Origin of the sequence: Micromonospora sp. CA-248089 (assembly GCF_050948515.1) — a bacterium.
GTDB lineage: Bacteria > Actinomycetota > Actinomycetes > Mycobacteriales > Micromonosporaceae > Micromonospora.
Genome location: NZ_CP192016.1, coordinates 958,734 through 1,015,193, shown reverse-complemented (window position 1 = coordinate 1,015,193; position 56,460 = coordinate 958,734). Strand labels below are relative to the sequence as shown.

Below are 56,460 nucleotides of genomic sequence, written 5' to 3'. Positions count from 1 at the left end.
CCGGCAGCTCGTAACAGACCCGGCGCACCGCGTCGAGCAGTTGCCGGGAGGTGAACCCGCCCGGCTCGGGTGTGCCGGTGCCGGGCGCCATGCCGGGGTCGACCACGTCCACGTCGACGGAGAGGAACACGCCCTCGCAATCGTCGGTCGCGATGCCGAACGCCTCGGTGAGGCAGGTGTCCAGGCCGCGCGCCACGATCTCGGTCATCTCGTACGAGCGCATCCGCTGCTCGGCCATCCAGGCCAGCGTGTCCGGGCCGGGCCAGTAGCCGCGCAGCCCGATCTGGAGGAAGCGGTCGCCGCGTACCGCGCCGGACTCGATGAGCCGGCGCATGGGCTGGCCGTGGCCGTGCAGCGAGCCGAACTCGACGTCGCCGGTGTCGGCGTGCGCGTCGAAGTGCACCAGCGACACCCGGCCGAGCCCGTGGTGCCGGGCCACGCCGGTGGCGTCGGGCAGCGCGATGGAGTGGTCGCCGCCGAGCACCACCGGGATCGCCCCGGCGGCGGCTACCGCGTGCACGGCGGTCTCCAGGGCGGCGAGCGAGCGTTCGATGTCGCCGCCGAACATCTCCACGTCGCCGGCGTCGTAGACGCACAGGTCCTTCAGCGCGTCCACGCGCAGCGCCAGCGACGGGCGGGAGCCGTCGTGCGGCAGGTAGCAGGCCTGCCGGATGGCGGACGGCCCGAACCGGGTGCCGGGCCGGTGCGAGGTGCCGCCGTCGAAGGGCGCCCCGATGATCACCACGTCCGCGTCGGCGTACGTGACCGGCTCCTCGACCGTGCACGGCGGCACGCCGAGGAACGTGATGTCGGGGCCGTACATCGGGCCGTACCGGGTCATCGTTCCTCCATCCCCCACGGCGAACCGTAGCCGGTGAGCAGGTCCAGGAAGGGGGTCGGCGGGAACGCCTCCGGGCCGAGCACGCCCGTGCCCGTCCACGCGCCGGTGGCGAGCAGTTCCAGCGCGACGACCGGGTTGACGGCGGTCTGCCAGACCACCGCCTGGTGGCCGTACTCGGCCATCGACCACTCGTTGTCGACCACGTGGTAGAGGTAGACGCGGCGCGGCCGGCCGTCCGGGCCTGTGCCGGTGACGTACGTGCCGGCGCAGGTCTTGCCGCTCATCCGGTCGCCGAGCGTGGCCGGGTCGGGCAGCGCGGCGGCCACCAGATCGCGCGGCGACACCTCGACCCCGCGTACGCGCACCGGCTGGGTCGAGTCCAGTCCGAGCTTGTGCAGCGTGCGCAGCACCTCGATGAACTCGGCGCCGAGGCCGTACTTGAAGGTGACCCGCTTCGCCGGCACCCAGCGCGGGATGAGCAGCACCTCCTCGTGCTCGACGTTGACGCACTCGACCGGGCCGATCCCGGCCGGGAAGTCGAAGACCTCCGGCTCGCTGAACGGCTCGGTGGTGAACCAGCCGCGCCCGGCCTCCCAGATCACCGGCGGGTTGAGGCACTCCTCGATGGTGGTCCAGATGGAGAACGAGGGCGCGAAGTCGTATCCGGCGACTGTCAGGTTCGCGCCGTCGCGTACCCCGATCTCGTCGATCTCGGCGAAGAGTTCGTCGGCGGCGTAGCGGGCGAAGACGTCGGACAGGCCCGGCTCGACGCCGATGCCGCACAGCGCGAGCCGCCCGGCGGCGGCCCACCGCTCCGCGACGGCGAACTGCTCGTCACCGAGCTTGACCCCGGTCTGGGCGTAGGGGTGCTCGGGGTGCGGCCGGGACAGCGACATGGCCATGTCGAGGTAGTCGGCCCCGGCGGCGAACGCGCCGTCGAAGATCGGCATGACGAAGCGCGGGTCGACCGCGTTGAGCACGTGCGTGATGCGGTGTTCCCGGCACAGCGCGGCCACCGCGTCGGCGGAGGAGGCGTCGACTGTGGCGGCGACGAACCGGTCGCCGTGCCCGGCGACGGCCCGCGCCGCGCGCGCCGGGTCGTGGTCCGCGACCACCATGAGGTCGAAGAAGGAACGGCGGGCGGCGATGGATACGGCGGCGGAGCCGACGCCACCGGCGCCGACGAGGAGGATACGCATCAGGAGTCGAACCCCAGTCCAAGACGGTCGAGAGTACGGAGCCAGAGGTTGCGCCGTCCGTCACGCGCGTCGGCGCGGGCGAGCGACCAGCGGGTGAGGTTGATGCCCACGGACCGGGCCGGTTCCGGCGGGAACGGCAGCGGCTTGCGGCGCACCAGGTCGAGCCGGGTCAGCGGGGTGTCGGTGCCGGACAGCAGGTCGAGCGTGACGCGGGCGCCGAACCGGGTCGCGCCGACGCCGAGCCCGGTGAACCCGGCCGCGTACGCCAGGCGTCCTTCGTACGCGGTGCCGAAGAACGCGCAGAACCGGGTGCAGGTGTCGATGACGCCACCCCAGCGGTGGCTGAACCGCAGCCCGTCGAGTTGCGGGAAGGTCGTGAAGAAGTGCGACGCCAGCGTGGTGAAGGTGGCCTCGCGCTGCTCCAGCGCGGGCGCCACCCGGTTGCCGTAGTGGTAGATCGCGTCGTAGCCGCCGAACAGGATCCGGTTGTCGGCGGTGAGCCGGTAGTAGTGGAACTGGTTACCGGTGTCGGCGAGGCCCTGCCGGTGCCGCCAGCCGATCGCGTCGCGCTGCGCGGCCGTCAGCGGCTCGGTCATCAGCGCGTAGTCGTAGACCGGGACGACCCAGGAGCGCAGCCGGCGCAGCAGCGGCGGGAACGCGTTGGTGGCGAGGACGACCTGCCGCGCCCGGACCGAGCCGGGCGCCGCGTCCGCGCCGCCCGACGTCCGGGCGAGCAGCGCGGCGCCGTCGCGGGCCAGGCCGGTGACGCGGGTGTGCTCGTGCACGCGTACGCCCAGGTCGAGCGCGGCCCGGCGCAGTCCCCAGGCGAGCTTCGCCGGGTCGAGCAGGGCCACCCGGTCGGCGTCCCACATCCCGCCCAGGTACGTCGGCGACGCCACCTCGGCGCGTACCTCGTCGCGGTCGAGCAGCCGCACGTCGTGGCCGTACCGGCGGGCCAGCTCGGCGTCGGCGGCGAGCCCGTCGAGCTGGTACGGCTCGACCGCCACCGCCAGTTCCCCGGTGCGTTCGAAGTCGCAGTCGATGTCGTACTTCGCCACGGTGGCGGCGATGGCGTCCAGGTTCTCCCGGCCCAGCCGTTCCAGCTCGCCGATCTCGCCGGGGAACCGCTCGACGCCGTTGGCGAGCCCGTGGGTCAGCGACGCGGCGCAGAACCCGCCGTTGCGCCCGGACGCCGCCCAGCCGCAGGTGCCCGCGTCGACGAGCAGCACGTCACGGTCCGGGTCGGCCTCCTTTGCGAGCAGCGCGGTCCACAGTCCGGCGTACCCGCCGCCGACCACGAGCAGGTCGGCGGCGTGCGCACCGGACAGCGACGGCAGCGCGTCGGGGCGCTCCGGGCGGTCCAGCCAGTACGACACGGGCGCGGCGTCGGCCAGCGCCCGGCCGGTATGCGGGAGTGTCATGGCTTGCCCGCCGGTGTGGCGACCACCGCGAGGGCGGCCCGTCGTGCCCGCCGCCCGCGCAGCGAGGTGGCCCCCACCAGCAGCAACGCGATCACGAACATGGCCGTGCCGATCACGTTGACCTGCGGCGGGATGCCCCGCTGGGAGGCGCCCCAGACGTACATGGGGAACGTGACAGTGGTGCCGGCGTTGAAGTTCGTGATGATGAAGTCGTCGAAGCTGAGCGAGAACGCCAGCAGCGCGGCGGCCACGATGCCGGGTAGCACGAGCGGCAGCGTGATCCGCCGGAACGTCTGCCACTCGCTGGCGTACAGGTCCATCGCGGCTTCCTCCAGCCGCCGGTCCATGCCGGAGAGCCGGGCCTTCACGGTGACCACGACGAACGACATGCAGAACATGACGTGCGCGATGACGATGGTCCAGAAGCCCTGCGGCACCCCGGCGGCGACGAAGAGGGCGAGCAGCGAGGTGCCCATCACCAGTTCCGGGGTGGCCATCGGCAGGAAGATCAGGCCGTTGAGCCCGGACCGGCCGCGGAAGCTGTGCCGGACCAGGGCGAACGCCATCAGCGTGCCGAGGAGCGTGGAGACGACGGTGGCGATGAGCCCGATCTGCATGCTGCGCACCACGGCGTCGCACATGTCCGAGGTGGCGCAGGGCTGCTTCCAGTTGTCGAGCGTGAACTCGTTGAAGTCGTAGGAGAGCCGGCTGGAGGGCCGGTTGAAGGAGAGCCCGGCGACCACCATGATCGGCAGCGTCAGGTAGCCGAGCACGAGCAGTGCCACGCCCATCACCCACCGGTCGGCGAGCCAGCGCTTCAGTTTGCTCACAGGACGTCCTCCGTTCCCGCGCGGCGCAGGTAGACGAAGACGATCGCCAGGATCGCGGCCATCAGCAGGAACGACAGCGCCGCGCCCTGCGGGTAGTCCAGCCGGACCAGGAACGCCGAGTCGATGACGTTGCCGATCATGTACTCGTTCGGCGTACCGAGCAGCTCGGCGTTGATGTAGTCACCGGTGGCCGGGATGAAGAACAGCAGCGTGCCGGCGATCAGGCCGGGCATCGACAGCGGCAGCGTCACCTTGGCGAACGCGCGCAGCGGGCTCGCGTACAGGTCGCTCGCCGCTTCCAGCAGCCGGGGATCGAGCCGCTCCAGGCTCGCGTACAGCGGCAGCACCAGGAACGGCAGGAAGTTGTACGTCAGGCCGAGCACCACGGCGATCGGGGTGGCCAGCAGCCGGCCGTCCGGTCCGAGCAGGTGCACGTCGCGCAGCAGCCCGACCAGCGCGCCGTTGTCCGACAGGATGGTCTTCCAGGCCAGCGTGCGCACCAGGAAGCTGGTGAACATCGGCGCGACCACGGCGACCAGCAGCAGGTTCTTCCACCGGCCGGCCTTCTGCGCGATCGCGTACGCCAGCGGGTAGCCCATCAGCAGCGCGAGCACCAGCGCGATGGCCGAGTAGAGGAACGACCGGGAGAACTGCGGCCAGTACGCCTGCAACGCGTCCGGGTAGTTGCTGAACGCCCAGGTCATGGCGTACCCGGTGGAGAGCGACCCGGCCGGGTCGTAGAGGCTGGCCGAGGCGAGCTGCACGAGCGGGAGCGCGAAGAAGACGAGCAGCCAGGCCGCGCCGGGCAGCAGCAACAGGTACGGCAGGAGCCGGTTGCGCCCGCGCCGCACCGGCGGCGTCGCCGGTTTCCCGGCGGAGGTCGGTACGTGGGCCAGCGCGCTCATGCCGCCACTCCGACAATTCGCTCGCTCATGCCGACGCACCCACCGGCGGCTCGTCGAGCAGCGGCGCGGTCTGGTCGTCCTCACCGGCGGCCCGGGGCAGCAGGAACGCGTGCCGCGGGTCCCAGTGCGCGGTCACCGCCGTGCCGACCGCCAGCTGACCGCCCAGCCCGCTGTTCGCGGCGAACGCGGTCAGCTCGCTGCCCCACGCGGTGCGCACCAGGTACTGGGTGCTCACCCCGACGTAGGAGGCGTCGCTGACCACGCCGCCGACGTGCTGGTGCCCGGCCGGTACCCGGTCCGGGCTCTCGACCAGGTGCAGCTTTTCGGGACGTACGCCGAGGAAGGCCGGCCCGTCGGTGAGCCGGGCCCGGCCGGCGGGCACCGAGAAGCGCGAGCCGTGCGCCGTGACCAGCACGTCGTCGGCGGCGCGGCCGCCGGCTTCGGCGGCGAGCAGATTGGACTGGCCGAGGAAGTTCGCGACGAACGCGGTGGCCGGGTACTCGTAGATGTCGGCGGGCGCGCCGAGCTGTTCGATCCGGCCGGCGTTCATCACCGCGACCGTGTCGGCCATCGTCATGGCCTCCTCCTGGTCGTGGGTGACGTGCACGAAGGTGATGCCGACCTCGGTCTGGATCCGCTTCAGCTCGATCTGCATCTGCCGGCGCAGCTTCAGGTCGAGCGCGCCGAGCGGCTCGTCGAGCAGCAGCACCTGCGGGTGGTTGATGAGTGCGCGGGCCAGCGCGACGCGCTGCTGCTGGCCGCCGGAGAGCTGGGCCGGGCGGCGCCGGCCGTACCCCTCGAGCTGGACCAGCGCGAGCATCCGTTCGACCTGGTCGCCCACCTTGCGGATGCCGCGGCGGCGCAGCCCGAACGCCACGTTCTCGTGGATGTCCAGGTGCGGGAAGAGGGCGTAGCTCTGGAAGACGGTGTTGACCGGCCGCTTGTACGGCCGCAGCCCGGCGATGTCCTGCTCGCCGAGCAGCACCTTTCCGCTCGTCGGCTGCTCCAGCCCGGCGATCATCCGCAGCGTGGTGGTCTTGCCGCAGCCGGATGCGCCGAGCAGGGCGAAGAACGAACCCTGCGGGATGGTCAGGGTGAGGTCGTCGACGGCGGTGAAGACGCCGAACCGCTTGGTCAGGTCGACCAGCCGCAGGTCGCCGGCCGGAGTCTGCTGCCCCTTCACGCGCCGATCACCTGCTGGAACTTGGTCTCGTACTCCTTCTCCTGCGCCTCGTCGAGCGCCATGAAGACCTTGGCCTTGGACAGCATCGTGTCGTCCGGGAAGATCAGCGGGTTGCTCGCCAGGTCCGGGTCGATCTTCTCCATCTCGGCCTGCGCGCCCTGCACCGGGCAGATGTAGTTGACGTACGCGGCCAGCTTCGCCGCCACCGCCGGGTCGTAGTAGTGGTTCATCAACGCCTCGGCGTTGGCCTTGTGGGTGGCCTTGTTCGGCACCAGCATGTTGTCCGACCAGAGCATCACGCCGGACTCGGGCACCACGAACTTGATTTTCTCGTCGTCGAAGCCGAGCTGGACCACGTCGCCGGACCAGCCGATGCACGCGGCGATGTCGCCCTTGGCCAGGTCGGGCGCGTAGTCGTTGCCGGTGAAGCGCCGGATCTGTTTGCTGTCCACGGCCTTCTTGAGCTTGTTCAGCGCGTCGTCGAACTGGGCCGAGGTGAACTTGGCCGGGTCGTGGCCGAGCGACTGCAGCAGCAGGCCGATGGTGTCGCGCATCTCCGACAGCACGGTCACCTTGCCCTTGAGGTCCGGGCGGGTGAGCAGCTCGTCGACGGTGCGGATCTCCTTGGTGACGTTCGCGTTGTACGCGAGCCCGGCCAGGCCGGACTGCCACGGGACGGCGAGCTGGGTCTCGGCGTCGAAGGAGCGACCGCGCAGCGACTGCAGCAGGTTCGCCTCGACGTTGGGCATCTTCGACTTGTCGAGCTTCTGCACCCAGCCGAGGCGGATCACCCGGGCGGCCATCCAGTCGGTGAGGACCATGATGTCCCGGCCGGTGCTCTGACAGCCGGCGAGCTGGTTGCGTACCTTGCCGAAGAACTCGTTGTTGTCGTTGACGTCCTCGGTGTACGTCACCTGGATGCCCGAGGCGGCGACGAAGGCGTCGAGCGTGGGGCGCTTGGACTCGTCCTTCTCGTCGGTGTCCATGTACTGCGGCCAGTTCGAGAAGGCGACCTTCTTCTCGGTGGCGGAGAGATCCTCGCTCTTGCACCCGGCTTCGGTCTGCTGGGCGCCCTTGGTCCCGCAGCCGGCCAGGGTGCCCGCGGTGGCGAGCAGTGCGGCCGAGCCGACGGTCCCGGTGAGCAGACCACGCCGGGTGAGGGTCCGAAGGGGACTACGCATGTGACGACTCCTTGAGGGGGCATCGTCGGCGGCGGGACGGGGGGCGGCGCGCCGGCGGGAGGGTCAGTGGCGATGGACGACTGATCCTGACATGAGAAAACCTCTCTCACAAGGGATTCCGTTGCGGGAATAGCCACTCGCCACGAAATACGCCAGACTGCGCGGGGCACTACGATCGATCCGGGGAATCGGACACAAGGAGCGTCGATGGTCAACCGGCACCAGGAGAACTCCAACGGCGGCCGTCGGGTCACCGTGCGTGAAGGATCCAATCACGCTCTGCTCGACGACGTGGCCAAGCAGATCATCGAGCAGCTCCAGGAGGACGGGCGCCGCCCGTACGCGAGCATCGGCAAGGCGGTCGGCCTCTCCGAGGCGGCGGTACGGCAGCGGGTGCAGCGGCTGCTCGACGCGGGCGTCATGCAGATCGTCGCGGTCACCGATCCGCTCCAGCTCGGCTTCCCCCGCCAGGCCATGATCGGGCTGCGCACCGACGGCGACCTGGAGTCCGTCGCCGACCGGCTGGCCGAGTTCGAGGAGATCGACTACGTGGTGATCACCGCCGGCTCGTTCGACCTGCTGGCCGAGGTGGTCTGCCGCAACGACGAGCACCTGCTGGAGATCCTGCAGAAGCTGCGCGGCGTCCCCGGGGTGCTCTCCACCGAGGCGTTCGTCTACCTGAAGCTGCGCAAGCAGACCTACAGCTGGGGCACCGCCTGATGCGGATTCCGTTGACACAGCAGTAATGCGGCGCTGAATCCGTCGCGCTGAGGCTTTTTCACTTGCCTTATCGGCATCGCCTGTGGGATAACCGTGGGCAGAGCGGCCGGTGTCACCCCTGACCGGCCCGAGACCCGATGGGGCTGACATGGCCAACGCCACCGACCACCTGTGGATGCACTTCACCCGCATGGCGAGCTACCCGACCGGCGAGGTTCCGACAATCGTCCGGGGCGAGGGCGCGTACGTCTGGGACGCGCAGGGCCGCCGCTACCTGGACGGACTGGCCGGGCTGTTCGTCGTCAACGCCGGCCACGGCCGCACCGAGCTGGCCGAGGCCGCCGCCAAGCAGGCCGGCGAGCTGGCCTACTTCCCGCTCTGGTCGTACGCCCACCCGAAGGCCGTCGAGCTGGCCGAGAAGATCGCCACGCTCACGCCCGGCGACCTGAACCGGGTCTTCTTCACCACCGGCGGCTCGGAGGCCGTCGAGGCGGCGTGGAAGCTGGCCCGGGCCTACTTCAAGCGCACCGGCAAGCCCACCAAGCACAAGGTGGTCAGCCGCTACATCGCCTACCACGGCACCTCGATGGGCGCACTGTCGATCACCGGCCTGCCCGGCATCAAGACCGACTTCGAGCCGCTGGTGCCGGGTGGCATCAAGGTGCCGAACACCAACTTCTACCGGGCCCCCGAGCACGGCGACGACGCCGAGGCGTTCGGCCGCTGGGCCGCCGAGGAGATCGGCCGGGCGATCGAGCGGGAGGGACCGGAGACGGTCGCCGCCGTCTTCCTGGAGCCGGTGCAGAACTCCGGCGGCTGCTTCCCGCCGCCGCCCGGCTACTTCGAGCGGGTACGCGAGATCTGCGACGCGTACGACGTGCTGCTGGTCAGCGACGAGGTGATCTGCTCCTGGGGCCGGCTCGGCGAGTACTTCGGCGCCGTCCGGTACGGCTACCAGCCGGACATCATCACCACCGCCAAGGGCATCACCTCCGGCTACGCCCCACTCGGCGCCATGATCGCCAGCGAGCGGCTGATGGAACCGTTCCTCACCGAGACCGGCATGTTCGCGCACGGCGTCACGTTCGGCGGCCACCCGGTCTCCTGCGCCGTCGCGCTGGCCAACCTGGAGGTGTTCGCCCGGGAGGACCTGATCGGGCACGTCCGGGCCAACGAGGGCGCGTTCCGGTCCACCCTGGAGAAGCTGCACGACCTGCCGATCGTCGGCGACGTCCGCGGTGACGGCTACTTCTACGGCATCGAGCTGGTCAAGGACAAGACGACCCGGGAGACGTTCGACGAGGCCGAGTCCGAGCGGCTGCTGCGCGGCTTCCTGTCCACCGCGCTGTTCGACGCCGGGCTCTACTGCCGGGCCGACGACCGCGGCGACCCGGTGGTGCAGCTCGCCCCGCCGCTGATCGCCGACCAGCAGCACTTCGACGAGATCGAGCAGATCCTGCGCGCGGTGCTGACCGAGGCATGGTCGCGGCTCTGACCCGATGACCGGCTACCAACAGCTGTCGTACTGGCTGTCCGGCCTGGACGAGCCGCTGACACCACGACCCGGGTTGCCCGGCGACACGGACGCCGACGTGGCGATCGTGGGCGCCGGGTACACCGGGCTGTGGACGGCGTACTACCTGGCCCGGGCCGATCCCACGTTGCGCGTCGTCGTGCTGGAACGGGAGATCGCCGGGTACGGCGCCTCCGGGCGCAACGGCGGCTGGTGCTCGGCGCTGTTCCCCACCTCACTGCCGGCGCTGGCCCGGCGGCACGGCCGGGACCGGGCACTGGCCATGCAGCGGGCCATGCACGACACCGTCGCCGAGGTGGGGCGGGTCGCCGCCGCCGAGGGCATCGACTGCGACTGGCAGGCCGGCGGCACGGTGACGCTGGCCCGCAGCGAGGCCCAGCTCGGCCGGGCCCGCGCCGAGGTCGCCCAGGCCCACACGCACGGGCTCACCGACGACGACCTGACGCTGCTCGACGCCGCCGAGGCCGCCGCGCGCTGCAACGCCGAGGGGGTACGCGGCGGCACGTACACCCCGCACTGCGCGGCGGTGCACCCGGCGAAGCTGGTCCGGGGCCTCGCCCGGGCGGTGGAGCGCCGGGGCGTACGCATCCACGAGCGGACACCGGTCACCGCGGTGCGGCCCGGCGCGGCGGTCACACCGGCGGGCGTGGTCCGGGCACCGGTGGTGGTCCGCGCGACGGAGGGCTACACACCGGGGCTGTCCGGCCAGCGGCGCACCGTGGCGCCCGTCTACTCGCTGATGGTCGCCACCCCGCCGCTGCCCGAGGAGACCTGGGCACGGATCGGGCTGGCGCAGCGGGAGACGTTCTCCGACTACCGGCACGTCATCGTGTACGGCCAGCGCACCGCCGACGGCCGCCTGGCGTTCGGCGGGCGGGGCGCGCCCTACCACTACGCCTCCCGGGTCCGGCCCGGATTCGACAGGGAGCCCCGGGTGTTCACGGCGCTGCGCCGCGCGCTCGCGGACCTGTTCCCGGTCCTCGGGCCGGAGGTGCCGGTGACGCACGCCTGGGGCGGGCCGCTCGGCGTGGCCCGGGACTGGGCCGCGTCGGTGGGGCTGGACCGCAGCACCGGGCTCGCCTGGGCCGGCGGCTACGTCGGCGACGGCGTCGGCACCAGCAACCTCGCCGGCCGTACGCTGGCCGACCTGATCCGGGGCGTGGAGAGCGACCTGACGGCGCTGCCCTGGGTGGGCCACCGCTCCCCACGCTGGGAACCGGAGCCGCTGCGCTGGCTCGCCATGAACGCCGGCCTGCGGGTGATGTCCTCAGCCGACCGGAGAGAGCACCGCACGTCCCGCCCGTCCCGCCGAGCCGAGGCCTTCAACCGCTTCCTGGGCCACTGACCGCACCCGGTCCCCCCGCCCGGCACCCCGCCCCGTTGATCATGAAGTTGGCGGCACTCAGGGAGATCGAAAACGCCGTCAACCTCATGATCGACCGAAAAGCCTGACGGCGGGTCAGTGGTGGGGCGGGATGACCCGGAGGTGGCCTCGGCGGCCCTGCTGGTGGGGGGCCTGGGGCTTGCTGGTGGGCTCGTCCTCGGGAGGACGGGGCGGGGCCGGGCGCGCCGCTTCGCGTACCGCCTCGGCCAGCGCCACCAGGTCGTCCGTGGTGGGCGGCGGCGCCTCGAACTCGCCCTCGTGCCGCACCACGTCCCAGCCGCGCGGGGCGGTCAGGTTGCGGGCGTGCGGCTCACACAGGTCGTACGTGTGCGGTTCGGCGAACGCGGCGAGCGGGCCCACCACCGCCGTCGACTCGTTGTAGACATAGGTCAATGTGGCGACCGCTTGCCGGGGGCAGCCGTTACGGGAGCAGCGCCGTGGTGACCTCACGGCGGCAGGGTATCCCCATTACCGGGTCCGGCGCACCGCTTCGCGTTACGACACGCCCGTCATGGTGATCACAATTCCTCCGATCGGCGCACCGGCACGCCGGACGGCCGCGCGACAGCGGGTGGACCGTCGCCCCGGGCTACCCTGTCCGTCATGACGAGCCCGCAGAACCGCCGCCCCGGCTCCGGCCGGCGCACCCACCGCGACCGGCACGGTCGCGGGCTGCGCGGGCGGCTGGTGCCGGCCACCGTGCCACTGGCCCGGACGAAGGCCGAGGTCTTCGACGATCTGGTGCTCGACACGGTGGAGACGCTCGAACGCCGGTTCGCCAAGGAGCTGGCCGGTGTGGAGTTCGCGGTCGAGGACGTCCCGCCGGACCTGAACGTCTACGACTCGGACGTGCTGGAGGACGGCGAGGTGCCGCTCGCCCGGCTGCTGCCCGGGCGGCCGGGCCGCCAGGAGGTGCCGCCGCGCATCGTGCTCTACCGGCGGCCGCTGGAGTTCCGCGCGATGGACCGTGAGGACCTCGCCGACCTGGTGCACGACGTGATCATCGAGCAGGTGGCGAATCTGCTCGGGGTCGATCCGGACGAGCTGGCCTGACCGGTCGCCGGGGGCCGGCCGGTGGGCGCCGCCACCCGGCCGGACGCTCCGGCCGGACGGCGACCCGGGTCCGGAGCGGCCCCCACCGCCCCGTGGACCCGTACGTCGATCAGGCGGCGACCCGCCGCTTGAGCTTGCGCCGCTCCCGCTCGGAGAGGCCACCCCAGATTCCGAACCGCTCGTCGTGACCGAGCGCGTACTCCAGGCATTCCGTCTTCACTTCGCACCGCGAGCAGATGCGCTTCGCCTCGCGGGTCGAGCCGCCCTTCTCGGGAAAGAACGCCTCCGGGTCGGTCTGCGAGCAGAGCGCTCGCTCCTGCCACTCCGGCGCGTTCCCGAGCAGGTCGGCCACCTCGAGCTGGCCGTCCATCGATTGCCTCCTTGTCGCGCACCGGCGTCATTCGCCGCTGCAACCCCCCACGCGAAAGGCGTGCCTGTCCGTACGGTCACCATTTGTTGCGTTCCGTGCGAACAACCCCATTCAAATTACACGCGTGTAATGCGTGCGCCGTCAAGCCAAACTTGATAATGGAGTCGCCCTCCCGACACGTCCGGGACGACCGCCGCGGTCGCCCGTAGCCTCGCAACCTGCCCTATCGATTCAGACCCCGGACGAGTAACGCCCTCCCCGGCGAGTTGCCGGAAGTTTTCTGCCGTGGCGCATCGCCGGCAGGCCGGCCGGACGCCCCCGCCGGCCGCTCGTACCAAGATCAGAATTGGTGGGGCAAAGGGTAACCCGCTTCCCGCGACACCGCCCGTCGAGCCGTCCAACGCCGAGCGCGCCCCGTCCACATGGTGGACGGGGCGCGGGTTCCGAGATGACTGACGGATCAGTCCAAGCGGGCTGGTGAGCTGGTGGGCCAGACGAATTCGGCGACCGACCCGCCGGTGACCGAGATCGCCCCGGCGGACGTGTGGTCGTCCCACCAAACGGTATACACACCCGCCTCCAGGTCCGGGTAGACGGCACTGTGGAACACCCCGTCCCGGACGTGCCGCTCACGTACGGCGGAGTGGGTCCGCGGACCGTCGAGGTCCACCCGACTGATCTCGATCTCCCGGCCGTGCAGGTCCCGCCCGGTGTGGATGATCAGCGCGCCCCGATCGCCGCCGAGATCGAGCACGACGCTTCCGACCTCCGACGGGCCGAGATCGTGATGGTGTGACATCAGCCGCCTCCCGTCAGGACTTCTTCGCCTGCGGGTTGCCGAACCCGTCGTACGGCGTGCCGAGGAACGGGAAGTCGGCCAGGAACGGCGCGGTGACGTCGGCCGCGCTCAGGCCGGGCGTCACCGCCGCGGCGGCGGCGTCCGGGCGGAACGTCTTGTCGACGAGCGGCACGGTCAGCCCGGCGATGGCGCGCAGCGCGATGGTCACCACGTCGTCGGCGGGACGGCGGCCGTTGGGGAAACCGGCCAGGTCGCCGCCGAGCACGCCGAACCGGTCCGGCGTGCGGCTGGGCCGGATCGCCGTGTTCAGCCGCAACATGTCCGCCTGCACGTCGCCCGTGGTGTTGGCGAAGCCGTCGATCAGTCCGGCCGGGACGCCGGTGAGCAGGATCGCCACCAGGTCGGCGCGCGGCTTCTTGGACTTGTTGAGCGCGTCCAGATTGGGGAACACACCCGGGTAGAGCGCCGGCAGCAGCGCGGCCAGCTCGGGCCGCTCGACGAACCCGGCGAACCGCTTGTCCTCCGACGGCGGCAGCGTGTTCCAGACATCCTTCTTGGACATCGGCACGATGACCTCGTTGAACAACGGGTTACCGAGCCGCGACACCTGCGTGAACGGGCCGGCCGCGGTGTCCGCGGAGACCCGGTCGCCGAGCACCCGGACCTGCTGGCGGGACGCGCTCGTCCACACCCCGATGGTCGAGGCGCGGTCGGCGGGGCTGTAGCGGGCGGCCTTGCGGCGTACCTGGGCGAGCGGTACCTGCACGGCGAGGCTGTGCACGTTGAGCCGGTCCAGCGCGTTCACCGGCTCGCCCTCGGCCCGGAACAGCTTCTTGCCGGCGACGTGCAGCTGCTGGAACGGCCGCAGCGTACCCAGCTCGAACACCGCGCCCAAGTCGACGAAGAACCCGTCGGCCCGCTGCCCGGCGAACACCTTCTCGCCGGTGGACAGCTTGAACGTCGCCTGCCGGACCAGGTTCTGGTATTTCGGCGTCGACAGCGGGCCGACGTTGCACGGCGGACAGGGCAGTTTGTGCGCCAGCACCCGCGCGCGGCCGTCCGCGATGCGGGTCAGCCGGTAGAACTGGCGCCGGTTCCAGTTCTTGCTCTCCAGCGACTCGATCGGCCCGGTGTTGTAGAGAAAACTGTTCTCGTTCGTGATCTCGGTAGTGAATTCGAAACGATAGGTGACGTCCGGATAACCGTCACCGTCGTTGTCGATGTGAATCTCGTACCGGACGTCGTCACCGAACTCGAAGAAGTTCGGGCCGCCGGAGGGAAGCTGCAGCGGCACGTAGTTGGCGATCAACGTGACCGTGTCGGGCTGGTTCGGCGTGACGAACGCGTACAGGTCGGAACTGTCGGCGACCGGATCCTTGGCGATCTCCGGGGCCTCGCGGTGAGAGGACATGGCGGACGCACCTTCGTCGGGGGAACGGAAGTCGGAACCGGCGCCGGGAGCCCACGCCGGTGAAGGGTGGGATCAGCGCCGGCCGGCGGCGCGCACCAGGCGGTCGGCCAGGCCGCGGTCGCGTACCTCGACCCGGTTCGTGCCGACGAAGACGTCCATGACGCCGGCGGCGGCGTCGCGGAGGTGGACCACGATCGGCTCGTCGCGCCGGTTCGCCGTGGGGTTGTTCTGCGCGGCGGACAGGCCCGGAACGGTGAGGGCGGCGGCGCCCAGTGTCGCGCTCGCCGCGGCGGTGAGCGTCTGCCTGCGGGTCAACCGCGGCCAGGTCCGCCGCTTCTTCGGCGCCTCGGTGGTCTCGTCAGTGCTCATCGGCAACCTTTCCGGACCGGCGCCACAGCGCCGCAACGGGCCCCGGCGCCCGGACACCGCCGAGCCCCGGTTCGGGGTCACCGGCGGCGGTCCTCGCCGAAACCGCCGCCGGCATCGACAGGTACGGCGCGCGTCGGGGAAAGGTTCGACCTCAGGCGCGGGCGTGACCGTACGCGGTCGTCCGCTTGCGGAACGGGCGCCCGGCGGCGGTGGCGATGGCCCGCAACTGCTCCTCGGTACGGGCCGAGCCGTTGCCCGAACCGGCCATCCGGGAGATCGTCTCCTCCATCAGCGTGCCGCCCAGGTCGTTGCAGCCGCCGCGCAGCATCTCCACAGTGCCTTCGTCGCCGAGCTTCACCCAGGAGCACTGAATGTTGTCGATCCGGCCGTGCAGCAGCAGCCGGGCCATCGCGTGCACCGCCCGGTTCTCCCGCCAGGTCGGGCCCGGGCGGGCGATGCCGGCCAGGTAGATCGGGGCGTTCGTGTGCACGAACGGCAGCGCCACGAACTCGGTGAACCCGCCGGTACGGTCCTGCACGCCGGCCAGCACACGGAAGTGGGCCAGCCACTGGCCCGGGTGGTCCACGTGGCCGTACATCATCGTGGAGCTGGACCGGATGCCCAGCTCGTGGGCCGCGCTGACCACCTCGACCCAGGCGGCGGCCGGCAGCTTGCCCTTGGTGAGCACCCAGCGCACGTCGTCGTCGAGGATCTCGGCGGCGGTGCCCGGGATGGTGTCCAGCCCGGCCTCGCGGAGCTGGAGCAGCCACTCCCGGACCGGTACGCCGGCCTTCGCGGCCGCGGTGGCGATCTCCATCGGGGAGAACGCGTGCACGTGCATGCCGGGCACCCGCGCCTTGATCGCGCGGACGATGTCGGCGTAGCCGGTGACCGGCAGCTTCGGGTCGATGCCGCCCTGGAGGCAGACCTCGGTCGCGCCGGCCGTCCACGCCTCCTCGGCCCGGTCGGCCACCTGCTCGAGGGAGAGCCGGAACGCGTCGGCGTCGCTCTCCCGCTGCGCGAACGCACAGAACCGGCAGCCCACGTAGCAGACGTTCGTGAAATTGATGTTGCGGTTGACCACGTAGGTCACGTCGTCGCCGACCGCGTCCCGGCGCGCGTCGTCGGCCAGCCGGCACAGCTCGTCCAGCGCCGGGCCGTCCGCGCCGAACAGCGCCAGCGCCTTGGCCTCGTGCGCCGGCGTCAGCAGCGCGGCCGGGTCGTCAGCGGCCAGCCGCAGGCCCGCGCGCAGGTCGGCGTCCGCGCCGGCACCCAGGGGTACGCCCGCGCGCGCCTCCGGCGCCACCTTGCCGGCCACCTCGGCCCAGTCGCCGTACACGCTGTCGAAGTCGCCCCGCCGGTCGTCGGTACGGCCGGTCACGTCGATCGTGACGTGCAGGTCCGTCCGGCCGCCGTAGCCCGACTCCGGCTCCTGCCACGGCCGTCCCACCGGGCGGGCCGCCTCGACCGCGAGCCCGGTGGCCGGGTCGGCGAGCGCCGTGACGTGCGGCAGCAGGCGCGGGTCCAGCCACGGCTCGCCCGCCCGGACGTACTCCGGGTAGACGGTCAGCCGCTCGCGCAGCGTGAACCCGGCACTCGCGGTACGCGCCGCCAGCTCGTCGAGGTGCGGCCAGGGCCGCTCCGGGTTGACGTGGTCGGGCGTGACCGGGGAGACGCCGCCCCAGTCGTCGATGCCGGCGCGCAGCAGCAGGTCGTACTCGCCCGCGATGAGGTTCGGCGGGGCCTGGATGCGGGCCTTCGGGCCGAGCAGCACCCGGGCCACCGCCACGGTGGCGGCCAGGTCGTGCAGCTCCGCGTCCGGCATGCCGCGCATCGCGGTGTCCGGCTTGGCGCGGAAGTTCTGCACGATCACCTCCTGGAGGTGGCCGTACTCCCGCATCGCGCGGCGGATCGCGAAGATCGCGTCGACCCGCTCGGCCCGGTTCTCGCCGATGCCGATCAGGATGCCGGTGGTGAACGGCACCCCGACCCGGCCGGCGTCGTCGAGCACCCGCAGGCGTACCGCGGGTTCCTTGTCCGGCGAGCCGTAGTGCGGGCCGCCGGGCTCGGACCAGAGCCGGGTGGCGGTGGTTTCCAGCATCATGCCCATGCTCGGCGCGACCGGCTTGAGCCGCTGCAGCTCCGACCAGGTGAGCACGCCCGGGTTCAGGTGGGGCAGCAGGCCGGTCTCCTCCAGCACCGCCACCGCGCAGGCGCGCAGGTAGTCCAGCGTCGAGTCGTACCCCCGCTCGTCCAGCCACCGGCGGGCCGCCGGCCACCGCTCCTCGGGCCGGTCGCCGAGCGTGAACAGCGCCTCCTTGCAGCCCTGCGCGGCGCCCTCGCGGGCGATCGCCAGCACCTCGTCGCGTTCCAGGTAGGCGGCGGGCAGCCGGTGCGGCACGGTGGCGAACGTGCAGTAGTGGCAGCGGTCCCGGCAGAGCCGGGTCAGCGGGATGAAGACCTTCTTCGAGTACGTCACCACGCCCGGCCGCCCGGCGTCACGCAGCCCGGCGTCGCGGATGTCGGAGGCGATCCGGAGCAGGTCGTCGAGCATCGGCCCGCGAGCGGCGAGCAGCGCACTCGCCTCGCCGGCGTCGAGTGCCCGGCCGGTGGCGGCCCGCCCCAGCGCCCGCCGGATGCTCGCCTCGGTCGGTTCGGGGTCGCTGCGATCAACCATCCGCCCAGCCTAAGCGCTGCCGGACGGCCGGACGCCCGCCCCCGGTCGCGGTCCGGGCATCGGGACGAACCGGGTGATCCCCCGCATCAGCGGCGGGCTCCGGTGGCGGCGGGCGACGATGCTCCGTCGCCCGCCGCCCGGACCTCAGCGGGGCTGGTTCGGGTCCTCGCGGTCGAACCGCTGGGTGCGCTCGTCGTCGGCGGCGGGCGACGGCGCGCCCGGCTCGGCGGACTGGCGCGGGATCGCCTGCGTCGGGTCGGCCGACGGCGGCTGGCCGAACGGCGCGGACTGCGGCGAGCCGTACTGCGGCGCCTGCTGCGGACCGGCGTACGGCGAGCCGGCCTGCGGGTCGGCGGACGGCGGGCCGGACTGCGGGGCGTGCGGCGGCGCGGTGTTGAACGGCGGCGCCGACTGCGGCTGGCCGTACGGACCGGGCTGCTGCTGCGGCCAGCCGGGCGGGGGCGAGCCGGCCTGCGGGTAACCCTGGCCGGGCTGCTGCGGGTAGCCGCCCGCGCCGGGGTAGCCCTGACCCGGCTGCTGCGGCCAGCCGGGCTGGGGCTGGCCGTACACGCCCGGCTGCGCCTTGGGCTTCGGCACGTAGTAGAGCGTGCGCCAGATCTTGAACACCACGAACGCGGCGATCCCGAAGATCGCCAACCACGCCACGCGGGTGAGCAGACCGAGGAACGCGTCCAGCACCTCACCGTCGGCGAGCCGGCCGACCAGCCAGATCAGGAACGTCAGCGCGCCGAACACGACGGAGACGGCGTACTCGACGAGCGCCACCTGCGTGATCAGCTTGGCCTTCGGCACGACCGGGAGGATCACGGTGGCGATCAGGACGGCGAGCAGCGGCAGGACCGTCGCCTCCAGGCCGATGAAGGCGAAGTACGTACTCCCGGCGCGGCTGCTGAACGTGCTGTAGTCGACCGGCACCAGCAGGCGCAGCAGGCCGACGAAGAGAAGCACGGCGTTGGCGCCGAGAAGGACGAGCGCGGCCAGTTCGCGCAACGGCTTGATCAACTGGCTGGCCTGCGCGGCGTCGCCGGACGCGGGCTCGGCGGGGCTGGTCACGGACTCCCCCAGGGGACGAAAGCGGACAGTTGCCGAAGTGAGCGTAGTCTCTCCGGCCACCGGACGATCGACGGCGGCGCGTGCGCAAGGATGGACGTCATGCGCATCGTGGTACTGACCGGCGGCATCGGGGGCGCCCGTTTCCTGCTCGGCGTGCGGGCGTACGCCCGTGAGGTGGGCGCCGAGGTGACCGCCGTGGTCAACGTCGGCGACGATCTGCTGCTGCACGGGCTGAAGGTCTGCCCCGATCTGGACAGCGTGCTCTACACGCTCGGCGGCGGCGCCGACCCGGAGCGGGGCTGGGGCCGGGCGGGCGAAACCTGGACGGTGAAGAACGAGCTGGCCGCGTACGGCGCGGAGCCGAGCTGGTTCGGCCTCGGCGACAAGGACGTCGCCACCCACCTGGTGCGCACCCAGATGATCAACGCCGGCTACCCGTTGTCCCAGGTCACCGAGGCGCTGGCGGCGCGCTGGCAGCCGGGCGTACGGCTGCTGCCCGCCACCGACGACCGCCTGGAGACGCACGCCGTCGTCACCGACGACCAGGGCCGCCGGGCGATCCACTTCCAGGAGTGGTGGGTGCGCCATCGGGCCGCCGTACCCACCGACCGGTTCGTCTTCGTCGGCGCCGACACGGCGAAGCCCGCGCCGGGCGTGGTCGAGGCGATCGCCGCCGCGGACGTGGTGCTGATCGCGCCGAGCAACCCGGTGGTGAGCATCGCGCCGGTGCTGGCGGTGCCCGGTCTGCGCGACGCGGTGACCGGCGGGCCGGCCCCGGTGATCGGGGTGTCGCCGATCATCGGCGGCGCGCCGGTACGCGGCATGGCCGACCGCTGCCTCGCCGTGCTCGGCGTGGAGTGCAGCGCGGCCGGCGTGGGCGGCCTCTACGGCGCCCGGTCGGCGGGCGGGCTGCTCGACGGCTGGCTGGTCGCGCCGGAGGACGAGGACGCCGTGGTGCCGGACGTGACCGTCCGCGCCGCGCCGCTGCGGATGACCGACGAGGCGGCGACCGCCGCGATGGTGCGCGCCGCGCTGGAGTTGATGTGAGGCTGGAGATCCTGCCGGTGCCGGGCATCGGCGACGTGACCGAGGGCGACGACCTGGCGGCGCTGATCACCGGTGCGGCGCCCTGGCTGCGCGACCACGACGTCCTGGTGGTCACCAGCAAGATCGTGTCGAAGGCGGAGGGCCGGCTCGTCGACGTGCCGGCCGACGGCCCGGAACGGCTCGCCGAGCGGGACCGCATCCTGGCCGGCGAGACCGCCCGGGTGGTGGCGACGCGGGGCGCGACCCGGATCGTGCAGACCCACCACGGGTTCGTGATGGCCACCGCCGGCATCGACGCCTCGAACGTGGACAAGACCCGCCTGGTGCTGCTGCCCGTCGACCCGGACGCGTCCGCCCGGGCGCTGCGCGACGCGCTGCGCGACAGGTACGGCCTCGATGTGGCGGTGATCGTCAGCGACACCATGGGCCGCCCATGGCGCAACGGGCTGACCGACGTGGCGCTCGGGGTGGCCGGCATGCCGGCGATCCGGGACCACCGGGGCGAGGTCGACCCGTACGGCAACGAACTGTTCGTCACCCAGATGGCGGTGGTCGACGAACTCGCCGCCGCCGGTGAGCTGATCAAGGGCAAGTGCGACCAGGTACCGGTCGCGGTGGTCCGGGGTTACCTCGCCGCGACCCGGGACGACGACGAGGGCGCCCGCGCGCTCGTCCGCGACGCCTCGATGGACCTGTTCTCGCTCGGCACGGCCGAGGCGCGCGCCGCCGGTCTGCGGGCGGCGGCGACGCTCGCGGACCGGATCGGCCCCGAGCCCGCCGACCCGGACGCGGTGCGGCGGGCGATCGACGCGGTGGCCGACGTGGTCGCGCCCGGCACGGTCTTCACCCACGTGACCGACGACGAGGTACGTGCCGGACTCGCCGCCACGGTGCCCGGCTGGCCCACCTCGGCCACCGGCCTGCTGCTCGGCGCGGCGCCCGCCCCTGTCGACCCGGCGGATCTGGTCCGGTTCGGCGCGGACCTGCAACGTCTGCGCGCCGCGCTGGCCGCCGAGGGCGTCGACTCGACGTTGCTCCCGCCCCCGTCCGGCAGCACCGCGAGCGCCACGCTGGCGCTCTGAGACGGTCAGGCGTCGAGGACGGCCCGGCCCAGCGGGGTGAGCGTGTGCAGGACGGTGTTGCGGTCGCGCCGGCTGACCAGCAGCCCCGCGTTGCGCAGCACAGTGGTGTGCTGGCTGGCCGCGGCGGCGGAGATGCGCAGCCGGCGTGCCATCTCGCCGGTGGTGCAGCCCTCGTCGGCGGCCTGGAGCACCCGGGAGCGGGTCCGGCCGAGCAGGGCGGCGAGCGCCTCGCCCTGCGGTGACGCGGCGGTGCCGGACGCGGGCGTCAGACCGGCCAGCCGGTCGACCGGGTAGACCAGCACCGGGGGCAGCGTCGGGTCGACCAGCGCCACCGGGGTACGCGAGCAGAAGAACGACGGCACGAGCAGCAGCCCGCGGCCGTCCAGGTGCAGCTCCCGGGTGTCCGGGTAGTCGAGCACCTCCAGCACGCCCGAGACCCAGCGCATGTTCGGCCGCAGGCTCGCCAGCAGCCCCTCGGCGCCGCCGTCGAGCATGGCGCGCGCACGCCGGGCCCGGTCCGCCTCGACCGCCGCCTGCACGCGGGACCAGTACGGCGTGACCGCCAGCGACTGGTAGCGCGCCATGGCGTCGGTGAGGTGGTGCAGCGTCTCCGGTTCGCCACGGGCGAGCGCGGTGGCCGACGACGGCAGCGTGGTCTCCCCGGCGAGGAGCGTCAGGTCGCGCTGCAACATGTCCACAGGGGTGCCCCGGACCGCGTCCAGCCCGGCCTCGAAGCCCTCCCGGCTGGCGGACGGGGTGAGGAAGTCGGGGAAGTAGCCACGCGGCGGGTTGAGCGCGAGCAGCAGGCGGTACTGCTCGGCGTCGGTGTCGGTCCGCAGGCCGTGCGCCACCGTGCGTCGCCACGTGGTCATCATCGGGTCACGGCTGCGCCCCTGGAGCAGGTGCAGGCTGAGGACCAGTTCCCAGAGCGGGTCCGCGGCCGGGGCGACCCGGGTCCGCAGGACGTCCTCGCCCGAGAAAATGATCTTCAACATGGATTGCTCCCGTGCGGACGGCGGGGGTGCCCGCCACACTTCGCACTGTACCCGCCGGTACTAATCTCCATCTTTAAGCGTCAGGTGAAAAACCTCGACGCCGGGCACGCCCGTTCGGCAAACTCTCTGTTGCCTGCCGACGCCGGGGCGCAACGATGACCCGGACGCCGGCTGACGGGCGTGGCCGGGTGGCACCACGAGGGTCTGCGACATCAGTCGCAGGGGTGCCGCCCGGCCCTCGCTCATCCGATCCAGAGTGCCACCCGGTGGTCCTCGTCGGTGACGTAGTAGCAGCGTCCCGCCAGCTCGGCCAGCCCCTCCACGTGGTGGAACGGCGCCAGCTCCGCGACCACCTCCCCGGTCAACAGGGCGTCCCCGCCCGCGTCGTGCCGGAACCGCACGTGCCGGGAGGTCACCTCGCCGCCGTGCGGGTGGTCGTCCAGCAGCACCGAACCCTTGCCGAGCGCGTCGATCGACCCGGTCACCGCCGCGTAGCCGCCGTCGCCGGTCGGGGTGATCGCGCGGAAACCGGTGAGCGCACCGGGCGGCGTCACCCCGGTCAGCGCGTACGCCCCGAGCGCACGCAGGTCACCCGACCGCTCCGGGTCGCCGAACATCTCCGGTACGCCGGCCAGCTCGACGTAGACCGGCTCCCCCTCGGCGGTCACCGGGAAACGCAGCCCGAGCAGCGCCGTACCGTCCGCGGTGAACGCCGCCGCCTCGACGTTGATCGGCAGGTCGTCGGCGGCGAGCCGGGTCACCCAGCTCTTGGCACGAGCGGTGCCCCGGGCCAGCGTCTCCACGATGAACCGCTCCCGGACCCGCTCACCCGGTGGCAGCAGCGTCAGCGGCGCGGAGGCGAGCGCGTCGTTCACCGCCCGGTGCAGCCGGAAACGGTTGCGCACCACCCGCACCGGCAGCGGCCCGGCCACGGCGTCGTCCTCCCGGAACCGGGCCACGAACGCGCGCCGGGGCCGCAGCGGGCCGCCCTTGGACCCGAAGTGCGAGCCGAAGACGTACACCCAGCCGTCGTGGTGGGCGAGCGCCTCGCCGTCCTCCGTGCGGCCGTTCTCCGGGCCGGCGTCGGCGGCCACGTGGTGCGCCTCCCAGTGGCCGTCGTCGCGCTCCAGCAGCAGCGCCAGGCACTCCTCGACCGGCCCCTCGTCCAGCACCGTCCAGAAGCCGCGGCGCGCACCGTGCGCCCGCAGCAGCGCGGCCGACCGCACCGGCAGGAGGTCGCTCGCCTCGTTGCCGGCCACCAGGAACTCGACGAGTCGCAGGGTCACCGCGCCAGGGTACGGAGGCGGCGCTCGTAGAGTGTCCGGGTGCCCGATCTCATCTCGTACAGCGAGCTGCACGCCGACGCCGTCGCGACGCTGAGCCGCTGGGCGGCGACCAGCCCCGCCGCCGACGCCGCCCGGGACCGGACCCTGGCGCTGCTGGCCGACGGGCCGGTGGCGATGAGCCGGACGCACCGGGCCGGGCACGTCACCGCGAGCGCGCTGGTGCTCGACCCGGACGGCCGGGTGCTGCTCTGCCTGCACGGCAAGATCCGCAGGTGGATGCAGCTCGGCGGGCACTGCGAGCCCGGCGACCGGACGCTCGTGGGCACCGCGCTGCGCGAGGCCACCGAGGAGTCCGGCATCAGCGGCCTGACCATCGAGCCGGAGCCGATCGACGTGGACATCCATCAGGTCGCCTGTCAGGGCGGCTCGTTCCACTACGACGTCCGGTACACCGTGCTGGCCCCGGCCGGTGCGGTCGAGCAGGTCAGCGCGGAGTCCGAGGCGCTCGGCTGGTTCCCGCCGGACCGGCTGCCCGAGCCGCTCGCCCACGCCACGGCGCAGCTCGTGCCCCCGGCGCTCGCGGCGCTGGCCCGCCGTACGCGCGGCTGAACGAGGGCACCGCGCCGCGCCGCCGGGCGTGTCCCGCTCCGGCGGCCTGGCGCGCGGCCGATCAGACCAGGCCCTCCTCGCCGCGTTCCTTCAGCTCGTCCACGATCTTCTTCACGTCCTGCGCGCGGTCGCGCGGGCAGACCAGCAGCGCGTCCGGGGTGTCCACGACGATCAGGTCGTGCACCCCGACGGTGGCGACGAGCCGGCCCGAGTGCGGCACCACCACGGTGCCCGTGGTGTCGTGCAGCAGCACGCCCGGTTTCGCGTCCCCGCCCAGCACCACGTTGCCGGCGCCGTCGGCGGGCAGCACCTCGCCGAGCGTGTGGAAGTCGCCGACGTCGTTCCAGCCGAAGTCGCCGGGCACGGTGCCCACCCGGCCCGCCGTCGCCGCGCCCTCCATCACCGCGTAGTCGACCGAGATCCGGGGCAGCGTCGGCCAGATCCGGCCGAGCACGTCGTCCTGCTCCGGCGTCCCCCAGGCCGCCGCGATGGCGGTGATCCCGGCGTGCAGCTCCGGCTGCTGGCGGGCCAGCTCGGCCAGGAAGACGTCCACCCGCCAGACGAACATGCTGGCGTTCCAGAGGTGCCGGCCGGAACGGACGTAGACCTCGGCCACCTCGGCGGCCGGCTTCTCCTTGAACTCGTGTACCGGGCGCAGCGGACCGTCCCCCACCGGGTCGCCGGTCTCCAGGTAGCCGTAGCCGGTCTCCGGGCGCGTCGGGGTGATGCCCACAGTCATCAGCAGCCCCTGCTCCGCGCCCCGGATCGCCTGGCGTACCACCTCGGCCAGCCGGGCCGGGTCGCCGATCAGGTGGTCGGCGGCGAACGAGCCCATCACCGCGTCCGGGGTCCGGGCGGCGATCACCGCCGCGGCCAGCGCGATCGCGGCACAGGAGTCCCGCGGCGACGGCTCGACAAGGATGTTCTCCTCCGGCAGGCCGGCCAGTTGCCGAGCCACCGCCGCGGCGTGCGCGGCCCCGGTGACCACGAGCGTGCGCTCCGGAGTGGTCAACGGCGACAACCGGTCGACAGTGGCCTGCAACAGCGAGGCCGGGGTACCGGTCAGCGGGTGGAGGAACTTGGGGTGGCCGGCACGGGACAACGGCCACAACCTCGTGCCGCTGCCGCCCGCCGGGATGACGGCGTAGAACATCAGCACATCATGCCCGAAGCGGGCGAGCCGTCACGGTCGGTCGCCCGGGACCGGCAACCGGCGCTCAGGAGCGCGCCCGTCGCCACGCCGCGATGTGGACCTCCGCGCTGGACTCCCAGGTGAACTCCTTGGCCCTGTCGAAACCGGCCTTGGCCAGGGACAGCCGCCGCTGCTCGTCGTCCAGCAGGGCGGCCAGGTCGGTGGCGATCTGGTCCGGGTCCTCGCTGGTGTACGCGACCGCGTCGCCGCCCACCTCGGGCAGGGACAGGCGCGGCGTGGTGAGCACCGGGGCGGCGCACGCCATCGCCTCCAGGATCGGCAGACCGAAGCCCTCGCCGTAGGAGGGGTAGGCGGCCACCAGCGCGCCACCGAGGAAGCCGGGCAGGTCGGCGTAGCGAAGGTAACCCGGGCGCAGCAGCCGCAGGTGCGACGGGACCTCGGCCACCGCGCGGTCGATGTCGTCGTCGTGCCCCTGGCCACCGGCCACCACCAGCGCGGGCGGGTTCGGCCGGTCGGCCACCGCCCGGGCCCAGCCGCGGATCAGGTTGGGTACGTTCTTGCGCGGCTCCTTGGCCCCGAGGAACGCGATGTAGCTGCCGTCGCCGAGCCCCAGGCGGGCCCGGACGCGGGCCTTCTCCTCGTCGCCCGGCGCGTGGAACGCGTCCTGGTCGACACCGTGGTAGGCGACGTCGATCCGGGTCGGGTCGGCGTCCAGCAGCCGGATCAGCTCGTCGCGGGTCGCCTTGCTCGGCACGATCACCCGGCCGGCCCGGCGCAGGGACGTCTTGATCGCGCTGCGGAAGAACGTCCGGCGCGACTTGTCGTAGTGCTCCGGCTCGGTGAAGAAGGTCGCGTCGTGCACGGTGACCGTCACCGGGCACCCGGCGCGCAGCGGGCACGTGTAGAACGGCGAGTGCAGCACCTCGGCGCCGACCTGCTGGGCGAGCAGCGGCAGGCCGGTCTGCTCCCAGGCCAGCCGCGCCGGCCGGTGCGCCACCGCCGCCGGGGCGGGGATCACCTCGGCACCGGGCAGCATCCGGTTGTAGCGCTCCAGGTCGGTGCGGAGACTCACCACGGCCAGGTCGACGCCGGTGCCGCAGACCCGGCCCAGCGCGCCGAGCAGTCCGTCGACGTATCTACCGACGCCGCCACGGTCGGCGGGGACACTCGTGGCGTCGATGAGAACGCGGGGCGGGCGACCGGCGGTCACAGGGCGACTCCTCAGGTGGCGCAGTTGTGGGGAAGAACACTCTCGCCAAGCCTACGCCGGGCCGGGCGCAAGGTGCTGACCGCGACCCGACGGTACGCCGACTTGTCGTTGTCATCGAGTACGCACGGGGGGCGCGTATCGTTCGCGCCGATGGCCGACAACATTGCCCGGGTGTTCGCCGACGCGATCGCGCCCGACCTCACCCGACCGCTGCTGACCTGGTACGACGACGCCACCGGCGAGCGCACCGAACTGTCCGGGGCGACGCTCGCGAACTGGGTGGCGAAGACCGCCAACCTGCTCACCGACGAGGTGGGCGCCGCGCCCGGCGACGCGGCCGGGGTGCTGCTGCCGCCGCACTGGCAGACCGCCGCCGTGCTGCTCGGCTGCTGGTCGGCGAAACTGACTGTGGTCGACTCGCCGGGCCCGGTGGAGGCGCTGTTCGTCGCAGTCGACCGGGTCGACGAGGCGGCCGGGTGGCCGGCCGGCGAGCGGTACGCGCTGGCGCTCGACCCGTTCGCGCTGCCGATGCGGCAGGCGCCGGCGGGCTGCACCGACTTCGTCACCGCGGTACGCGGACACGGCGACCACTTCACGCCGGACCCGGCGGCCGGCGAGACCGACGCGGCACTGCTGGCCCGGGCCCAGGCTCGCGCCACCGAGCTGGGCCTGGTTCAGGGCGACCGCCTCCTGGTCGACGTGACCACTCACCCCGACCCGGTCGAGTGGCTGCTCACCCCGCTGATCGTGGGCGCCAGCGTGGTGGCCTGCGCCCACCCCGACCCGACCCGCCTGGCCGCCCGCGCCGAAACCGAGAAGACCACCCACACCCTGCCCTGAGCTCACCTCGTTGATCTTGCAGTTTCGGCCCTGAGCGCGGGGGATTCGCCCCTTTCGCCGGGGCAGAGAGTGCAAGATCAGCGAGGTGAGGCGGGGCTGGCGGTGGTGGCCCGGCGCTGGGCCAGGGCGGCGAACGCCGTCAGGGACTCGGGGTTGGCCAGGGCGCCCTTGGCCGCCGCGCTGTCCACAGGGGTGCCCGTCAGGATCTTCTTGACCGGCACCTCCAGCTTCTTCGCGCTCAGCGTGCGGGGCACCGCCCGGACCTGGTGGATCTCGTCCGGCACGTGCCGGGGCGACAGGGCGGTACGCAGCTCCCGGCAGATCTTCCGGCGCATCTCGTCGTCGAGTTCCAGGCCCTCGGCGAGCACCACGAACAGCAGCAGCTCACCCGCGCCGCCCTCGTCGTCCTCCAGGTGCACGACCACCGAGTCGACCACCTCGTCCAGCCCCTCGACCACCGAGTAGAACTCGGCGGTGCCGAGCCGCACCCCGCCCCGGTTGAGCGTGGCGTCGGACCGGCCGGTGATCACGCACCCGCCGCGCTCGTTCACGGTGATCCAGTCACCGTGCCGCCACACGCCGGGATAGACCTCGAAGTACGCCTCCCGGTAGCGGGCGCCGTCCGGGTCGTTCCAGAACCCGACCGGCATGCTCGGCATCGGCTCGGTGATCACCAGTTCGCCGAGCTGCCCGATCACCGCGCTGCCGTCGGCGGAGCGGGCCTCCACCTTTGCGCCCAGCGCCCGGCAGGCGATCTCCCCCGCGTACACCGGCAGCAGCGGCACGCCGCCGACGAACCCGGTGCACACGTCCGTGCCGCCGGACAGCGACTGGAGCTGGAGGCGGTCGCTCACGTTCTCGTACACCCAGGTGAAGCCCTCGGCCGGCAGCGGCGCGCCGGTCGAGCCCAGGCCGCGCACCGCGGACAGGTCGGCGACCTCGCGCGGCACCAGCCCGGCCTTGCGGCAGGCCAGCAGGAACGGCGCGGACGTGCCGAAGTACGTGGTGCCGGTGTCAGCGGCCAGCCGCCACAGCGCGCCCAGGTCGGGGTGGCCCGGGTTGCCGTCGAACAGCACGATCGCCGCGCCCACCGCCGGGCCGGAGACCAGGAAGTTCCACATCATCCAGCCGGTCGTGGTGAACCACAGGAACCGGTCGGACGGGCCCAGGTCGTGGTGCAGCGCCAGCATCTTGAGGTGTTCGAGCAGGATGCCGCCGTGCCCGTGCACGATCGGCTTGGGCAGGCCGGTGGTGCCGGAGGAGTAGAGCACGTAGAGCGGGTGGTCGAACGCCACCGGCGTGAACGTCAACGGCTCGTCCGTCGGCGCCGCCAGCTCCGCCCACGGCAGCGCGCCGTCGGGGGCCGGGCCGTCCGGATCGAGGTACGCGACGGCGACGGTGTGCCGCAGCGACGGCAGCGCGGCCCCGATCGCGGCCACCTCGGCGCGCCTGTCGACCGGCTTGTCGCCGTACCGGTAGCCGTCCACGGCGACCAGGACCGTGGGTTCGATCTGCTGCCAGCGGTCGGTGACGCTGCGGGTGCCGAACTCGGGTGCGCAGGAGGAGAAGATCGCGCCGAGGCTGGCGGTGGCGAGCAGCAGGACGTACGTCTCCGGGATGTTCGGCGCGTACGCGGCCACCCGGTCGCCCGGACCCACGCCGAGGCGGCGCAGCCCGGCGGCCACCCGGCGGACCTGCTCGCGCAGTTCGGCAGCGGTGAGCGTCTCGGGCGCGCGGGTCTGACCGTGTGCGATCACCGCCGGGTCGTCGTCGCCCAGCCCCGGCATGCGCAGCACGTTCTCGGCGTAGTTGAGCGTCGCGCCGGGGAACCAGCGGGTGCCCGGCATGGCCCGGTCGGTGAGGGTGGCCGTCGGCGGGGTGTGCGCGACGACGTCGAACCAGTCCCAGATCGAACGCCAGAACGCGTCCAGGTCGGTCACCGACCACTGCCACAGCGCGTCGTAGTCGGCGAACTCCAGCCCGCGGTGCTCGGCCAGCCAGCGCAGGTAGTCACCGATCCGGGACCGCTCCCGCACGTCCGCCGGCGGCGTCCACAGCACGTCAGCCACTGATCCACCCTCCCCTGGGCCCGCCACGACGGTGTGCCGGAGCCGTGGCGCCATCTTGCCCTACCTCGTGCCGCCATTGTCCGCGCCCGGTACGCCGTACGGGGCGTGCCCCACCCACACCCCGCACCCCCACCCCATGTGGGCCGGGTGCAAGGAAGGGCCCCCGGTTACGGGCCCTTCCTTACACCTCAGCCGGCGCGGTGAGCCTGGATCGCGCGGCGCCGGGCCAGCCGGTGCGCGCGCCGGATCTCGGCCTCCCGGAAGCGGCGCTCGTCCTCCGGCGACTCGGGCAGCACCGGCCGGACCGGGCGGGGCGAGCCACCCACGTCGACGCCGACGAAGACCAGGTACGCAGTGGCGACCCGCACCGGCTCCTCCTCGGCCGAGTCCCAGCGCTCGGCGACCACCTTCACCCCGACCTCCATCGAGGTCTGGCCGGTCCAGTTGATCTGGGCGTGCGCGTGCACGAGGTCGCCCACCCGGACCGGCTCGGAGAAGACGATCTCGTCGATGGACGCGGTCACCGCGGTGCCGCCGCTGTGCCGTGCCGCCGCCGCTCCGGCAACGTCGTCCACGAATTTCATCAGTACCCCACCGTGCACGGTCCCGTACAGATTGACATCGACCGCGGTCATGATGCGACTGAGCGTGACGCGGGAGTACGAGGTCGGCTTACCCGGCGGGACCGCGGGATGATCTGTCATGCCGAAAACGGTACGGTGCGCGGATGCGACATCTCTGGAGCTTCCTCGCCGGGTTGGCGGTGGCGCCCGTCACCTGGGTGCTCGTCACGCTCGGTCAGGACGGATCTGAGCGGACCGTCGACCGCTGGGTGGAGATCGGGACGTACAGCACACCGAACCTGATCGAGCCGGCCGTCTATCTGGGCGTCGCCGGCATCCTGCTCGGCCTGCTCGGCACGTTGCGCTTCTCGCCGTTCGGCCCGCTGGTGGCCGGCCTGTTGCTCGCGGTCCCGTACCTCGGGCTGTTCGTCGCGCCGTTCAGCGTGCGGGACCGGGTGCCGGACGACCTGAAGCTGCTCGGTGACCCGCTGCCGCTGCGCGACCCGCTGGACAACGGCACGCTGTTCCTCATCGGCGTGCTGCTGCTGATGGCGGTGTTCAGCACGAGCCGCTGGCGGCGTCCCGCCACACCCCCGACGGCCGAGGCGGAGCTGACCCCGGCCGTCGCGCCGGTGGAGCACAAGCCGGCGCTCACCGACTGGCCCCCGGCACCGTCGAAGGACCCGGACACGCCTCCGCTCACGCTGGCGTACCCCGAGAGCCCGACCGAACCCCTGCCCCGCCGCACCGGCGGCGAGTCGCCGTGGTCCGCGCCCCCGCGCGGCGCGGGCCGGCCGGAGGGCACCGAGAGCCGTTGACGAGCGCGGGCGGGCCGGTACGCAACCGGCCCGCCCGCCCGAACGTCCTGCGGTCAGCCCTTGAGCAGCTGGCGCGCCATGACGATGCGCTGGACCTGGTTGGTGCCCTCGTAGATCTGGGTGATCTTGGCGTCCCGCATCATCCGCTCGACCGGGTAGTCGCGGGTGTAGCCGTAGCCGCCGAGCAACTGGACCGCGTCGGTGGTGATCTCCATGGCGGCGTCCGAGGCATAGCACTTCGCGGCCGCGCCGAAGTAGGTCAGGTCGGCGTCGCCACGCTCGGACTTGCCGGCGGCCGCGTACGTGAGCTGCCGCGCCGCCTCCAGCTTCATGCCCATGTCGGCGAGCATGAACTGGATGCCCTGGAAGTCGGCGACCGGCTTGCCGAACTGCTTGCGCTCCTGGACGTAGCCCTTGGCGTAGTCCAGCGCGCCCTGCGCGATGCCGACCGCCTGGGCGGCGATGGTGACGCGGGTGTGGTCCAGCGTCTTCATCGCGGTGGCGAACCCGGTGCCCTCGGCGCCGATCATGCGGTCGGCCGGGATCCGGACGTTGTCGAAGTAGACCTCGCGGGTGGGTGAGCCCTTGATGCCGAGCTTCTTCTCCGGTGCGCCGAAGCTGACGCCCTGGTCGGACTTCTCCACCACGAACGCGGAGATGCCCTTCGACCGGGCTGTGGGATCAGTCACGGCGAAGACGGTGTAGTACTCGGACACGCCCGCGTTGGTGATCCACCGCTTCACGCCGTTGAGCACCCAGTGGTCTCCGTCACGTACGGCCTTGGTGGTCATCGAGGCGGCGTCGCTGCCCGCCTCCGGCTCGGAGAGGCAGTAGGAGAACATGCCCTCCCCGGCCGCGACCGGCGTGAGGTACTTGCGCTTCAGCTCCTCGGAGCCGGCCAGCAGCAGCGGCATGGTGCCCAGCTTGTTCACCGCCGGGATCAGCGAGGAGGACGCGCAGGCCCGGGCCACCTCCTCGATCACGATGGCCGTGGCCAGCGCATCCGCGCCGGCGCCGCCGTACTCGACCGGGATGTGCGGGGCGTGGAAGTCGGCCGCCCGCAGGGCCTCGTACGACGCCTTGGGGAACTCACCTGTCTCGTCCGCCTCGGCCGCGTGCGGAGCCACTTTGGCCGCACAGACCTCACGGACCGCCTCCCGGATCGCCTCGTGCTCCTCCGGCAACCGGTAGACGTCGAACGACTGCTCTGCGGCCATGTCGGCCCTCCCCTTTCACCGCTATCATGCGCAGTCTGTGCCGCCCGGGGGCCGACGACTGCCGCAAACTGAAGGATAGCCACCGGCCCCGGCCGAACCTTACCGGCGGGTAGGCTCGCGCCCGAGCCTCGCCCGCCCGAGCCCACTACCCTCACAGCAGACATCCAGTTCCCTCGGTGCCCGGCCTCGGCGCCCCAGCAGAATGCGACGCGTGGAAGCGCCGCCAGTGCGAGCGGAGAAGACAGGCGTGACGATTCCGTACCCGAACACCCAGCCGATGCCCGCCATCGCCGCGGTGACCCCGCCGTCCGGCGCCGCCCGCCCGAGGGTGACCTTCCTCGGCACCGGCTACCTCGGTGCGACCTACGCCATCTGCTACGCGGAGCTGGGCTACGAGGTGCTCGGCTTCGACGTGGACGCGGACAAGATCGCGAAGCTGAACGCCGGCGAGGTGCCGATCCACGAGCCCGGCCTCGACGAGCTGCTGCGACGCAACCTGGCCGCCGGCCGGCTGCGGTTCAGCACCGACATCCAGGAGACCGCCGACTTCGGCGACGTCCACTTCATCTGCGTCGGCACGCCGCAGCGGGCCGACGGCATGGGCGCCGACCTGTCGTACGTCGAGGCGTCGGTGACCAGCCTCGCCCAGCACCTGACCCGCAAGGCGCTGATCGTCGGCAAGTCCACCGTGCCGGTGGGCACCGCCGAGTGGGTGGAGCAGCTCGTCGGCAAGCACACCCCGGCCGACCTCGGCGTCGAGGTGGCGTGGAGCCCCGAGTTCCTCCAGGAGGGCTTCGCCGTCGACGACGTGCTGCGTCCGAACCGGATCGTGGTCGGCGTCAAGAGCGAGTGGGCCAACGGCATGCTGTTCGCCGCCCACAAGGGCGTCTTCGACCTGGCCGCCACCGAGGACCGCGAGGTGCCGCTGGTGGTCACCGACTTCGCGACCGCCGAGCTGGTCAAGGTGGCCGCGAACGCGTTCCTCGCCACCAAGATCTCCTTCATCAACGCGATGGCCGAGGTCTGCGAGGCGGCCGGGGGCGACGTCACCCAGCTCGCCCGCTCGATCGGCTACGACCCGCGTATCGGCAACCGCTTCCTCCAGGCCGGGCTCGGATTCGGCGGCGCCTGCCTGCCCAAGGACATCCGCGCCTTCCAGGCCCGCGCACAGGAGCTGGGCGCCGGTGAGGCGCTGCGCTTCCTGCACGAGGTCGACCTGATCAACCAGCGCCGCCGCAGCCGCGTCGTGCAGCTCGCCGCCGAGCTGCTCGGCCGCCGATCCGGCCCGGCCGGGCCGGACCTGTCCGGCACCCGGGTCGCGGTGCTCGGCGCCACGTTCAAACCCAACACCGATGACGTACGCGACGCGCCGGCTCTCGCGGTCGCCTCGCTGCTCGGCAAGGCCGGCGCCGACGTGCACGTGTTCGACCCGCAGGGCATCGAGAACGCGCGCCGGGCGGTGCCCGAGCTGACGTACGAGGAGAGCATGAACGACGCCGTGCGCGGCGCCGACCTGGTCTGCGTGCTCACCGAGTGGGCCGAGTTCCGCAACGCCGACCCGGTCGCCCTGGGCGAGCTGGCCAACGGTCGCAAGGTGGTCGACGGGCGCAACTGCCTCGACTCCACATTGTGGACGCAGGCCGGCTGGGAGTACCGCGGGATGGGCCGCCCCTGATCCGCTGACCGTACGGACCGGCCGCTGGGGAACGTCTCCCGGCGGCCGGTCCGTTTTTGTTGTCCGGAACGCGGCGGCAACTGTCGAAATCCCGGCCCACTCAAGGCATGCTGCCTCTGGGAGGTCCACAGTGCGGGGGCACGGGCGGACGGGAGACTGTCGTGGAGAGCTTCAGGTGCGCCTCGTGCGGGCAGGACATCAAGCCCGCCGTCGTCTGCCCGCACTGCGGCGCGCACCAGCCCCAGTGGGCCGAGCACCTGGCCGACATCGAGCGTTCCATCGCCGAGATGAAGGCCCGCGACGCCGAGATCGCCCGGGAGCAGCGGCAGATCGCGGCCAAGATGCAGGCCGCCCTCTTCCAGCGGGACATCCTCGCGCACGCCGGTGAGGAACGGATCCGGCAGGCCACCCGGCCGCGCCGGGTCCTGCGCCGCCGGGCCGGCCGCCGCCCGCCCACCGCCGCCACCGGCGCCCCGCCCCGGGTGCCCCGCCAGGGCACCCCGCCGCCCGGCCCGGAGGACCTGCCCCCGTCGCCGCCGCGCGGCCGCCCGCGCTGGCTCGACGCGGACGACCCGGAGCACCCGCCCGAGGCGTCCTCGCGCGAGGTGCAGAACATCCCGCTCGGGCTCGGCGCGCTCCTGCTCGGCGTCGCCGCCGTGGTCTTCGCCGCGGTGGCCACCAGTTCGATGGACGCACTGGCCCGCCTCGGCGTGCTGCTGGTGGCGACGGCGCTGATGCTGCTCGCCCCGCCGGTGCTGGCCCGGCGCGGCCTCACCTCCACCGCCGAGACCATCGCCGCGGTCGGGTTGCTGCTGGTGCCGTTGGCCGGGTACGCGCTCTGGGCCGTCGACCGGATCGGCGGCAGCGGCTCGGGTGCCGCCTTCGCCGGGACGATCTTCCTGGTCACCACGCTCGTCGCGCTCGGGTACGCGTACGGGACGGGTCTGCGGGCACCCCGCTTCGCCACGGTGCTGGCCGCCCAGCCGGTGCTGCCCCTGCTGGCGTACGAGCGGATCACCGGGCCGGTCGGCTGGGCGCTGGTGCTCACAGTGGTGGCGGTGCTCGACCTGATGCTCGCCCGATCGGCTGTGGTACGCGAGCGGCCGGTCCGGCGTGACCTGCCCGCCACCGAGCCGGCTACGCCCGTTCCGCCCCGGCAGCGCGCCGACGAGGACCGGCCCGAGTCGGCGCCGGAGGAATCCGCCGAGGTGCTGGGCGGCGAGACGCCACCGGGTCCGGCCGCCACCGCCCGGCCGGTGCCCTGGCTGCCCGAGCTGACCTGGCTGCTGCACGCCGTGGCGGTCGCTGTCGCGCTGGCGTACGCGGTCACCGGCCTGCTGCGTGCCACCACGGTGCCGCCGGCCGCCGCCGCGGGCACGGCGCTGCTGCTCGCCGCCCTCGTCGCGCTGGCCGGGACGCTCGTGCTGCGCCGGCCGCCGCTGCCGGACGTCGGCGCCGGCATCCTCACGCTCGCCGTCATCGGCGCGCTCGGCCGGGTCGCCTCGGTGGCCCTGCCCGGCCGGTCCCTGCTGCTCATCTCCGCCGTCATCGCGCTGACCGGGCTCGCCGTCCGGGCCGTACCGGAGACGGCCCGGCGTGGTCCGCAGATCGCCTCCGCGGTGGCGCTCACGGTCTGCGGCCTCGTGGTCGCCGGTGGCGCGCTGCGCGCCGGGCTGGCCCCGGTCCGGGCCTCGCTGCCCGCCTGGTCGGCGGACCTGACCGGATGGCACGCCGAACTGGCCCAGGCCGTCGGACCGACCGGCTGGCAGCTCGCGGCCAGCGCGCTGCTGCTGACCGTCGCCGCCGTGATCGCGCTGCCCGCCGAGATCCGGCGCGAGTTCGCTGTGGTCGGCGCGGCGCTCACCGCGCTCGCCGTACCCGCGTCGCTCGGTCTGGGCTGGGCGGCGGCCTGCTGGCCGATGCTGCTCACCGCGGTCGCGATCGGCGTGCTCGGGCTGACCGCACGCACCGAACGGGCGGCGGTGGCGCACGCGGTGACAGCGACCGGGCTCGGCCTGGTCGGCGCCGGCGCGGCGCTCGCCCGCCCGGCCCTCACCGCCGCCGCGCTGACGGTGCTGTTCCTGGCCGGGGCGCTGGTGTCCCTCGCGCCGCGGGTCCGGCTCGCCCCGGCCGCGACGGACACGGTCTGCGCCTGGGCCGCGGGCGGCGCGGCGTTCGCCCTGCCCGGCGCCGTCGCCGCGTTCGTCGCCGCCACGGTGCCGACGCCGCCTGTCGCCACACCGGCGAACCTGCGCGAGATCACCGTGCCGATCCTCGCGGCGAGCTTCCTCGCCGTCTGCGTCACGCTCGGCTACGCCGCGCTGGTGCAGGTGGCGCAGCGGCATCTGAGCATGCCGCACGCGCTGGGTACGGTGCTCGGCGCGGTGGGCGTCGCCGCCGCCGCGTTCGGCGCGCCGGGCGCGACCTCGGCCGACGCGTGGGTGGGCAGTCTGCTCCTGGTCGCCGCCGCGCTGCTGGCGCTCGCCCCGCGCATCGACGCCGGGCGGCGTGCCGACATGTCGCTGGACGGTTCCGACCTGGCGCTCGCCGCCACCACCGTGGCGCTCGTCGCGACGCTGGCCCGGATCGCCGCGGTGCTCGCTCCCGGCGGCCAACTCGTGGTGGCCTCCGCGCTGGTGCTGCTGGTGGCGGTGGCCGCCCGGGCGCTCCCGGAGGAGTGGCGGCGCGGGCCGATTCTCGGCATCGCCGCCGGTGGCACGCTGATCGGCCTGATCGCCGCCTGGAGTGCCCTGCGTGGCGGGCTGGGCGTGCTCGCCACCCCCGGGCCGATCTGGGCCGGTGACCTGACCGGCTGGCCGGCCGCGCCAACCGGCGGGTCGACCTGGCAGGCTCCGGTGGCGCTGGCGCTGCTGGGGGTGACAGCGGCCATCCTGCTGCCGCCACCGTGGAAGCACGACGTCTCCGGTCTGGCCGCCGTGCTCGCCACGGTGGGCGCCCCGGCCGCGTTCGACCTGCCCTGGTGGTCACCGGTGCTGGTCGGTTGCATGGTCGCCACCGTCTACGGCATGGCGGCCGCGGCCGCTGTCGATCCCCGGGCCGCGCTGTCCCGGGCCACTGTGGCCGGGGTGGTGGCGTTGCACGCGGCCGGGGCCGGTCTGGTGCGGCCGTGGACCACAGCGCTGGCGCTGGGCAGCATCGCACTGATCGGCGCCACGGTGGCCGCCGTGGCACGTACGGTCGCGCCGTCGCTCGTCGACGATGTCCGCACCGAGGGCATGCCGCCGCACCTGGTGCAGGTGGGCGGCGCGGGTGCCGGAGCCGCGGTGCTCGCGCTGCCCGGCGCCGTGGCCGCGCTGGCAGTCGAGTACGGCCGTCCGCCGCAGGTGGTGCTGACCGCCGCGCTCGCCGCCGCCAGCATCGGCCTGGCCGCGATCGCCGCGGTACGCCGGCAGGTGCCGCAGTATCTTCCGTACGTCAGCGTGGCGGTGGTCGGCGCGGCCACCGTCACCGCCGCCGCCGCGCTCGCGGTCGGCCTGCCGGCGGGCGTGTTCGCCGCGGCCGCCGCGCTGCTCGGTGTGCTCGCCGAGCTGATCCGGGCCGCCACCGTCCCGCCCGCTGGTTCGGGCCGGCCGGTACGCCGCTGGACGGTGCTGCTCAACGGTGCGCTGCGCCGCGCCCCGGACGATCCCGAGCTGCGCTGGCGGGTCAGCCCGGCCGCCGGTGCGCTCGCCGCCGCCGCGCTGCCCACCGCGCTGGCGCTGGCCACCCTGGCGCCGACGCTCGTGGTGGCGCTGTTCTCGCCGTTCGCGGTGCTGCGCCGGGTGTGGCAGGGTCCGCCGCCGGAGTTGCTGACCCCGCCGCCGGAGGCGGTGAACCCCACGCACGTGCTCACCGCGCTGCTGCTGACAGTGACAGCGGCGCTCGCCGCCACCGGGTTCAGCGGCGGCCGGCGGTCCCGCGCGGTGCCGGTGATCCTGCCCGGAGCGGCGATCACGCTGCTGATCACGCCGGTGGCGCTCGGCAGGGGCTGGCCGGTGACCGCGCTGGCCGCGCTGGCGGTGTTCACCATCTCGATGCTCGGGCTGGCGCTGACCCCGCCACCGGCCATCGCCGAGCCGGGCCGGTCGATCCGGGTGGCCCGGGTGCTGGTCTTCGCGCTGGGGCTGACCGCCGGTGGCGCGGGGCTGGCCGGCAGCCTCGCCACGAGCGACCTAACCGTGTTCACGCTCGGCGGGGCGGTCGGCGTGGGCATTGTCGCCGCGCTGTTCGGCACCACCCAGCGGGCGCGCATCCTGGGCTGGTTGTTCGGCTCGGTGATGGCGCAGCTGTTCGTGCTCACGATCGGCCTGAAGTCCGGGCTGGCGGCGGTCTGGTCCGCGTTCGGGGTGCTCGCGGTCGGTGCGGCGTTGCAGGTGTTCGCCGCCACGCTGCCCCGGCTGCGCCGCCCGGAGGCGTACCGGGAGGCGGCCACCGTCGAGTGGAGCGGCTACGGCGCGGCGCTCATCGCGCTGGCGCTGGCGTACGACTCGCCCCGGCACATCGCCGCGCTGCTGGCCGCCTGGGGCGCGGTCCTCGGGGTGGCGGCGAGCCGCCCGGGACGGCGGCCGATGGAGCGCAACCTGCTGTTCTGGGCCGTGGTGGCCTGCGAGATCAGCGCCTGGTGGATCCTGATGCGGGTGGCCGACGTGGCGCTGCCGGAGGCGTACACGCTGCCGTTCGCCGCGCTGGCCCTGCTGGTCGGTGTCCTGCAACTGCGGCACCGGCCCGACCTGTCGAGCTGGGTGGCGTACGGGCCGGCGCTGGTCACCGCGTTCCTGCCCACGCTGGCGATCGTGATCGCGACCGAATCGAGCATGCTGCGGCAGGTGCTGCTGCTGCTCGGCGCCGTCGCGGTGCTGATCTTCGGCTCGACCAGCCGGCAGCAGGCGCCGGTGATCGTCGGGGCGACCGTGACCGCGATCGCGGCCGTGCACGCGTTGTTCAGCCTGGGCCCGTGGCTGGTGCTGATCCCGGTCGGCATCGTCCTGCTGGCGCTGGGCGCGAGCAACGAGCGGCGTCGCCGCGCCCAGGAGCGCCTGCAGACCGCGCTACGCGGCATGCGGTGAGCCGTCCGGCCCGGGCTGCGGCTGGTCCGGGCTGCGACCCGCCTGGCTGTGACTGGTTCGCCTGGCCGGCGCGCGCCCGGGTCCGCGACACCCTGCGCGACCGCGCTTGACTCGGTCACACTCCGTGTCGGCAGGGTGCGGCGGGGTTATTCCCCCATCGCCTTTGCTCTGCACCCACCGACGCAGCAGTTACCCTACGTGATGATTGCCGTCGCCGAGCTGTCGGCGTCGAAACGCCGCGCCGCAGGTCGGAGCCGTGCTGCCTCGATGGCTGCAGAGCAAATGCGGTGGAAGGCATCAACACGCGCTCGCCAAGTCGGTCACGCAGTGCAACCAGCCAGGCCCAACACGCAGAGTGACGGGTGGTCAGATCAGGGAGGCGCGCAGCGCGGCGTCCTTCTCGGCGACCAGGTTCTCCAGGCTCGCCTGGTAGGCCGCCATCCGGTCGCGCAGCACCGGGTCGGAAGCGCCCAGGATGCGTACCGCGAGCAGGCCGGCGTTGCGGGCGTTGCCGATCGAGACGGTGGCGACCGGCACGCCGGCCGGCATCTGCACGATGGACAGCAGCGAATCCATGCCGTCCAGGTACTTCAGCGGCACCGGAACGCCGATCACCGGCAGCGGGGTGACCGAGGCGACCATGCCGGGCAGGTGGGCCGCCCCGCCCGCGCCCGCGATGATCACCTGGATGCCGCGGTCCGCGGCGGCCCGGCCGTACTCGATCATCTTGACCGGGGTGCGGTGCGCCGAGACGACGCCCACCTCGTACGGCACGCCGAACTCGTCCAACGCCTCGGCGGCGGCCCGCATGACCGGCCAGTCCGAGTCACTACCCATGATCAGCCCGACGGTGCTCATGCCTGCCCCTCCTGGAGCCAGCGGGCGGCACGCGCGGCCCGGGCCCGTACGTCGTCAAGGTCGTTGCCGAGCACCGTGACGTGCCCGATCTTGCGGCCCGGGCGGACCTGCTTGCCGTACAGGTGGACCTTGGCACCGGGCTCGGCGGCGAACAGGTGGTGCAGCCGCTCGTCGATGGAGATGCCGCCCGGCTCGCCGCCGAGCACGTTCGCCATCACCACGACCGGCGCGGTCAGCGAGGTGTCCCCCATCGGGTAGTCGAGCACCGCCCGCAGGTGCTGCTCGAACTGCGAGGTCCGGGCCCCCTCGATGGTCCAGTGCCCGGAGTTGTGCGGCCGCATCGCCAGCTCGTTCACGACCAGCCCGGACGGCGTGTCGAACAGCTCCACCGCGAGCAGGCCGACCACGCCGAGCGCGGTCGCCAGGTCGATGGCGAGCTGCTGCGCGGCGACGGCCTGCTCCTCCGGCAGGTCGGGCGCGGGCGCCAGCACCTCGACGCAGATGCCGTCGCGCTGCACCGTCTCCACCACCGGGTACGCGGCGACCTGCCCGAACGGCGACCGGGCCACCTGCACGGCCAGCTCCCGGCGCAGCGCCACCCGCTCCTCGACCAGCAGCGGCGTGCCACCGGCGAGCAGCGTGGCGGCCAGCGCACCGGCCTGGCCGGCGTCGTCGACCATCCAGACCCCGCGGCCGTCGTAGCCGCCCCGGGCGGCCTTGAGCACCACCGGCCAGCCGGTCTCCTCGCCGAAGGCGATCAGGTCGGCCGGGGACTCCACCCGACGCCAGGCCGGGTTCGGCGCGCCCAGCTCGCCGAGCCGTTCCCGCATCACCCGCTTGTCCTGCGCGTGCACCAGCGCCTCGGCCGGCGGGAACAGCTTCACGCCCTCGTCGGTCAGGGCACGGATGTGCTCGTTCGGCACGTGCTCGTGGTCGAAGGTGACCACGTCGCACCCCTTGGCGAACGTCCGCAGCGCGGCCAGGTCGGTGTGGTCGCCGTACTGGACGTCGGCGGCGACCAGCGCGGCACCGTCGTCCGGGGCTTGCGCCAGCACGCGCAGCGACTGGCCGAGAGCGATTGCGGCCTGGTGGGTCATCCGGGCGAGCTGGCCGCCACCCACCATGCCCACGACGGGGAGACCGGTACGGGAGTCCATAGCGCCGCCAGCCTATAAGGGCCGGTGGCGGGCCGGACCGCGAGGGCGGCCCGGCCCGTTCCGCTCAGCCGAGCTGCGCGATCAGCTCCTCGACGCCGGTCACCGGCCGCTGGCAGACGAAGCCCCGGCAGACGTACGCGGCGGGCTTACCGTCGACGAACGGCCGCCCGGCCAGCAGTGGCACACCGGGCTGGTCCGGGGCGCCGACTACCACCACCGCGCCGGGCGGGGCGTGCCGCCGGGCGGCGGCCACCAGCGGGTCGCCCTCCGGGTCGCCGGTCGCCACCGCGATCTCGTACGGCCCGGACAGCAGCGCCTCGCCGACGGTGGCCGCGTACCCGGTGAACCGGGCGTGCCGGTCGACGATCGGCGCGACTGTCGTCAGCGTCTTCTCGGCCGCCTCCCGGTAGCGGGTCTCGCCGGTCAGCGCCGCGTACGCCACGAGCGCCGCGACGATCGCCGAGCGGCCCGACGGGGTCGCGTTGTCGGTCGGGTCGGCGGGCCGGGTGACCAGGCGCTCCGCGTCGTCGGCGGTGTCGTAGAAGGCGCCGTCCGGGCCGGCGAACCGGGCCAGCGCCACGTCGAGCAGCTCACCGGCCAGTACCAGCCACCGCCCCTCGCCGGTGAGCTGGTGCATCGCGCAGAACGCCTCGGCGACGCAGCCGTAGTCCTCCAGCACCCCGGCCGGCTCGCCCACGACCTTGTCCCGGGAGACCCGCCGCAGCCGGCCGTCCACGAGATGCACGGTGGCCAGATGCTCGGCGGCCTCCCGCATCGCGCCGTCGGAGACGATCAGTACGCCGTCCATCAGGTTCGCGTCCTCGTCGTCGGGCGACACGAGGAGCGTGGCGACCTGCTGGAACTCCGCGACGGCGGTGATCGCGAGCCCGTTCCAGGCGGCCACCACCTTGTCGTCGCGGGCCGGCTGGGGCCGGGTGTCGCGGGCGGCGAGCAGCCGGCCCACCACGTCCTGCCAGCGGGCCCGCACCGCCGGGTCGGCGTCGTCGACGTCCCGCGCCAGCCGCAGCACGCTGGCGCCGTGCTCGAACGTGCCGTCGGCGGTGACGCCGAACAGGTCCGCGGCGAACCGGCCGTCGTCGGGCCCCAGCACCTCGACGAGCTGGTCGGGCGTCCAGACGTAGGTGAGCCCCTCGACGCCCTCGGTGTCCGCGTCGAGCGCGGAGGCGAAGCCCTCACCGGCGCGGTGCAGCTCGTCGGCGAGGAACCGCGCGGTGTCCCGGGCCACCCGGCGGGCCAGCCGGTCGCCGGTCAGCCGCCAGAGCTGGGTGTAGACGCGCAGCAGCAGCGCGTTGTCGTAGAGCATCTTCTCGAAGTGCGGCACGGTCCAGTGGCCGTCCACCGAGTAGCGGGCGAACCCACCGGCGAGCTGGTCGTTGAGACCGCCACGGGCCATCGCCTCGCAGGTGTGCCGGACGATCTCCAGGCTGCGCGCCGAGCCGGTGCGCTGGTGGTGCCGGAGCAGGAAGAGCAGGTTCATGTGCGGCGGGAACTTCGGCGCGCCGCCGAAACCGCCGTTCGTCTCGTCGTACTCCCGGGCGAGCTGACTCGCGGCGGCGTCGAGCAGGTCGGCGGTGAGCGGCGCGGTGACGCCGCCGACGGCCTGCGCGCCGCCGATCGCCTCGACCACGGCGGTGCCCTGCCGCAGCACCGCCTCGCGCTGGTCGCGCCAGGCGGTGGCGACCGAGCCGAGCAGGCGGATGAAGTTGGCCCGCGGGAAGTACGTGCCGCAGAAGAACGGGGTGCCGTCCGGCGTGGCGAACACGGTCATCGGCCAGCCGCCCTGCCCGGTCATGGCCTGGGTGGCGGTCATGTAGACCGCGTCCACGTCGGGTCGCTCCTCGCGGTCGACCTTGACGCAGACGAAGTCGTCGTTCATCAACCGGGCCACTGCCTCGTTCTCGAACGACTCGTGTGCCATGACGTGACACCAGTGACACGCCGAGTAACCCACCGAGATCAGCACCGGCACGTCGCGCCGCTTCGCCTCGGCGAACGCCTCGTCGCACCAGGGCCACCAGTCGACCGGGTTGTCGGCGTGCTGGAGCAGATAGGGCGACGTGGCATTGGCGAGTCGGTTCACCACCCGACCTTAGCGAGCACGCGCGGCAGGTGCGGCGCGAGTGCGGCGGCCGGGCCGGGAACCGCCGCCCCGGCCCGGCCGGCGCCTCAACGGGTCAGGGTGAGCGTCGAGGTGTCCCGCACGGTGAACTCGTTCCAGTACTCGAAGTCGCGGACCAGGATCTCGCTGACCGACTGGGCGGTGCCGCGCTGGAACTTGACGTCGGCCGGGTAGGTGGTGGCCGACCACGGCACCACCTGGCCCGGCACGCACGGGATGTGGGGTGAGAAGGAGCCACGCACCATGCCCGCCTTCTTCTGCTCCTGGACCAACTCGCCCGCGATGGAGAAGGAGTCCGCCCGGGTGCAGGTGATCGACCCGCGGACGGTGGCGACGCCCTTGTTGTCCACCGTCGCCACCGGGTCGACGGTCAGCGTGACGTCGAGTGCCGGCAGCGGAGGCGGGTTCCCGATGTGGATCTCGCCGCGCAGGCCGCCGGCCGCGCCCTCACACCGGATCTCGAAGGTGGCGTCGAAGCGCTCGACGTAGTCGAACGGCCCCCAGTCGGCGTGCAGGACCGTGAACGAGCCGGTGCTCTGCGCGCAGGAGCGTCCCCAACCGCCGTTGTAGAGCTGCAGGCTGGCCGCGTCGCTCCCGTAGACCGGCTGGCTGACGTTCTGGTAGGTGTCACCCGCCTTCAGCGTCTGACCGGCCGGGGCGGAGATGCCCAGGCGCCAGATGTTGTCGGTGTCGCTCCAGAACTCCATCCCGAACCGCCGCTGCTCGCCGCCCCACGCGCTCATCTCGTCGCCGGGCGTCGGTGCGGCGGAGCTGTACGAGTAGGAGTTGCCGGCGGTGATCGGATCACCCGGCTCGCCGGTGACGGCGAACGACCAGGACTGCGCCGGCCGGGCCTGCGCCGGCGCGGACACGACCAGGCCGGCGGCGCCGGTGGTCAGCGCCATGGCCGAGGCGAGCAGGACCCGTCTCCAGGAACGTCTCATCATCGTCCTCCCCGTGTGGACGTCAGCGGGGACGCCTGTCGCGCCCGCCGTACCAGCAGCGTAGGACCGGTCGGGCTCCCTCCGCTGTCCCGTCCACGACGGACGGACCGGTCAGGAGGCGCCGTCGGCACGCAACGGGAAAACGTTGCCCCGGGCGCCGTCGCGCAGCGACCCGAGCACCGCGGCGATCTTGTCGGCGGGCATCGGCTTGAAGAAGTGGTAACCCTGGGCGGCGGTGCAGCCCAGCTCGGCCAGCGCGGTCCGCTGCTCGGCGGTCTCCACGCCCTCCGCCACCACCCGCAGCCCCAGCTCGTGGGCCAGCCCGACGGTGGTCCGGACGATCGCCGCCGCCTCCGGCGAGTCGGCCATCCGGAGCACGAACGAGCGGTCCACCTTCAGCTCGTCGACAGCGATCCGGGTGAGGAACGTCAGCGACGAGAACCCGGTGCCGAAGTCGTCCACGGCGAGCTGCACGCCCATGGCACGCAGCGTGGCCAGCACCTCGTCGATGACCTCCAGCTCGCTCATCACCACCGTCTCGGTGATCTCCAGAACCAGCCGGTGCGGCGGCACCTGATGACGGCGCAGCGCCTCGTCGATCTCGGCGGGCAGCCGCGGGTCGAGCAGGCTGCGCGCGGACAGGTTCACCGAGATCGGCACGTCCAGCCCGTCCCGCGCCCAGCCGGCGGCCACCGCCAGCGCCTTGTCCAGCACGTACCGGGTGAAGCTGCCGAGCTGCTCGCTGTTCTCCACCGGCCGGATGAAGTCGGCCGGCCCGAGCCAGCCCCGGCGCGGATGCCGCCACCGGATCAGCGCCTCCACCCCGGTCGGCGCGCCGGTGGCCAGATCGACAGCCGGCTGCAACGCCAGCACCAGCTGGTCGTCGGCGGCCAGCGCCTCCCGCATCTCCGCGAGCAGCGCCAGGTGGTCGGTGCTCGCCGCGTCACGAGAGCTGTCGTACGCGGCGACGCTGCCGCCGCCCTCTTTCGCCTGGTACATGGCGATGTCGGCGCGCCGCAGCAGCTCGGTCAGATCGGCCGCGCCCGCGTCGGCGACCACCACCCCCACCGCCACCTCGACGGACATCCGCACCCCGGCCACCTCGGTCGGAGCGGCGAGGCGCTCGGCGACCTCCCGGGCCTGGCGCAGCGCGTACGCCATCGGGGCCACCCGGTCCTCGATCAGCGGCACCGAGGTCAGCAGCAGGGCGAACTCGTCGCCCCCGAGGCGCCCGAGCAGGTCGCCCGGCCGGGTCAGCGCGGCGAGCCGGTTGGAGGTGAGCCGCAGCAGCTGGTCGCCCGCCGAGTGCCCGAGCGTGTCGTTCACCTCTTTGAACTGGTTCACGTCGAGCAGCAGCAGCGCCACCGGGTGGTCGTGCGCGCGCTGCCGCAGCGCCTGGTCCCCCTTCGCCAGCAGCGCCGCCCGGTTGAGCAGGCCGGTGAGCTGGTCGTGCACCGCGTCGTACGACGAGCGGGCGGTGACCAGGCGCAGCTCCCGGTGCGTTGCCGCGTCGTGCAGGGCGGCGGCCAGGGCGTCCCCGAAGGCCGCCACGCCGTCGCGTTCCCGCGCGCTCGGCGGCGCGGACCGGGCGAACCGCACCCGCAGCCGGCCGACCTCGGCCGATCCCACCGCGAGGCGTCGCACCAGTTCGTGCTCCCCCGCCCCGGCACCGGCCGACGGTTCCACCTCCCGGTCGCGTACCTGCCCGCCGCGATCGGCCCGGTAGCGGCGCCAGCGTCCCTCGCCCCGGGCCACGTCGACCTCGACCAGTTCCGCGCCGAACAGGGTGAGCGCGCCGGTCACCGCGGCGGTCGCCACGCCGCGCTCGTCGAGCTGGTTGAGCGCGGCGGTGGCCTCGGCGAACGCCCGCCAGGTGCGCCGCTCCTGGTCGGCGCGGAGCCGGTGGCGGTAGGTCTGCTGGAGCAACCACAGCGGCGGCGGCAGGAGCAGCAGCCAGCGCGGGTCGAGTTCGAGCAGCGCGACGACCACCAGACCGACCGCCACGTTGCCGACGAACATCAGCAGCTTGCCGCGCAACGCGGCGAGCAGCGGCGGCCCGATGGCGATGCCGTGCCGCAGGGCGAGCGTGACGGCGCCCAGGAAGGCGGTCGTCAGCAGGTACGCCACCGCGGCGGCGGTGAGCGTGAGCGCCAGCTCCGGGGTGGGCGCGGCGAGCAGCGGTGGGCCCAGCGCGGTGGCCACCGCCGCGGCGAGCGCGGTGGCGGCGGTGAGCGAACCGGCGATCCCCACCAGTTCCAGCGCCGGACGGCGGTCGGAGACCACTGACATCACGGTCCAGGCGGTGCCCACACCGAGCAGGGCGGCGGCCGGGAGCCAGCCGGCCGGCACCAGCCAGAGGCAGACCACCAGCGCCGCCTCGCCCCAGGTGATGCTCACCATGCCCGAGGCCGAACGGAAGCGAAGTCGGGCGAGCTGGGCCACCGCGAACGCGGCGACGGCGATGCCGAACCGCGCCGGACCGGGCAGCGGTTGGTCGGCCGGCAGGTGCGACGGGACGGTGAGGCCGAGCGCGGCGGCCAGCAGACCGGTCAGCGCGACCGCGACGGTGAGAACGACGACGCCCACCGGTGTCCCGCGCAGGCCGATCCGGTCGGGGGAACGGTCGGCCGGCTCGGTGGTCACGGGGCCGCCCCGTCGACGGGTCGGGCCGGGGCATGGTCGGGGGCCGGTGCTGTCGTCGACATCGGCGTCCCCTTCCGCGCAGGGTCCGGGGCCTGACGGTCCCCCCGGCGGAAGGCTAAGCCAAAGCCGGTGGTCGCAACAGGGGGCGACGACCGGCTTCGGCGTGATTCACGCGGTGTTCAGCTGTTCCGGTGCTGCTGGGACCCGTTGGGGGCGTTCGTCGGTGAATCCTGCTCGACGAGCCCGTCTGTCGGATCGACGACTGCGGAATCGGCCCGGCCCGGGGTGCCCTGCTGCGGGAAGCGGTCGGGCAGCCGGCGCAGCCGGGCGTTCATGTTGCGGATCAGCAGGACGGTGACGGTGGCCAGCGCGAGGATGAGGAAGAGGCCCATCGGACCGGCCAGACCACCCGTACGGGTGTCACCGAAGTTGTTCTGCGCGAGCACCTCGACGGTGGTCAGCATGGTGTTCCTCCGATGTGCGACTGAGCACCAGGGTAGACCCCGGCCGGGTCAGTGGGCACGGCACGCCTCACGTACGCCCGCGAACAGGTCCGACTCGGGCAGCGGGCTGTCGACCAGCGACCGGGCGAGTTGGAAGTCCTCCGTCGGCCAGGCGCGCTTCTGCAGCTCCATCGGCACCTGGAACCAGAAGCCGTCCGGGTCGATCTGGGTGGCGTGCGCGCGCAGCGCGTCGTCGCGGACCGGGAAGTAGTCGGCGCACTCGACCCGGGTGGTGATCCGGGCGCCCTTGTCGGGGCGCTCGTCCCAGCGCTTCATCCACTCGCCGTACGGCGACTCGAGCCCGGCGGCGAGCACCGCCTCGTGCAGGCTCATGATCTTGGCGCGGGAGAAGCCCACGTCGTAGTAGAGCTTCAGCGGCTGCCACGGCTCGCCCAGCTCGGGGTGGCGCTCCGGGTCACCGGCCGCGTCGAACGCCGCGACGGTGACCTTGTGGGTCATGATGTGGTCGGGGTGCGGGTAGCCGCCCTCCTCGTCGTACGTGGTGACGACGTGCGGGCGGAACTGCCGCATCAGGCGCACCAGCGGCGCGGCGGCGGCGTCCACGTCCTGGAGGGCGAAACAGCCCTCCGGCAGCGGCGGGAGCGGGTCACCCTCGGGCAGCCCGGAGTCGACGAAACCGAGCCACGCCTGCTCGACGCCGAGGATGGCCCGGGCGGCGTCCATCTCGGCGCGCCGGATGTCACCGATGTTCGCCCAGACGTCGGGGCGGTCCATCTTGGGGTTGAGCACACTGCCCCGCTCACCACCGGTGGCGGTGACGACCAGGACGTCCACCCCCTCGGCGACGTATTTCGCCATGGTGGCGGCACCCTTGCTCGACTCGTCGTCGGGATGGGCGTGCACCGCCATGAGACGTAGCTGTTCTGCCACCTTCGGCGCTCCTCGTCTGTGCCCGCCGACCGACCCCCGGGCCGGGCGGCTGACCTGCCGGAATCTCCCCCCGCGCCCGCGAAAGCCCCCGTGACGGCCGGCCGGGGAGCCCGCCACCGGAGTGGCCAGGGCCACGCCCGCCGGTCGAGGCCGACCTGCCATCCTTGACTCAGCGCCGGGCTGGGAAGATGGACCTAGCCATTCTTGCCGATGCCGCCGACAACAACGCCAGGAGATACCCGCCGGTGAGCGAGACGCACGCCACAGTCGCCGCGGAGGCGCCGGTCTTCCCGCCGGGCCGCTACGGCCGCCGCCGGGAGCCGGGTCGCCGCCGGCCTGTCCTGCTCGCCCTGACGGTGACCGTCCTGCTCGCCGTCCTCGGGCTGGGCGCGGCGAAGCTCTACTACCAGTACGGCGACCCGGAGTACCAGGGCGAGATGATCAGCTACACCGACATCACCGACTCCCGCGTGACAGTCGACTTCCGGGTCACCGTGCCGCCGGGCGGTTCCGCCACCTGTCTGCTGCGGGCCCGCTCGCACGACGGCGCCCAGGTGGGCACCGCCGAGACCACGGTGACCGCGGAGCCGGGCCAGCGCCACATCCGGACCCGCCAGGAGGTGCCCACGAGCGCCCGGCCGTTCATCGGTGAGGTGGTGCGCTGCCGGCCGGCCGGCTGAGCCGGAGCGCCGGCGAGCCGCCGGCAACCGCACCCCGGTCCCGTCGCCGGCACCCGGGGTGATTGATCACACCTCGACGCGTACGGCACTGGTAGCCTTGCAAGTTCACCTGTCAGCCAGTCCGCACCAACCGAGGAGACCGCCTGTGTCCACAAATGGAAACGAGGCGCCCGCCACCTGGCTGTCCCAGGACGCCTACGACCGTCTGCAGGCCGAGCTCGACGAGCTGATCGCCAACCGGCCGGTCATCGCCGCCGAGATCAACGCCCGGCGCGAGGAGGGCGACCTGCGGGAGAACGGCGGCTACCACGCCGCCCGCGAGGAGCAGGGCAAGGCCGAGGGCCGCATTCTCTACCTCAAGGAGCTGCTGCGCACCGCCAAGGTCGGTGAGGCTCCGGACACCGACGCGGTCTCGCCGGGCATGGTCGTGAAGATCTACTTCGACGACGACGCCGACGACAGCGAGACGTTCCTGCTCGGCTCCCGGGAGATCGCCTCCACCACCGACCTCACGGTCTACAGCCCCGAGTCCGCGCTCGGCAAGGCCATCCTCGGCGGCAAGGCGGGGCAGACCTGCACCTACACCGCTCCGAGCGGCGCCGATATCAAGGTGACCATCGTCTCCTTCGAGCCGTACAGCGGCTGACCCCTCCGGACCCGCGCCGGATGGCTCGGGTCCCGAACCCGACCGAGGCTGACAGGCCCTCCTCGGACCCGAGCCGCACACCCGAACGCCCCGACCGGATCATCCGGCCGGGGCGTTCGTGTTCCGCTGTGACGGTCGCGTGCCGCCGGGGGCTCAGCCCTCGCCGGTGAAGACCACCTGGTAGCCGCTGGCCCGCAGCGCGCTGATCAGAGTGTCCGAGTGCTCCACCCCGCGGGTCTCGACGGACAGGGCCACCTCCACCTCGCCGAGGCGCAGGTGCGGGTTGGCGCGCTGGTGCACCACGTCCACCACGTTGGCCCGGTGCTCGGCGATCTCGCCGAGCATCGAGGCGAGCTGGCCGGGCCGGTCCGTGCAGCGCACGGTGATCCGCAGGAACCGGCCGGCCGCCGCCAGGCCGTGCTCGATCACCCGGAGCATGAGCAGCGGGTCGATGTTGCCCCCGGAGAGCACCGCGACCACCGGCGTGTCCACCTCGACCGCGCCGGCCAGCAGCGCCGCGACGCCCACCGCGCCGGCCGGCTCGACGACCTGCTTACCGCGCTCGAGCAGCGTCAGCAGCGCCCGCGAGATGTCCTCCTCGGAGACCGTGACGACGTCGTCCACGAGCTTGCGGACGTGGGTGAAGGTCAGCTCGCCCGGACGGCCGACGGCGATCCCGTCCGCGATCGTCGCGAACGAGGGCAGCCGCAGCGGCTCGCCGGCCCGCAGCGAGGGCGGGAAGGCGGCGGCGCTCGCCGCCTGGACCCCGATCACGCGTACGTCGGGACGCAGCGCCTTGGCCGCCACCGCCATGCCCGAGACCAGCCCGCCGCCGCCCACCCCGGTCACGATGGTGCGCACGTCCGGGCACTGTTCGAGGATCTCCAGCGCCACGGTGCCCTGCCCGGCGATGACGTCCGCGTGGTCGAACGGGTGGATGAACACCGCTCCGGTCCGCTCGGCGAAGGTCTGCGCCGCGACCAGCGACTCGTCCACCGTGTTGCCGACCAGCTCGACCTGCGCGCCGTACCCCTTCGTGGCGGCGACCTTCGGCAGCGGCGCGTTCACCGGCATGAAGACGGTGGCGTGCGCGCCGACCAGCCCGGCGGCCAGCGCCACGCCCTGGGCGTGGTTGCCGGCGCTCGCCGCGACCACGCCGCGGGACCGCTCCTCGGCCGAGAGCCGGGAGATCCGCACGTACGCGCCACGCACCTTGTACGACCCGGCGCGCTGAAGGTTCTCGCACTTGAGCCAGACCGGCCCGCCGAGCGCGGCGCTGAGCGGCCGGGACGGCTCCAGCGGGGTGGTACGGGTGACACCGGCGAGCAGTTCCCGCGCGGCCTGTACGTCGGCGAGACCGACCAGTTCCGTCATGCCCCGATCGTGCCACCCGGGGCGGGCGGAACCTGCGGCGACGTCGGCGCAACCGGCATCGGCGCGGCGGGCGCGGGCCGGCCCGGTTGACCGGGCCAGGCGGACTGGCCGGGCCGGACGGGATGACCGGGCCAGGCGGACTGGCCGGGCCACACCGGCACGGCGCGGGCGAGCCGGTCCTGCTGGGCGGCGGAGATCCGGCGGACCAGCACGACGAACGCGATCCCGGCGACCAGGCAGGCCACCGCCGGCACCAGCCGGGGCGCGAGCGCCTCCTCGTAGTAACGCACGTACGTGCCGAACTCCGCGTCGTTGCGGGGCAGCTCGGTCAGCCGGTCGTACCGCTGCTGCTCGGCCCGCGCGACGAACCGGTCGCCGATCAGGAACACCAGCCAGCTCGCCCACCACACCCCGACCAGCCACGACTGGCGGCGCTGCCACACGCTGTTGCGGAGCAGGTCGCCGAGCACCCGGGCCGGTACGACGAGGTTGGCGAACGGCACCAGCCACCCGGCGATCGCCCACGCCGGGCCGAGGTTCGGCACCGCGCCCGGGAAGGCGTCCAGGTTCTTGCGCGCCCGCCACGTCCAGATCACCACGAGCGTCCCGGCGGTCAGGATGGCGAGCAGGTACGGCAGCGAGAACAGCACCTCGGCCAGCACCGCGCCCAGCAGCACGTCCCGGTCGAGCTGCTCGGCGGCCGAGCGGGCCAGCCGGGCGCCGAGCAGCGGGAACAGCGCCGTCAGCAGGTAGCACAGCACTGTCGCGCCGACCGCGACGCAACCGGCGGTGCCCAGCCCGCGTACGCCGTACGTGGGCATGCCGGGGCTCACGGCGGGCTGACCGACGCGGGTGCCGCAGCGCAGGCACTCCTCATGGGCCGGGGACGTGGGGTCCCCGCAGGTCTGGCAGTTCATCGGGGACCGTCCGAGATGGTGTGCGCGACAGGAGTGCGCACACGCTAGACGATCACGCGGTGGCCGGCGACCCCGTTCCGACGCGGGGATAGCCGGGGGCGTGCCGTGCCCAGGGCGCCTGCATCTCGAACTGGCCGGCCACACCGAGCAGCAGCAGTTCCGAGCCGGGCGGCCCGACGAACTGCACGCCCACCGGCAGCCCGTCCGGGCGGCGGCCGACCGGCACCACGATCGACGGCAACCCGGCGATGTTCCACGGCGCCGCGTACGGGGCGTACCTGATGTTCGTCGACATGTTCGCCAGCCAGGAGCGGCCGGACCACCCGGCGGCCTCCGGCGGCGGCCCGGCCAGCGCCGGGGTGAGCAGCAGGTCGATCGAGTTGTCCGCGAAGAAGTGCACCGACCGTTCGCGCCAGGCGGCCCGGTCGGCCTCCCGCACGTACCCCCGGCGTTGTGCCCACTCGCCGAGCGTGACGTGCCGGCGGCTGCGTCGCTGGAGCCGGCGCGGCGCCACCCCGGCGGCGCGCACGTCGGCGGCGGCGGCCGCGAACCACGTGGCGATGCCCTGGAGGCCGAGCCGGGTCGGGTAGACCGGGTCGGCGGGCACGGTGTCGTGCCCGGCGGCGGCGAGCAGCCGGCCGGCGGCGGCGACCGCGTCCCGGTTCGGCGCGTCCGGCGAGACGCCGCGCACCGGCGAGCGCAGCGAGACACCCACCCGCAGCCGCTCCGGCGGGACCAGCTTGTCCGGCCGGCGCCCGGCCAGCACCGAGAAGCCGACCGCCGCGTCGGCGACGGTGCTGGTGAGCATGCCGTGCTCGGTGAGGCCGAACCAGTCGTCCGCGCCGAGCTGGCAGGGCACCACGCCCCGGCCGGGCTTGAGCCCGACCAGGCCGCAGCAGGCCGCCGGGATGCGGATCGACCCGAGACCGTCGTTGCCGTGGGCCATCGGCACCAGCCCGGCGGCCACCGCGGCGGCCGCGCCGCCGGACGAGCCACCCGGGGTACGCGCCTTGTCCCACGGGTTGCGGGTCACCCCGGTGTCGTCGTCGGTGAGGGCCCACAGGCCCAGCTCCGGCATCCGGGTCACGCCGAGGATGACGGCGCCCGCGCCGCGCAGCCGCCGGACCACCTCGTGGTCGGCCTCCGCCACCTCGGTACGCATCGCGGCCGACCCGTTCCAGGTGGGCAGGCCGGCCACCGGCGTGTTCTCCTTGACCGCCACCGGCACCCCGGCGAGCGGCAGGTTCGCCAGTTCCTCCTGCTCGTCGACCTTCTCCGCCTCGGTGATCGCCTCGCCGCCGCGTACCGTGCGGAACGCGGCCAGCTCGGCGTCGACCCGGGCGACGTGGTCCAGGTGGTCGGCCACCACCTGGGTGGCGGAGACGTCGCCACGGCGTACCGCCCGGGCGATCTGTTTCGCGGTCGTCCCGACCCAGGTCGTCGGCAAGATGTCCGGCACTGCCACCCTCCCCAACCAGCGGTCAGCCCAGGGCCTGCTCCAGATCGGCGAGCAGGTCGTCGACCGTCTCGATGCCGACAGACAGTCGCACGAGATCGCCGGGAACTTCAAGCGGGGAGCCCGCAGCGCTCGCGTGTGTCATCCGGCCCGGGTGCTCGATCAGGGACTCCACGCCGCCCAGCGACTCGGCGAGCACGAACAACCGCGCCCGGTTGCAGATCTGGACGGCGTGCTCCTCGCCGCCCGCCGCGCGGAACGAGATCATGCCGCCGAACCGGCGCATCTGCTTGGCGGCCACCTCGTGGCCGGGGTGCGACGGCAGGCCCGGGTAGATGACCTGGGCGACCTTGGCGTGTCCGTCCAGGTAGGCCGCGATCCGCTCGGCGTTGTCGCAGTGCCGGTCCATCCGTACCCCGAGGGTCTTGATGCCGCGCAGGGTGAGCCAGGCGTCGAACGGGCCGTTGACCGCGCCCATCGCGTTCTGGTGGTAGCGCAGCTCCTCGCCGAGCGCCCGGTCCGCCGCGACCAGCGCGCCGCCGACCACGTCGGAGTGCCCGCCGACGTACTTGGTGGTGGAGTGGACCACGACGTCCGCGCCGAACGCGATCGGCTGCTGGAGGTACGGCGAGGCGAACGTGTTGTCGACCACCAGCAGCGCCCCGGCGTCGTGCGCCACGGCGGCGAGCGCCGCGATGTCGGCGACGCCGAGCAGCGGGTTGGTCGGCGTCTCCACCCACACGATCTTGGTGGTGCCCGGGCGGATCGCCGCCCGCACGGCGTCCGGGTCGGAGACCTTCGCCGGGGTGTACGCCAGGCCCCAGCGCTCGGCCACCTTGGCGAACAGCCGGTACGTCCCGCCGTACGCGTCGTCCGGGATCACCACGTGGTCGCCCGGCTTGCAGACGGTCCGCAGCAGCGTGTCCTCGGCGGCCAGGCCGCTGGCGAAGGCGAGCGCCACCGGGCCGCCCTCCAGCGCGGCCAGGCACTCCTGCAGCGCGTCGCGCGTCGGGTTGCCCGAGCGGCTGTACTCGTAGCCCTCGCGGGGCGCGCCGACGGCGTCCTGGGCGTAGGTGCTGGTCTGGTAGATCGGAGGGATCACCGCACCGGTGCGGGCCTCCGGGTCCTGACCGGCGTGGATGGCGAGTGTCTCGAAGCCGTGCCTCATGCCGCAGACGTTAGTCCCCCGCCCGGTCCCGCTCCCGGCAACCCGGCGCGAGTCACAACCGCGAAGGTGTCGGGGCGGTCGGCCATACTGGTCCGGTGAGTACGACCGAGGCGCTCCCCTCTCGCCTGCACGGCGTCGCCGACCGGATCCCGGCCTCGCTGGGTCTCCTGAGCGGCCCGCGGTCGGGGCGGGTCAGCTTGCCCGTGCGCCTCGCCTGGTCGGGCCCCGCCGACTATGACGTGGGTGACCCCGGTGAGCGGCTGACCCTCTACTGCCTCCTGCTGGACTGCGGCCAGCGGGACGACATCATCAGGTACGTCGACGCCGGGCTGCTCCGCCAGGACTGGCCACGTATCCGGCGCTTGACCGCACGCCGGGTGATCCGGCTCTGGGAGCGGCAACTGCCCGATCTCGTCGCCGGGTGATGGACGCGCTGCACCGTCGCCTGCTGGAGATCGGTTTCGCTGCTGGTGACGACCTGGGGTTGATGCTCGCCGGCGGCTATGCCATGTGCGCCCACGACCTGGTCGACCGCCCCTCCCAGGACATCGACTTCGCCACGGCCGCCGCGCTGCCGCTCGACGCAGTGACGGATCGCCTCGCCGCCGCCTACGTCGCGGCCGGGTTCTCCGCTCGGATCATCGAGTCGACGCCGCGCATGGCTCGCCTGCTGATCTCGGACGACACCTCCTCGTGCGAGGTCGACCTGCTCAAAGAGGCGCTCGCGCCGCCCGCCCGCATGGCGCTGGGCCCGGTGCTGGCCTTCGAGGATGCGGTCGGGCTGAAGGTCCGGGCGCTGCACGACCGTGCCGCGCACCGGGACTACATCGACGTCCGCGCGGCCTCAGAGCGGCTCACCTGGTCGGAGCTGGAGCACCTCGGCGCCCGGCACACCGCCGGCTTCTCGTTGGACGAAATGGCCGACCGGCTGGGTGGTGTGACGGAGCGGGACAGCCGGACATTCCGTTCGTACGGACTCACCGAGCAGCAGGTCGACGAGTTGCGCGGATGGGCGCTGCGATGGGAGGCGGACATCCGGGCTCGCCTCGCCAACGGCGAGACCGGCCCGACCGGCATCCCCGAAGACGACTGGGACGCCTACCTCGACCGCGCCTGACCAACGGCCGGCCTTCTCGTCGATCATGAGGTTGACGGTGGTTGGGGTCCGATTTGTCGCAGCCAACCTCATGATCAACGCTCGCCCGGAGGTGGGGTGGGCGGGCCGGGCCTAGGGTGGGCGGATGAGCGGGTGCGTGTTCTGCGGGATCGTGGCGGGCGAGGTGCCGGCCTTCCGGGTGACCGACGAGCCGGACGGGGTCGCGTTCCTCGACACCCGGCCGGTGTTCAAGGGACACGTGCTGGTGGTGCCCCGCACCCATCTGGTCACCCTGTCCGACCTGCCGGCCGACGTGCTGCCCGGCTACTTCCGGCTGGTGCAGCGCATCGCCGTGGCCGTGGAGTCCGGTCTGGGCTCCGGCGGGACGTTCGTGGCGATGAACAACCGGGTGTCCCAGTCGGTTGCGCACCTGCACACCCACGTGGTGCCCCGGACCAAGGGCGACGGCCTGCGCGGCTTCTTCTGGCCGCGTACCCGGTACGCCGACGACGCCGAGGCGACGGAGTTCGCCGGGCGGATCTCGGCGGCGCTGGCCTGACACCGGCGTGGGCGGGTAAGGAACCGGGGGGCGACGCTGTTGCACACGCTGGGAAAGCCAAGAGAGGAGTCCCACCGTGTTCCTCCGCCGCATGAAGGCCGAAATGATCTCTCCTGACCAGGCCCTGCCGGGCCGTCCGATCGCGATGCCGATCGCCGACCGGCACGAGGTGCTGCCGTCGACGCTGAAGGGCCCGTTCCCCGAGGGCGCGCAGGTCGCCGTCTTCGGCATGGGCTGCTTCTGGGGTGCCGAGCGGCTGTTCTGGACCCTCCCCGGCGTGATCACCACGTCGGCCGGGTACGCGGGCGGGTACACCACCAACCCGACGTACGAGGAGGTCTGCTCGGGTATGACCGGGCACGCCGAGGTGGTCCAGGTGGTCTACGACCCGTCGAAGATCGCCTACGAGGACCTGCTCAAGGTCTTCTGGGAGAACCACGACCCGACCCAGGGCATGCGCCAGGGCAACGACGTGGGCACCCAGTACCGCTCGGCGATCTACACCACCACCGACGAGCAGGCCGCCGTCGCGAAGGCGTCGCGGGACGCGTTCGCGCCGATCGTGGCCCGGGCCGGCAAGGGTGAGATCACCACCGAGATCGCCCCGCTCGGCGACTACTACTTCGCCGAGGACTACCACCAGCAGTACCTGGCTCCGACGAAGAACCCGAACGGCTACTGCAACCACGGACCGAACGGGCTGAGCTGCCCGGTCGGCGTGGCCCGCACCGCGTAGTCAGACGGAGCACTGCCCCACTCGGGCCCTCGTCCCTCAGGGACGAGGGCCCGAACGCGCCACTGTCAATCGGTGGCTCGGGGATGGCCGGTTGCGGCGTGCTTGATCCAG

50 protein-coding genes (2 of these 50 running past the window's edge) are annotated in these 56,460 nt (G+C 73.1%); 17 read left to right on the top strand and 33 right to left on the bottom strand.

All coding sequences use genetic code 11. The features are described 5' to 3' along the window. The 7 genes in view from speB to ACQP26_RS05010 are tightly spaced (at most 25 nt apart) and all read right to left on the bottom strand, a layout consistent with a single transcriptional unit that may run on beyond the window. On the bottom strand, nucleotides 1–841 hold the 5' portion of the coding sequence (gene speB / locus ACQP26_RS05040) for an agmatinase (protein WP_433495067.1). 173 nt of this gene lie to the left of the window's left edge; only the first 841 of its 1,014 coding nucleotides appear in the window; the start codon lies at nucleotides 839–841; its stop codon lies off the left edge, out of view. Beyond that, nucleotides 838–2,040: a saccharopine dehydrogenase family protein gene (locus ACQP26_RS05035; RefSeq protein WP_281578968.1), complete on the bottom strand. Its 1,203-nt coding sequence runs from the start codon at nucleotides 2,038–2,040 to the stop codon at nucleotides 838–840. The genes speB and ACQP26_RS05035 overlap by 4 nt, the downstream gene beginning before the upstream one ends. Further along, on the bottom strand, nucleotides 2,040–3,461 hold the full coding sequence (locus tag ACQP26_RS05030; RefSeq protein WP_433495066.1) for an NAD(P)/FAD-dependent oxidoreductase: 1,422 nt from the start codon (nucleotides 3,459–3,461) through the stop codon (nucleotides 2,040–2,042). Before ACQP26_RS05030 ends, ACQP26_RS05035 begins: the two co-directional genes overlap by 1 nt. Then, nucleotides 3,458–4,291 (bottom strand): ABC transporter permease, encoded by an 834-nt coding sequence (locus ACQP26_RS05025; RefSeq protein ID WP_433495065.1) that lies wholly within the window; start codon nucleotides 4,289–4,291, stop codon nucleotides 3,458–3,460. Before ACQP26_RS05025 ends, ACQP26_RS05030 begins: the two co-directional genes overlap by 4 nt. After that, nucleotides 4,288–5,196: an ABC transporter permease gene (locus ACQP26_RS05020; protein WP_433495064.1), complete on the bottom strand. Its 909-nt coding sequence runs from the start codon at nucleotides 5,194–5,196 to the stop codon at nucleotides 4,288–4,290. Before ACQP26_RS05020 ends, ACQP26_RS05025 begins: the two co-directional genes overlap by 4 nt. A 25-nt stretch (nucleotides 5,197–5,221) precedes the next feature. After that, on the bottom strand, nucleotides 5,222–6,379 hold the full coding sequence (locus tag ACQP26_RS05015) for an ABC transporter ATP-binding protein (RefSeq protein WP_269702066.1): 1,158 nt from the start codon (nucleotides 6,377–6,379) through the stop codon (nucleotides 5,222–5,224). Then, nucleotides 6,376–7,560 carry a polyamine ABC transporter substrate-binding protein gene (locus ACQP26_RS05010; RefSeq protein ID WP_269702067.1) on the bottom strand — a complete coding sequence of 395 codons (1,185 nt, stop codon included), beginning with the start codon at nucleotides 7,558–7,560 and terminating at the stop codon, nucleotides 6,376–6,378. The genes ACQP26_RS05015 and ACQP26_RS05010 overlap by 4 nt, the downstream gene beginning before the upstream one ends. Nucleotides 7,561–7,767: 207 nt before the next feature. Between ACQP26_RS05010 and ACQP26_RS05005 the strand changes: the two genes are divergently transcribed. The 3 genes from ACQP26_RS05005 (at nucleotide 7,768) to ACQP26_RS04995 (ending at nucleotide 11,159) form a co-directional block, all read left to right on the top strand. Continuing rightward, nucleotides 7,768–8,280: an Lrp/AsnC family transcriptional regulator gene (locus tag ACQP26_RS05005; RefSeq protein ID WP_269702069.1), complete on the top strand. Its 513-nt coding sequence runs from the start codon at nucleotides 7,768–7,770 to the stop codon at nucleotides 8,278–8,280. A gap of 148 nt (nucleotides 8,281–8,428) precedes the next feature. Beyond that, nucleotides 8,429–9,775, top strand: a complete 1,347-nt coding sequence (locus ACQP26_RS05000; RefSeq protein ID WP_269702070.1) for an aspartate aminotransferase family protein — start codon at nucleotides 8,429–8,431, stop codon at nucleotides 9,773–9,775. Between the two features lie 4 nt (nucleotides 9,776–9,779). After that, nucleotides 9,780–11,159, top strand: coding sequence for an NAD(P)/FAD-dependent oxidoreductase (locus tag ACQP26_RS04995; protein ID WP_433495063.1), 1,380 nt, complete (start codon nucleotides 9,780–9,782; stop codon nucleotides 11,157–11,159). 114 nt (nucleotides 11,160–11,273) lie between these two features. On the opposite strand, the gene ACQP26_RS04990 is transcribed toward ACQP26_RS04995, so the two are convergent. Beyond that, a complete protein-coding gene (locus ACQP26_RS04990) occupies nucleotides 11,274–11,648 on the bottom strand; it encodes a DUF3499 domain-containing protein (RefSeq protein ID WP_433495062.1) in 375 nt (124 codons plus the stop codon). A 153-nt stretch (nucleotides 11,649–11,801) separates the two neighbouring features. Here ACQP26_RS04990 and ACQP26_RS04985 point away from each other — a divergent pair, with 153 nt between their 5' ends. Then, nucleotides 11,802–12,251 (top strand): metallopeptidase family protein, encoded by a 450-nt coding sequence (locus ACQP26_RS04985; RefSeq protein WP_018787548.1) that lies wholly within the window; start codon nucleotides 11,802–11,804, stop codon nucleotides 12,249–12,251. 109 nt (nucleotides 12,252–12,360) lie between these two features. Here the strand turns inward: ACQP26_RS04985 and ACQP26_RS04980 are convergent, their stop codons facing one another. The 6 genes from ACQP26_RS04980 to ACQP26_RS04955 form a co-directional block, all read right to left on the bottom strand. Beyond that, nucleotides 12,361–12,621 (bottom strand): WhiB family transcriptional regulator, encoded by a 261-nt coding sequence (locus ACQP26_RS04980; protein ID WP_013284161.1) that lies wholly within the window; start codon nucleotides 12,619–12,621, stop codon nucleotides 12,361–12,363. Between the two features lie 460 nt (nucleotides 12,622–13,081). After that, entirely contained in the window at nucleotides 13,082–13,420 is a 339-nt protein-coding gene (locus tag ACQP26_RS04975) for a phospholipase (RefSeq protein WP_269702074.1), read from the bottom strand. A 13-nt stretch (nucleotides 13,421–13,433) separates the two neighbouring features. Next, nucleotides 13,434–14,831 (bottom strand): DUF4331 domain-containing protein, encoded by a 1,398-nt coding sequence (locus tag ACQP26_RS04970; RefSeq protein ID WP_281578974.1) that lies wholly within the window; start codon nucleotides 14,829–14,831, stop codon nucleotides 13,434–13,436. 72 nt (nucleotides 14,832–14,903) lie between these two features. Continuing rightward, a complete protein-coding gene (locus ACQP26_RS04965; RefSeq protein WP_269702077.1) occupies nucleotides 14,904–15,200 on the bottom strand; it encodes a hypothetical protein in 297 nt (98 codons plus the stop codon). Nucleotides 15,201–15,351: 151 nt separating this feature from the next. Further along, complete coding sequence (locus tag ACQP26_RS04960) at nucleotides 15,352–17,877, bottom strand: bifunctional FO biosynthesis protein CofGH (protein ID WP_433495061.1); 2,526 nt, start codon at nucleotides 17,875–17,877, stop codon at nucleotides 15,352–15,354. Nucleotides 17,878–18,021: 144 nt separating this feature from the next. Beyond that, nucleotides 18,022–18,951, bottom strand: coding sequence for a hypothetical protein (locus ACQP26_RS04955; protein ID WP_433495060.1), 930 nt, complete (start codon nucleotides 18,949–18,951; stop codon nucleotides 18,022–18,024). Between the two features lie 99 nt (nucleotides 18,952–19,050). On the opposite strand from ACQP26_RS04955, the gene cofD reads away from it, so the two are divergent. Together cofD and ACQP26_RS04945 are read left to right on the top strand one after the other, a co-directional pair. Continuing rightward, entirely contained in the window at nucleotides 19,051–19,998 is a 948-nt protein-coding gene (gene cofD, locus ACQP26_RS04950) for a 2-phospho-L-lactate transferase (protein ID WP_269702082.1), read from the top strand. After that, on the top strand, nucleotides 19,995–21,080 hold the full coding sequence (locus tag ACQP26_RS04945) for a coenzyme F420-0:L-glutamate ligase (RefSeq protein ID WP_433495059.1): 1,086 nt from the start codon (nucleotides 19,995–19,997) through the stop codon (nucleotides 21,078–21,080). Before cofD ends, ACQP26_RS04945 begins: the two co-directional genes overlap by 4 nt. A gap of 5 nt (nucleotides 21,081–21,085) precedes the next feature. On the opposite strand, the gene ACQP26_RS04940 is transcribed toward ACQP26_RS04945, so the two are convergent. After that, entirely contained in the window at nucleotides 21,086–22,075 is a 990-nt protein-coding gene (locus tag ACQP26_RS04940) for an ArsR/SmtB family transcription factor (protein WP_433495058.1), read from the bottom strand. Nucleotides 22,076–22,317: 242 nt separating this feature from the next. After that, a complete protein-coding gene (locus ACQP26_RS04935) occupies nucleotides 22,318–23,361 on the bottom strand; it encodes a hypothetical protein (RefSeq protein ID WP_433495057.1) in 1,044 nt (347 codons plus the stop codon). A gap of 39 nt (nucleotides 23,362–23,400) precedes the next feature. Between ACQP26_RS04935 and ACQP26_RS04930 the strand changes: the two genes are divergently transcribed. Then, a complete protein-coding gene (locus ACQP26_RS04930) occupies nucleotides 23,401–23,970 on the top strand; it encodes an NUDIX hydrolase (protein WP_433495056.1) in 570 nt (189 codons plus the stop codon). 61 nt (nucleotides 23,971–24,031) lie between these two features. Here the strand turns inward: ACQP26_RS04930 and ACQP26_RS04925 are convergent, their stop codons facing one another. Beyond that, entirely contained in the window at nucleotides 24,032–25,123 is a 1,092-nt protein-coding gene (locus ACQP26_RS04925) for a mannose-1-phosphate guanylyltransferase (RefSeq protein WP_269702089.1), read from the bottom strand. Nucleotides 25,124–25,187: 64 nt separating this feature from the next. Beyond that, nucleotides 25,188–26,333 carry a glycosyltransferase family 4 protein gene (locus ACQP26_RS04920; protein ID WP_269702091.1) on the bottom strand — a complete coding sequence of 382 codons (1,146 nt, stop codon included), beginning with the start codon at nucleotides 26,331–26,333 and terminating at the stop codon, nucleotides 25,188–25,190. 150 nt (nucleotides 26,334–26,483) lie between these two features. Here ACQP26_RS04920 and ACQP26_RS04915 point away from each other — a divergent pair, with 150 nt between their 5' ends. Next, entirely contained in the window at nucleotides 26,484–27,173 is a 690-nt protein-coding gene (locus tag ACQP26_RS04915) for a TIGR03089 family protein (protein ID WP_433495055.1), read from the top strand. 77 nt (nucleotides 27,174–27,250) lie between these two features. Here ACQP26_RS04915 and ACQP26_RS04910 read toward each other — a convergent pair whose 3' ends face one another. Together ACQP26_RS04910 and ACQP26_RS04905 are read right to left on the bottom strand one after the other, a co-directional pair. Beyond that, on the bottom strand, nucleotides 27,251–29,242 hold the full coding sequence (locus tag ACQP26_RS04910; RefSeq protein WP_433495054.1) for an acetoacetate--CoA ligase: 1,992 nt from the start codon (nucleotides 29,240–29,242) through the stop codon (nucleotides 27,251–27,253). A gap of 188 nt (nucleotides 29,243–29,430) precedes the next feature. Beyond that, the gene (locus ACQP26_RS04905; protein WP_269702096.1) at nucleotides 29,431–29,946 is read right to left on the bottom strand and encodes an acyl-CoA thioesterase; all 516 of its coding nucleotides are present in this window, start codon (nucleotides 29,944–29,946) and stop codon (nucleotides 29,431–29,433) included. A 23-nt stretch (nucleotides 29,947–29,969) separates the two neighbouring features. Here ACQP26_RS04905 and ACQP26_RS04900 point away from each other — a divergent pair, with 23 nt between their 5' ends. Beyond that, a complete protein-coding gene (locus ACQP26_RS04900) occupies nucleotides 29,970–30,623 on the top strand; it encodes a hypothetical protein (RefSeq protein WP_433495053.1) in 654 nt (217 codons plus the stop codon). A gap of 53 nt (nucleotides 30,624–30,676) precedes the next feature. Here ACQP26_RS04900 and ACQP26_RS04895 read toward each other — a convergent pair whose 3' ends face one another. Beyond that, nucleotides 30,677–31,840 carry an acyl-CoA dehydrogenase family protein gene (locus ACQP26_RS04895; RefSeq protein ID WP_433495052.1) on the bottom strand — a complete coding sequence of 388 codons (1,164 nt, stop codon included), beginning with the start codon at nucleotides 31,838–31,840 and terminating at the stop codon, nucleotides 30,677–30,679. A gap of 247 nt (nucleotides 31,841–32,087) precedes the next feature. On the opposite strand from ACQP26_RS04895, the gene ACQP26_RS04890 reads away from it, so the two are divergent. Together ACQP26_RS04890 and ACQP26_RS04885 are read left to right on the top strand one after the other, a co-directional pair. Next, nucleotides 32,088–33,515: a UDP-glucose dehydrogenase family protein gene (locus ACQP26_RS04890; RefSeq protein ID WP_269702101.1), complete on the top strand. Its 1,428-nt coding sequence runs from the start codon at nucleotides 32,088–32,090 to the stop codon at nucleotides 33,513–33,515. 161 nt (nucleotides 33,516–33,676) lie between these two features. Continuing rightward, nucleotides 33,677–38,581, top strand: coding sequence for an SCO7613 C-terminal domain-containing membrane protein (locus ACQP26_RS04885; RefSeq protein ID WP_281578981.1), 4,905 nt, complete (start codon nucleotides 33,677–33,679; stop codon nucleotides 38,579–38,581). Between the two features lie 366 nt (nucleotides 38,582–38,947). On the opposite strand, the gene purE is transcribed toward ACQP26_RS04885, so the two are convergent. The 7 genes from purE to mca all read right to left on the bottom strand — a co-directional run bounded on the left by purE (nucleotide 38,948) and on the right by mca (nucleotide 47,717). Then, nucleotides 38,948–39,439 (bottom strand): 5-(carboxyamino)imidazole ribonucleotide mutase, encoded by a 492-nt coding sequence (purE, locus tag ACQP26_RS04880; protein ID WP_433495051.1) that lies wholly within the window; start codon nucleotides 39,437–39,439, stop codon nucleotides 38,948–38,950. Continuing rightward, the gene (locus ACQP26_RS04875; protein WP_281578983.1) at nucleotides 39,436–40,596 is read right to left on the bottom strand and encodes a 5-(carboxyamino)imidazole ribonucleotide synthase; all 1,161 of its coding nucleotides are present in this window, start codon (nucleotides 40,594–40,596) and stop codon (nucleotides 39,436–39,438) included. The genes purE and ACQP26_RS04875 overlap by 4 nt, the downstream gene beginning before the upstream one ends. Nucleotides 40,597–40,660: 64 nt before the next feature. Beyond that, complete coding sequence (locus ACQP26_RS04870; protein ID WP_433495050.1) at nucleotides 40,661–42,697, bottom strand: thioredoxin domain-containing protein; 2,037 nt, start codon at nucleotides 42,695–42,697, stop codon at nucleotides 40,661–40,663. Nucleotides 42,698–42,783: 86 nt separating this feature from the next. Further along, nucleotides 42,784–43,680, bottom strand: a complete 897-nt coding sequence (locus ACQP26_RS04865) for a hypothetical protein (protein WP_269702118.1) — start codon at nucleotides 43,678–43,680, stop codon at nucleotides 42,784–42,786. 111 nt (nucleotides 43,681–43,791) lie between these two features. Further along, nucleotides 43,792–46,287, bottom strand: coding sequence for a putative bifunctional diguanylate cyclase/phosphodiesterase (locus ACQP26_RS04860; RefSeq protein WP_433496089.1), 2,496 nt, complete (start codon nucleotides 46,285–46,287; stop codon nucleotides 43,792–43,794). A 215-nt stretch (nucleotides 46,288–46,502) separates the two neighbouring features. Continuing rightward, nucleotides 46,503–46,787, bottom strand: coding sequence for a hypothetical protein (locus ACQP26_RS04855; RefSeq protein ID WP_269702119.1), 285 nt, complete (start codon nucleotides 46,785–46,787; stop codon nucleotides 46,503–46,505). A gap of 48 nt (nucleotides 46,788–46,835) precedes the next feature. After that, nucleotides 46,836–47,717 (bottom strand): mycothiol conjugate amidase Mca, encoded by an 882-nt coding sequence (gene mca / locus ACQP26_RS04850; RefSeq protein WP_269702120.1) that lies wholly within the window; start codon nucleotides 47,715–47,717, stop codon nucleotides 46,836–46,838. Between the two features lie 245 nt (nucleotides 47,718–47,962). On the opposite strand from mca, the gene ACQP26_RS04845 reads away from it, so the two are divergent. Both ACQP26_RS04845 and greA read left to right on the top strand, forming a co-directional pair. Next, entirely contained in the window at nucleotides 47,963–48,397 is a 435-nt protein-coding gene (locus ACQP26_RS04845; RefSeq protein WP_433495049.1) for a DUF4307 domain-containing protein, read from the top strand. A 145-nt stretch (nucleotides 48,398–48,542) separates the two neighbouring features. Then, complete coding sequence (gene greA / locus ACQP26_RS04840; RefSeq protein WP_013284133.1) at nucleotides 48,543–49,043, top strand: transcription elongation factor GreA; 501 nt, start codon at nucleotides 48,543–48,545, stop codon at nucleotides 49,041–49,043. A 153-nt stretch (nucleotides 49,044–49,196) separates the two neighbouring features. Here the strand turns inward: greA and ilvA are convergent, their stop codons facing one another. The 4 genes from ilvA to ACQP26_RS04820 are packed head-to-tail and all read right to left on the bottom strand — an operon-like array spanning nucleotide 49,197 to nucleotide 53,958. Next, nucleotides 49,197–50,417, bottom strand: a complete 1,221-nt coding sequence (ilvA, locus tag ACQP26_RS04835) for a threonine ammonia-lyase (RefSeq protein ID WP_269702122.1) — start codon at nucleotides 50,415–50,417, stop codon at nucleotides 49,197–49,199. Beyond that, nucleotides 50,414–51,334 (bottom strand): DUF4328 domain-containing protein, encoded by a 921-nt coding sequence (locus ACQP26_RS04830; protein WP_433495048.1) that lies wholly within the window; start codon nucleotides 51,332–51,334, stop codon nucleotides 50,414–50,416. Before ACQP26_RS04830 ends, ilvA begins: the two co-directional genes overlap by 4 nt. Nucleotides 51,335–51,386: 52 nt before the next feature. Next, nucleotides 51,387–52,799 carry an amidase gene (locus ACQP26_RS04825; RefSeq protein WP_281578987.1) on the bottom strand — a complete coding sequence of 471 codons (1,413 nt, stop codon included), beginning with the start codon at nucleotides 52,797–52,799 and terminating at the stop codon, nucleotides 51,387–51,389. A 16-nt stretch (nucleotides 52,800–52,815) separates the two neighbouring features. Further along, nucleotides 52,816–53,958 carry a cystathionine gamma-synthase gene (locus tag ACQP26_RS04820; RefSeq protein ID WP_433495047.1) on the bottom strand — a complete coding sequence of 381 codons (1,143 nt, stop codon included), beginning with the start codon at nucleotides 53,956–53,958 and terminating at the stop codon, nucleotides 52,816–52,818. Nucleotides 53,959–54,053: 95 nt separating this feature from the next. Here ACQP26_RS04820 and ACQP26_RS04815 point away from each other — a divergent pair, with 95 nt between their 5' ends. From ACQP26_RS04815 to msrA, 4 genes are all read left to right on the top strand, one after another. Continuing rightward, nucleotides 54,054–54,383 carry a hypothetical protein gene (locus ACQP26_RS04815; RefSeq protein ID WP_433495046.1) on the top strand — a complete coding sequence of 110 codons (330 nt, stop codon included), beginning with the start codon at nucleotides 54,054–54,056 and terminating at the stop codon, nucleotides 54,381–54,383. After that, the gene (locus tag ACQP26_RS04810) at nucleotides 54,383–55,075 is read left to right on the top strand and encodes a nucleotidyl transferase AbiEii/AbiGii toxin family protein (protein WP_269706913.1); all 693 of its coding nucleotides are present in this window, start codon (nucleotides 54,383–54,385) and stop codon (nucleotides 55,073–55,075) included. Before ACQP26_RS04815 ends, ACQP26_RS04810 begins: the two co-directional genes overlap by 1 nt. A 124-nt stretch (nucleotides 55,076–55,199) precedes the next feature. Continuing rightward, nucleotides 55,200–55,613 carry an HIT family protein gene (locus ACQP26_RS04805; protein WP_269702127.1) on the top strand — a complete coding sequence of 138 codons (414 nt, stop codon included), beginning with the start codon at nucleotides 55,200–55,202 and terminating at the stop codon, nucleotides 55,611–55,613. Nucleotides 55,614–55,689: 76 nt separating this feature from the next. Next, nucleotides 55,690–56,349, top strand: coding sequence for a peptide-methionine (S)-S-oxide reductase MsrA (gene msrA, locus ACQP26_RS04800; RefSeq protein WP_269702128.1), 660 nt, complete (start codon nucleotides 55,690–55,692; stop codon nucleotides 56,347–56,349). A 65-nt stretch (nucleotides 56,350–56,414) separates the two neighbouring features. On the opposite strand, the gene ACQP26_RS04795 is transcribed toward msrA, so the two are convergent. Next, nucleotides 56,415–56,460: the end of a hypothetical protein gene (locus tag ACQP26_RS04795; RefSeq protein WP_433495045.1), read on the bottom strand. The gene runs 308 nt beyond the window's last position; only the last 46 of its 354 coding nucleotides appear in the window; its start codon lies beyond the right edge, outside the window — the gene reads right to left on this strand; the stop codon is at nucleotides 56,415–56,417.

Excerpts from the sequence above, each read along its gene's own strand:
- ACQP26_RS04985 (WP_018787548.1), top strand. The coding sequence starts at position 11,802 with ATGACGAGCCCGCAGAACCGCCGCCCCGGCTCCGGCCGGCGCACCCAC.
- ACQP26_RS05020 (WP_433495064.1), bottom strand. The coding sequence starts at position 5,196 with ATGAGCGCGCTGGCCCACGTACCGACCTCCGCCGGGAAACCGGCGACG.
- ACQP26_RS04830 (WP_433495048.1), bottom strand. The coding sequence starts at position 51,334 with ATGAACTGCCAGACCTGCGGGGACCCCACGTCCCCGGCCCATGAGGAG.
- ACQP26_RS04970 (WP_281578974.1), bottom strand. The coding sequence starts at position 14,831 with ATGTCCTCTCACCGCGAGGCCCCGGAGATCGCCAAGGATCCGGTCGCC.
- ACQP26_RS04895 (WP_433495052.1), bottom strand. The coding sequence starts at position 31,840 with ATGGCCGCAGAGCAGTCGTTCGACGTCTACCGGTTGCCGGAGGAGCAC.
- ACQP26_RS04900 (WP_433495053.1), top strand. The coding sequence starts at position 29,970 with ATGCGACATCTCTGGAGCTTCCTCGCCGGGTTGGCGGTGGCGCCCGTC.
- ACQP26_RS04965 (WP_269702077.1), bottom strand. The coding sequence starts at position 15,200 with ATGAGCACTGACGAGACCACCGAGGCGCCGAAGAAGCGGCGGACCTGG.
- ACQP26_RS05005 (WP_269702069.1), top strand. The coding sequence starts at position 7,768 with ATGGTCAACCGGCACCAGGAGAACTCCAACGGCGGCCGTCGGGTCACC.
- ACQP26_RS05000 (WP_269702070.1), top strand. The coding sequence starts at position 8,429 with ATGGCCAACGCCACCGACCACCTGTGGATGCACTTCACCCGCATGGCG.
- ACQP26_RS04875 (WP_281578983.1), bottom strand. The coding sequence starts at position 40,596 with ATGGACTCCCGTACCGGTCTCCCCGTCGTGGGCATGGTGGGTGGCGGC.
- ACQP26_RS04940 (WP_433495058.1), bottom strand. The coding sequence starts at position 22,075 with ATGTTGAAGATCATTTTCTCGGGCGAGGACGTCCTGCGGACCCGGGTC.
- ACQP26_RS04905 (WP_269702096.1), bottom strand. The coding sequence starts at position 29,946 with ATGACAGATCATCCCGCGGTCCCGCCGGGTAAGCCGACCTCGTACTCC.
- purE (WP_433495051.1), bottom strand. The coding sequence starts at position 39,439 with ATGAGCACCGTCGGGCTGATCATGGGTAGTGACTCGGACTGGCCGGTC.
- ilvA (WP_269702122.1), bottom strand. The coding sequence starts at position 50,417 with ATGACGGAACTGGTCGGTCTCGCCGACGTACAGGCCGCGCGGGAACTG.
- ACQP26_RS04960 (WP_433495061.1), bottom strand. The coding sequence starts at position 17,877 with ATGGTTGATCGCAGCGACCCCGAACCGACCGAGGCGAGCATCCGGCGG.
- ACQP26_RS05010 (WP_269702067.1), bottom strand. The coding sequence starts at position 7,560 with ATGCGTAGTCCCCTTCGGACCCTCACCCGGCGTGGTCTGCTCACCGGG.
- ACQP26_RS04980 (WP_013284161.1), bottom strand. The coding sequence starts at position 12,621 with ATGGACGGCCAGCTCGAGGTGGCCGACCTGCTCGGGAACGCGCCGGAG.
- ACQP26_RS04820 (WP_433495047.1), bottom strand. The coding sequence starts at position 53,958 with ATGAGGCACGGCTTCGAGACACTCGCCATCCACGCCGGTCAGGACCCG.
- ACQP26_RS04855 (WP_269702119.1), bottom strand. The coding sequence starts at position 46,787 with ATGCTGACCACCGTCGAGGTGCTCGCGCAGAACAACTTCGGTGACACC.
- ACQP26_RS04995 (WP_433495063.1), top strand. The coding sequence starts at position 9,780 with ATGACCGGCTACCAACAGCTGTCGTACTGGCTGTCCGGCCTGGACGAG.
- cofD (WP_269702082.1), top strand. The coding sequence starts at position 19,051 with ATGCGCATCGTGGTACTGACCGGCGGCATCGGGGGCGCCCGTTTCCTG.
- ACQP26_RS04975 (WP_269702074.1), bottom strand. The coding sequence starts at position 13,420 with ATGTCACACCATCACGATCTCGGCCCGTCGGAGGTCGGAAGCGTCGTG.
- ACQP26_RS04915 (WP_433495055.1), top strand. The coding sequence starts at position 26,484 with ATGGCCGACAACATTGCCCGGGTGTTCGCCGACGCGATCGCGCCCGAC.
- ACQP26_RS05035 (WP_281578968.1), bottom strand. The coding sequence starts at position 2,040 with ATGCGTATCCTCCTCGTCGGCGCCGGTGGCGTCGGCTCCGCCGCCGTA.
- ACQP26_RS04810 (WP_269706913.1), top strand. The coding sequence starts at position 54,383 with ATGGACGCGCTGCACCGTCGCCTGCTGGAGATCGGTTTCGCTGCTGGT.
- ACQP26_RS04925 (WP_269702089.1), bottom strand. The coding sequence starts at position 25,123 with ATGTTCTACGCCGTCATCCCGGCGGGCGGCAGCGGCACGAGGTTGTGG.
- ACQP26_RS05030 (WP_433495066.1), bottom strand. The coding sequence starts at position 3,461 with ATGACACTCCCGCATACCGGCCGGGCGCTGGCCGACGCCGCGCCCGTG.
- ACQP26_RS04865 (WP_269702118.1), bottom strand. The coding sequence starts at position 43,680 with ATGAGACGTTCCTGGAGACGGGTCCTGCTCGCCTCGGCCATGGCGCTG.
- ACQP26_RS04805 (WP_269702127.1), top strand. The coding sequence starts at position 55,200 with ATGAGCGGGTGCGTGTTCTGCGGGATCGTGGCGGGCGAGGTGCCGGCC.